Genomic DNA, 57,671 nt, shown 5'->3' on the forward strand with positions numbered 1-57,671 from the left:
TAGACCAATTATAAGAATAGGCCATTAGTGTTGCACTTAACTTGACAATTGAGGGACTTTACGAATTCGGTAAAGCAGACTAATTTAAACACCGTCTCTTAAGCAATAAAACAAGTACAGGCAAACTTAATCGCACAAATTAGTATATTAGGCCACTGAAATTTCCAAAAATTTCAGTGGCCTTTTTCTGTTCATAGTAAAAAGCATCGCTAGCGATTGGCGAAAAAGCAATCGAGGGCGGATTCTTCGCAAATCGTCCTTAACTGCCTGTCGATGCTTAACCAACGATTGAATCTGGCACATAGTAAGTGCCAAATTAAGGTGTGCAACAGCAGCATAACTCAACCGCCTCTGCCTTTAAACCAATCTCAAAATAATCGCCTTAATCCCAAAGTAAGTGACCAGTTTTCGACCATTTCATTCATTGACTTATCGCTCGGTAAATCTTTTTTCACAAATTAGTTAGGATGTGTTGACATGTCCTAACTATAAGACTATATTAAGAACCGTTTGTTAGGATGCTACAGTTTATCCTAACTATTATGTAAAGAAGGAGGACCCACCATGTCTGCTGAATCCAGCAAGCTTTTCGGCTTGTTTGCGCACCTGTTTCACGAGACCAGACACATTACGGGAGATATCAAAAAAAACGATTTTCACAGTCATCACCATCCCAATCCTGGGCAAATGCGGCTGGTCTTTCTGCTAGCTAAGAAAGGACAACTGACCAATTCAGAAATTGTCACCGAGCTCAACATCAAACCGAGTTCGGCCAGCGGACTTGTGAACCGGCTCGTTGAGGGCGGCCTTGTCCAGCGGCAAGCATCACCCAGTGACAAACGGGTCATGCTCATCTCGCTGACGGATCGCGGCCAGCGGTTTATCGATTCCGCACACCTATTACGAGACAAAATGTCCGAACTGGTCTTTGTGTCGTTAACAGACGAAGAACAAGCACAACTATTCCAGCTGCTGACGAAGTTATCAACCAGCATCGAAGCTAACATGCCGGAATGGCAAAAGTCGACTGTACTGCACGACTTCTTCGACAACCATGAGGAATTCCGCGAGGATCTCGACCACTTCGGATTCTTCCAGACGCATGGGTTGCCGCCGCAGCAATAAAAAAAGCAGTCCCCCGACTACTTTTCTTGCTTGTAGGTTACGTGATACGATTCGATACCATTTGATTCAAAGGCCGTTTCCAAGATCGCTGCGATTTGATTCATATCGATTGTTTTTGGCAGTTGAATGACAATGTGATTATTCTCAGTCATTTGATCACCCCGTTTAGATTACCTTTATTATACGAACATACATTCGGTAATTCAATCTTTTTTCCGCAAGTTTTCGTAAGCAGAACAGTTTATCTATTCTGCTTCAAAATCGGTCACCGGTCTCATATTTTGTTACTTAGTCATTATTTGAAAGGAGCGTCAAGATGCTCAAAATTGCCAAGGGACGGATCTCCTACGCTGCCGTACTGGGTGCGGTGCTGTTCATGATCGTCCAGGTATTTGCCAACCTTAACCTTCCTAACTTAACTTCCGACATTGTCAACAACGGGGTTGCTAAGGGGGATATTAGCTACATCTGGAAAATCGGCGTGCAAATGGTCGGTTATTCCCTGCTCAGTATCGCAGCGGCCATCTGCAACGTCTATTTAGCCGCCCGAACCTCACAGAAATTAGGCCAGAATTTACGGACTGATATCTATAGTAAGGTGATTCATTTTACCAACGATGAGTACGACCAAATTGAAACGTCATCCCTCATCACCCGGACCACGAACGACGTCGTTCAGATTCAAAACGTGGCCATGATGATGTTGCGTATGATGATCATGGCGCCAATTATGCTGATTGGGGCAAGTTTTCTCGCGTACTCTAAAGATCACCAACTGACGATGATCTTCCTGGTCTCCATTCCATTACTGGTTATTTTTATGGGAATCATGCTGAAGTTTGCGGTACCGCTGTTCCAAGCGATGCAAACCAAGACCGACCGTATCAACCGGGTCTTTCGTGAAGGGTTAACAGGGGTTCGGGTCATCCGGGCCTTCCGTCAAGACCAATTCGAACAAGACCGGTTTGAAGACGCCAACGTCGACTACACCCGCAACGCCATCAATGTGAACACCATCATGGCGTTTGCCCTGCCCGTCATGACCTTGATTATGAGCGGAACCAACATTGCCATTATCTGGTTTGGCGCTAAACTCATTGGCGGCCAAGCCATGCAAGTCGGGAACCTGATTGCGTTCATGACTTACGCTACTCAGATTCTGATGAGCTTCATGATGCTTTCCATGGTGTTCATCTTCATCCCACGGGCTCAAGCATCCGCCAAGCGGATCCAGGCCGTGTTCAACTTGAAGTCCACCATGACCGTGCCGGACACACCTGCCGAACTCGACACCACTGCCAACCAGCATTCCCTGGCCTTCAACCACGTCACCTACCGTTACCGCAACGCTGAACAGCCGGCTCTGACCGACATCGACTTCAGCGCGACTAGCGGTCAAACAGTTGCCATCATTGGTGGGACTGGCTCCGGGAAGACCTCATTGATCAACCTGATTCCGCGGTTCTACGATGTGGAATCCGGTGACATTAAGATCGACGGTACCGATATCAGCACTCTGGATACGACAAAACTCCGGAATGCCGTTTCACTAGTACCGCAAAAGGCCACCCTATTTACTGGGAGCCTCAGAGAAAACATGCAGTATGGGAAACCTGACGCCACCGACGACGAAATCTGGCATGCACTGGATATCGCTCGGGCACGGGACTTCGTTGAAGAAGATCCTGACGGCCTGGATATGTACGTTGAACAAGGCGGCGGCAACTTCTCCGGTGGTCAACGGCAACGGTTAGCCATTGCGCGGGCCCTGGTCAAGCAGTCTTCCGTTTACGTGTTTGATGACTCCTTCTCCGCACTGGACTTCAAGACTGATGCTGATTTACGGGCTGCACTGCGTCAAGACGCCCACATTCAACAATCGATCACCGTTATCGTCGCCCAACGGATCGCCACGGTTGCCGATGCTGATCTGATCCTCGTTTTGGATAACGGGAAACTGGTCGGTAAAGGAACCCATGATGAACTCCGAAAGACGAACAAAGTTTACCAAGAAATTATTCATTCACAACTGAGAGAGGAGGATGACAAATAATGGCTGAAAAGGATACTCCAAGACCACAACAGCAACGCGGCCCCATGGGCGGTCACGGCCCTGGTGGCCATGCCGGCCTCGTCGAAAAGCCGAAGAACTTTTGGCGCACCACACGCCGGTTAATGAGCTACATGTCTGACCGGCTCGTTGGGCTGTGCTTCGTGTTGGCGTTTGCCATCATCAGTGTCATCTTCCAGATTCGGACACCGAAGATTCTCGGTCAAGCAACAACGGAGATCTTCAAGGGTGTCATGAAGGGCCAGTCGGAACAAAAAGCCGGCTTCTCCATCGCGGGTCTGCCGATCAACTATGATAAAATCGTCCACATCATCATTATCGTTGGCCTGATGTACCTTGCTTCAGCTGTGTTCAGCTTCCTGCAACAGTACATCATGACCCGAATCTCACAACAAACCGTTTATAAACTGCGGAAATTCATGAAACAAAAGATGCGTGTCGTGCCAATCAAATACTACGACACCCACAGCAACGGGGATATCATGAGTCGGGCCGTCAACGATATGGATAACATTGCCAGCACCCTGCAACAGTCCCTCACCCAGGCCGTAACCAGTACCGTGACCTTCATCGGGACCCTGTGGATGATGCTGACCATCAGTTGGAAACTGACGCTGATTGCGCTGGTAACCATTCCACTGAGTTTGATCATCGTTGGGATCGTCGCACCGCGGTCACAGAAGTTCTTCGCTGCCCAGCAAAAGTCCCTTGGGTTACTCAACAACCAAGTGGAAGAAAACTACGCTGGCCAACAGGTCCTCAAGAGTTTCAATAAGGAAGACAACACCATTGAAACTTTCGAAGTCCAAAACAAAAACTACTACCAAGCTGCTTGGAAAGCCCAATTCATTTCCGGTATTATCATGCCGCTGATGATTTTTCTGAACAACATCGGCTACGTCTTCGTTGCCGTTATCGGTGGAATCGGCGTTTCAAACGGGTCCATTACCCTGGGGAACGTGCAGGCCTTTCTGCAGTATACCAACCAGTTCTCTCAACCAATTTCACAATTGGCTAACTTGATGAACACGATTCAATCCACCATCGCTTCTGCCGAACGTGTCTTTGAAGTCATGGACGAAGAAGAAATGAAGGACACCAAGGCCAACCGCAAAGTTGAAGACACCAACAACCTCATCGAACTCGAACACGTTCAGTTCGGTTACGAAGATGACCTGCTGATGACCGACTACAACTTAACGGTCAAGCCAGGTCAGCAAGTCGCCATCGTCGGCCCAACCGGTGCCGGAAAGACGACCATCATCAACCTGCTGGAACGTTTCTACGATGTTCAGGGCGGGGCCATCCGCTTAAATGGCACCGATACTCGTGATCTTGACCGTGAATCCCTGCGTTCCCACTTTGCCATGGTGCTCCAAGACACCTGGCTGTTTACCGGGTCGATCTACGACAACATTAAGTACGGTCGTGAAGACGCCTCGAAAGACACCATCATGGCTGCCGCGAAGGCCGCCCACGTTGACGAATTCGTCCGCAAGCTGCCTGACGGGTACGATACCGTTTTAAACGAAGAAGCCTCGAACATTTCACAGGGGCATCGGCAACTCGTCACCATTGCGCGAGCCTTTGTCGCCGACCCCGAGATTCTCATCCTGGATGAAGCCACCAGTTCCGTCGATACGCGGACCGAAGTTCAGATTCAGCACGCCATGAGCGAACTGTTGAAGAACCGGACCAGCTTCGTCGTTGCCCACCGGCTGTCCACCATCCAAAACGCGGACAACATCATCGTGATGAACCACGGGGCCGTTGTCGAAACCGGGACCCACAACGAACTGTTGGCCCAAAACGGCTTTTACGCAACTCTGTACAACTCACAATTCTCTGACAACGTGTCATTCGACTAAGGAGGCGCAACATGACAAACAAAGTTGGTGTTTTACTCTCAGCTGTCCTGCTGGGCCTCGCGCTCGCCGGTTGCGGCAAGGCATCCGTTTCCGTGGATGACCACACCGTTGCCCCAAGCGGTATGGCCGCCGTCATCAAGGGTAAAACCAATCAAGCAACGGTACGTTACACCATCAATGGTGGCAGCACAGAAACACAAAAATCGCAAAACGAAGGCTACTCACTGACCATTCCAGCCAAGCCTTACAAACAAACGGTCAAAGTCAGTGTTAAGGGTGGTAATTCTGAAACGGTAACGGTCGCCAAGCGCAAAGCTTTGATGACCTATACCAAGTTCCAGTCCACCTACAATCAAACGCTGTCCGCCGCCGCACTATCAAAGTCTGATCAGGCCACAGCAATGAAACTGCAAGCATCCGCAACCGCCTTGAAGAAACAGTCGGCCGCCATTCAAAAACAGGTCGCTGCTGCTAAGGCCAAGGTTGCCAAGGGTGACACTTCAGCTGCGACCACGCTCCAGACTTTAGCCACGAAGGCCGCCGCTTTGAAGACCCAGGCTGCGAAACTCAAGCAGACTCAGGCCAGCCTAGCACCCGCCTTGAAGCAAGCCAAAGCCAGTGTAAAAGATGACCTCTTACCAACAACTGTTAAGAATGGCATTCACACCATTAAGTCCACCAGTGACTACAAGATTCGGACAAACGTCGACAACGGCAAGCTTGTAGGTGCAACGCTCATCGTGCCAACGTCAGCATTGAAAAACAACAAGCAGGCAAAGAAATTTGCAACGACGTTCTCTATTCTGGCCAACGGTGTCGGTGCTAATGCAAAACACGTGTTGAAGACCTTCTCGAAGAAGGCCAAGGACGAAAAATCTAGTCAAACCACTACTGAGACTATTCGTTCAAAAGGCGTGAAGTTTAGTTTAGGGTATTCGACCTCGACTTTATATATTTACGTAACAAAATAGAGAGTGGGACAAACGGCAATTTTGCTCCCAAAATATAAGCGCTACTGGTCAAAATCCAAATTGGGTTTTCAACCAGGAGCGCTTATATTTTGTGGTAGGCAAAACCACCGTTTGTCCCACTCTTTTATTTCGATGATGCCAGAGAGATGAATTCAAAACACGCTTTCATAGTTATCGCGTGGAAACGAATTTCAGAATACAAGACTGGCCGTTTCTAAGCAGTCGTCCCCTTTGGCACGATATTAAGAACATACATTAGCAGAATGAAGACAAAGAAGAGAATCCACATCACATAGTTTATTTCTTTGCGACGCCCTGCCACAGTCATCATAATTGGATAAGTCAGGAAGCCAAATGCGATCCCGTATGAGATGTTGTAGGTTAACGGCATCCCAACAACGACCAAGAAAGCAGGCAAGGCAATTTCGAACTTGTCCCAATGAATATCCTTCAAAGCAGAAACCATGAGCACACCAACAATAATCAAAGCTGGTGCTGTCACTTGATCGGTGACAACGGTCAGTAATGGTGAGAACAGCATACTGAAGATGAACAGAACACCTGCCGTCAAAGCAGTCAAGCCTGTCCGTCCACCAACGGCAATCCCAGCTGAAGATTCAACGTAAGCAGCAGTTGGCGTGGTACCCATGACGGAACCGGCTAACATTGATAAGGAATCAGACATTAACGCGCGCCCAATCCGCGGCATCTTGTTATCCTTCATAATCCCAGCTTGTTGCGCTAACCCAACCAAAGTACCAGCAGTATCGAAGAAAGCAACGAGTAAGAAAATTAAAACAACCGCCCACATCTGGGGGTCAGCAAGTGATGGCAAGTTCTTAATACCAACACCAAAAGTTGGTTTAAGACTTGGTGCCATTGAAAGAAAACTAGTAGGTGCTTTAATCAGGCCAGTCACAAGTCCTAAAATAGTTGAAGCAACTAAACCAATGAAAATGGCACCAGGGACTTTTCGTGACATTAAAATGCCAATAACAAAAATCCCAAAAATTGTTAACCAAGTGGTCGGTACGGTAAGGGAACCGATCGCAACCAATGATGATTTGCTGGCAACAACTAAGCCGCCTTCTTGCAACCCAACAAAGGCAATGAATAACCCAATACCAGCTGCCATTGCCAATTTAAGATCCTTTGGAATGGCATCAATCACAATTTCACGAACTTTCAAGAATGAAAGAATCGTAAAGAGGACAGCCGCAACGAAAACGCCGGCCATCGCTTTTTCCCACGGAATTCCCATACTAAGGACAACGGAATAAGTAAAGAACGCGTTGTCCCCTAATCCTGGCGCAATCGCAATCGGATAATTTGCGAGAAACGCCATTAATAAACAACCAATAATTGCTGAAAGCGCGGTAGCCGTAAACACGGCACCTTTGTTCATCCCGGCAGCGCCTAAAACGCTTGGGTTAACGAATAAAATGTAAGCCATTGAAAAGAAAGTAGTTAATCCAGCTAGTATTTCCCGTCTAACAGTTGTGTTTTGTTCGGTAAGATGAAACGTGCGGTCCAAGAAACCGCCTTGAATTGTGTTGCCATTACCTGAATTTTGCATCACAGTAGATTCCCTTCCTCTTTTTAAGTACACCTGTATTATTCCATACGTTTTAAAATAATTCAAGGTCATTATTCGTATTTAGCCGTATTTGTTTTGTGAAGTACTGGATAATCTAATTAATAGATAAGCAGAAACGAACATTACATTAGAGCCATTTTTAATAAAAAGTAAGCACTTACATCAAAAATCAGTGAAACTTTTTTAGCTATTAAAGGCAACGCAACCTCTGAACTGAACTTGAAGGTGGCACAGCACAATCGTGTCGATTCTTTGATAAAGGTACAGATGAAACAATACGGATCAGTGATAAAAAAAGCGTGCTGGGGTAAATTAGACAAGTATGCTAAGAACGAACGAATAGAATGGCCAATCAGAATGGCAAAGTATAACAGAAACGGTTTTTGCGCCAAGATTATAAGGCACCCCAGACAAAAGCCGGAATGGTTTTTGGTCTGAGGTGCCTTACATAGTCGTGAACAATCGTTTTTCCAGGTTTAGGTTAGATATTAACTTAGCATTTTAGTACTATGTTCGGGATGAAAAAGACTTTTGTCGCAGCCGCGTCCCTAACCATTTACGTCTTAATCATGCAGCCATAACTGCATTCATAAACAAGCAAAACATGCCCCCATCAGATTAAGACCGTCTCTTTACGAGAAAAGATCTTTTACCGCCCCGATTGAGACGGTATTTCTGACAAATGATGTCTTAGTTTGTGACATCAACGAGCACGTTGCAGGTACAATTTTCGGCAATGACAAAAGAATCTCGTCTTCTAAGCGTTTTGTGGATTTTACATGCTACTTCACACGTTTCTTAGAAAAAAGTTGAACCAGCGCAATAGCCACTAACCCGGCAGCCAGCACACTCAACCCAATAAAGGCCAGATCGACACCCTTGATAGTGGCTTGACCGCCGGCAAAATGCGTCAGAACGTCAGTCATGCCAACCATGCAAAAAGCACCCGAAAAGGTTCTAAAGGAACTAATCAGTGCCGAGCCATGGGTCGTCAGCGACTGATCAATGACAGACAACCCCCAAGATACAAGGGGCATCATCATCATTGCGACCGCCAGCATCCGGAACATGTACGCAATCAAAATGTACCAAATGCTGGTCGTGTTATTTACAAACCCAAGACTCAGCGAGCTTAGCAACAGGGCGATACTGCCGACTACCAGCACCGGCTTGATGCCAAAGCGGTCAAATAAACGCCCAGCAATTGGGCTGAAGGCCATCATAATAACGGATCCCGGTAAAGTAATTAATCCAGATGTCGTAGCAGAGTACCCACGTAATGTTTGCAAGTAGATTGGCAAAATCAACGAGCCTGCCATCATCACCGCGTATAGGAGCATACTGCCGATCAGAGCAATCACAAAACTGCGATTAGCAAATGGCTTGAAGTTCAGCAACGGATTTTTAATTCTGAGCTGCCGCCGAGCAAACAAAATGAGCGCAAAGACAGCAACAAGTGCTGTGATTATCGCAATCGAACGCGTGCTTGCTGTGTTTAAATTATCAAGGGCCAGTGTTAACCCGCCAAACCCAACCACTGAAAGCAGCACTGATTTAGAATCTAATTCAGCCTTGACGCCTTCGCTAATATTGCGCGCACTGAAGAGGGTCCAAATTAAAGTTAGTACACTCAATCCAAACACGCCGAAAAAGATGACCCGATAGCCAAAACTATCTGATATATACCCGGCTAGTGTTGGTGCAAAAATGGGAACTCCCCCAACGGCCAGCCCGTAGATTCCCATGTATAGGCCCCTCTTATCTGCCGGAAAAATTTGCATCACTGCCACTTGTGTCAAGGAGACAAAAATTCCGCTGCTGAGCGCTTGCAAAACACGTCCAATTAACATAACTGGCAGGTTAGTGGCAATGCCCGATGCCAAAAGGCCAACGCTGAATATACTCAGCGCACTAATAATTAATTTTCTAGTGGAAAAGCGTTTTATAAGAAACGGCGTGATGGGAATCATGATACCCATCGCTAACGTGAAGATACTAGTAAGCCACTGTCCTGAGCTGGCGGTAATGTGCAGTGACACCATAATTGCTGGTAAGACAGTTGTCATTGAGGTTTGCATTAATGAACTTACCACACAGCCTGCTAACAAAATATAAAACAGTGTGAGTGACGCACGTCTAGATAATTCTTTAGACATTTAAGTATGATCTCCTTTTAATTGAACATTTGTTGTGTTTATAATAAAAGAGAAGCAAGGGTAACTCAACCAACATTATTAATACAAACGTTCAATTAATGAGGTGACCAACGTGAATACCAAGAATAATCAAAGGTTTCGACAGACTGACCAAAAAATTCAAGCGGCGTACCTTCAGCTAGTGAGTGAAAATCCTGACAAACGGGTGAAAGTCATTGATTTGTGTGCCCTTACCCACATCAATCGGGCGACTTTTTACGCGCATTTCTATGCCGTTGAAGACGTTGCAAAAGCGCTTCAAACAGAAATGATGGCTAAATTGGTGGCTATTCTGGATCAGAAAACGGCTTCGGATCTCGCTGTTGGTCCGGTGCTAACCAGCTTTTTTGAGTTGGTCAAGGAAAACAAGACGTTTTTCTATCATTATTTCATCCGAATAAACGCACCAGGTGATTTAAACGTCCTGCAAAATTCAAAAATCAACCTGCGTGTTCGTGCCGTTGAAGCCCATCAAGAAGATGCGGAAACTTTTCAGTACCATCTTGATTTCTTCAATGGCGGCATCACGGCGGTGACCAAGCGCTGGTTAAAAAATGACTGCAAAACGCCGATCCCCGACGTTGTAACTTTAATAACAAACAACATTAAGCTTTAACGCATCGTGTGATTGTATCGCTAGTCTCCCAATAAGGTCACACACTAATGACTCCCGATTGGCAGCATTATTGATTCACGCAGCCCAATACTAACCGCGAACGAATCGGTGCTCAACCAAGACTGATAGGCGGCAATTGAGATGGTTGCATGGTCATTTACTGCTCTATTTATTACAACCAAAAAGCACCCAAGTTTTCGCCTAAATCGAAAACTTGGGTGCTTTTTAAGATTTCTGGATGATAAAAGGTTAATAAATTACTTTTTCACTCTCGTCTTTAAACGCATTAAATGCGGGCAATGTTTCTTCGCGATCAAAACTGATCATTTTCAATACGTCTTCGTGCTCACTTTGGTTCTGGATGAACTGATAAATGTAATCATCACGAAAGCCGATACTGGCAGCATTCTTTGCAGTGTTACCATAATAGACCGTTTTAATATTCGACCAAATGATAGCGCCCAGACACATCGGACACGGATAACAAGAGGTGTACAACGTATACCCGCTTAAATCAAAGGTGCCCAATTTTTTGGTAGCTTTTCGAATGGCCGTTATTTCCGCGTGGGCGGTCGGATCATTGTCCTTTAGCACTTGATTATGCGCACTGACTAAGACTTGACTTTCCTTTGCGATCACACAGCCAAAGGGACCGCCATCCTTTGTTTCTAAATTCTGGTCAGCCTCAAAAGCAGCTAACCGCATCATTGATAGCTCTGTCATGCAATCGCCTTCCTTGTCTTTGGCATTAGTTGATTCAGTAAGATTGCAGCAATCGCCGAAATGGCAATCGGCGATCCAAGCAGATACTGAACAAATTGGGGTGTCTCGTCAATTAGTTTTGTCGGCATTAACACGGTTGCCATCGTTAAAATAATCGGGATACCAAGAATGTATAGGTTGCGTTCTTCAAATGATTGTCGGCTCACGACCCGAAGGCCATTGATCATAATCGTTACACAAACGACTGCGAACACACCGCCAATGACGGCGTCTGGAATTGCTGACAATAAGGCAGCAATCTTACCGACAAAGCTAAAACCAATAAACCACACGCCAGCGGCAATAAATGCCCGCTTACTGGCAATCCCCGTAATGGAGATAATCCCTGCATTAGTTGAATAACCCGTGACCGGTGTGGCCCCAGCAAGCGATGCAATCACACACGAGATACCTTCGCCGATCACCCCACGATTCAAGCGCTCATTTGTGAGCTCGGTGTGGGTGACAGTGCTGACAGCAAACCAAGTCCCGGTCGTTTCGGTCATGAGCACCATATAAATAATCAGCATTGTTAAAATCGCAAACGGGTCAAACCGCAAGCCATAACTGGTTACTGAAAATTTGGGGAGACTAAACCAAGGCGATGCAGCAACTGTTTTCAGTGAAATTGCGCCAGTCGCTGCAGCAACGCCAGTCCCTATTAACAGAGAAATCAGAATTGAGCCTAGTTTAAACACCCTGCCTAATTTAACAAATCGTAGGCCAAGCCAGACACAAATTAAAAGCACTAACGCCGAAACACTGCCCAACATTACGTTGGTATTTAAATTACCGGAAGCTTCAAAAATATCATCGTTTACGGCAGATGGAATCAGTGACAGACCAACATTAGTAATAATGGTGCCGCCAACGATTGCAGGCACAAATTTATGAATCAAGTTGGGTAAAACATGGGTGATTCCAAGCAAGATAACCGCAATCGCGCCAATTAATAATGAACCAAAAACGGTCGCCATTCCATTTTTAGGCCCAGCCGTAGCATAAATTCCAGCAATCGCGCCAAGCGGAACAAAGGATGCGCCCTGAGTCACTGGCATCTTCATGAAGACACCCGTTTGAAGAATGGTCCCAATGCCAGCGGCTAAAAACGTTGCTTGAACGATTCCCATTTTGTCGCCAAAATTGAGACCAAGCATTGTTGCGATTAAAATCGGTACCACATAGACGTCCATTGCAAGTAGATGTTGCAGCCCAAGAACCGCCGCTTGAAAAATCGGCAGTTCATCATCGGGCTTTGAGATTAGTAATGACGGTTTACTAGGTGACGCCTTCTTCACATCACCCTTGGTAATCGTATCTGCCATACTAACGCCCCCTCTTATTAAATTGGACAAGCCTGCCACCTGCTTGCATCAATTGCCTGTAACAACTGATCTTATTTATAGCCACCGATTTAGACGTTAGACTGATCATCCTACTTTCTTTTAATTAGAATTGTTTGCTCGTGTTATATATTATGACATTTAGATTAATAAATCAAACTTTTTTCTAATTATTTTTTAATTTAGGTTTCTTTTTATCGTTCATCGAGCCATTATTGTGATATTTTATAACATCAATCTATAAAAAAGAGCGTCAAAAACCACCGCTGGTCTTTGACGCTCTTTTTCAACTGTATTCAGAACACAACGGTGTCCCGAAGTGCGAAATACGTTGGTACTAGCACCAGCGTATGAAAAGAACTTCTAGTTTCATCCGTGCTAACCCATCAACGGCAGCTCAGGTGCCTGATAATAATCGCCAGCTAATAGGTGAATTTTTGCCTGCATCTGTGCCCACTCAACTTCTGCTTTGTCCTGAACACCGCCGATAATGATTGGAATCGCCCACTCGACTGCCTGCTTATGCCACTGTTTAATAGTCAACAAAGCCTTAGCTTGGACCATTTCATCGTCCGTATCTGGCAGTGAGTATTTCAAGCCGTCAAACGGCCGTACTTGGTTAAGCGCTGTCGCCACTTCGCTGTCGTAATGCGTGACGTCCAGCATAATTTCAATACCACCTAAATGATAGGCGTGTGCAGCTCGTTGCAATGCCTGCTTTTTCGGCAGCCGAGCGAGCACCAGCGTCAACGTTTCTGGGCCATCAGGTGATCGCATGAAGGTCGTTAGTTTGGCAATCACTTCCGGATTCAAGAATTTCTTGCATGAGATCGGCAGCTGAATTCGCTGAAGTGCCAGGCTAACAACGGCTTCTCGTGCGAGTTGAATCAGGCGGTCAATACTTAAATCAGACAGCGGAGATGGTGTCCAGGTGGCGGTCTTCCGTTGATATTGGTACAACGTCAGCTCATTGCGAACTCGTGTTGGATTCTGGGTCTCATCGTCATACACGCCTTGAGCAAAAAACGCGTACGTGTCGGCTGTATCAGCGCGTTGGTTAACCTGTTGCGTTTGACCGTCCACGGTGATGGCGTCACGGCCATTGCGTTTGGAAATATACAAACTGTCATCCGCTCGCTTAAAGACGTTTTCAATGGAAGTATCGGTCTCGCGCAGTTGCGCGACCCCCAAAGAAATCGACACATGAATGGTTTGTTCATCGTAAGGACACGACTGATGCCGTACTTGATTCCAACACTTCGTCACGATTGGCAGCGCCTGATGCAAATCCGTGTTTGGCATCACAATGGTGAATTCTTCGCCGCCCGTCCGGTAGACCTGGTATTGCTCGCCGTAACTGCGCAGCGTTTTTCTCAATGTGGTTGCGACATGGATCAATACTTTGTTACCCGCCAAATGCCCGTATTGGTCATTTACAATTTTAAAATGATCAACATCTAACGCGACCATCGTCAGCGGCGACCCGCTCGTTTTGGCAGTCGCAAAAATTTCTGTAACATCTTTCTGGTACAGCGAATAGCTCTTCGCATTGGTCAGAGAATCATAGTTGGCAACTTTAGCAATGTGCAACGACCGGTTGCGACTATCGCGAATGATGTTCCAAAAGATGCAGACTCCCGTTGACATCACAAGGTACATCAGCATGCCTTGAATAATAACGTGAACCCTAGTTGATTGTACCAAAAAGGCGCTGCTTGGCAGTGTGAGCCAAAACAGTCCGGCAAAAATAAGACTCATTATCAGATTCACTGGCAGGTGATAACGCACCCTCGTGTTGAGGCGATACATCACCACTAACCAAGCCACAACAAGCATTAATGCGAGTGGCCGAATCTGACCATCAAACGGCATGTGATGGGCGATCCACACAGCCAGCAGTCCCACAGCGCGAATCAGATATTCCCACATTGCGATATTTTCATCCATTAGCGGAAAGATAAAGACAAACAAGGACATGCTGTAAAACATAAGCGAATATATAGCAGCATATAACCCTAGAAAAAACAAAGCTGTCCCCATCGCGAGAATAACCGCCATGAGGCCGATACGCCACAACTGTCTGCTTATATGCGTCCCACGCTTGGTATCAAAAGCGTGCCGCGACATATTGATATACACAGTTAAAAAGCCAAACATGAAAAACGCAGCCACTGCCAATTCAATGGCCCAAATCCAGTATGGCAGCAAACTGAATGCTAAACTGATCGGTCACACCCCCCAGCGTTACCCGTACGTAATAAAAACTAATACGTATTATAGCACCAAAAATAGGCCATTTTTTTATGTTACATAAATATTCCAATTTACCGTAATGTTACTATTTTTATAATGTGTAAGATTAACATTCATTGCGGGTAAAGGCTGGCATATTAGGGATAACGGGGTTAATTTGTCAGATAAAAAAACGAGTCCTACTAAATCATAAATTCTGATGTTGCGTTGCTAGAATGCGTAACCTTGAGCTGGTTTTGGCGAGGAAACGTCCCCTGTCAAAAGAGAATAGGACAAAAGTCGGATTTACCCCCAGAATATAAGCGACCCACGCTGAAAATCTCGAATGGATTTTGAGCGTGGGCCGCTTATATGACCGGACAATGGTCGTTTATCGCACGTCGAGGCTAAATAAACAGGCTGGAGCCTCTGGGTAATGGGTGCGTACGCTTTATTGCCGGTTGGTATCTTTGTTTTTTCCATAATTACGATATGACTATAACATCAACAGCTTTTATACCGGACGGCTTGTCGTTGCGTTTCATCTTGAATAAAGAAACTCAGCCAATCATTGGCAGAGCCGGTGCCCCATAAAAATCACCGGATAGCTGATGAATCTTTACTTGCGTTTGTGCCCATTCAACCTCACTGCGAGTTGTAATGCCGCTGATAATGATTGGAATGGCCCAATCCATAGCCTGAGTATGCCACTTTTGTGCTTCCAGAAGCGCTCTGGCTCGAATACCGAGGTCATCACTGGACGGCAACGTATATTTCAACCCATCAAACGGGTGCGTCTTGTCCAAGGTTTTATACATTTCTGCATCGCATTTTGTGACATCTAAAACAACGTCAATGCCGGCTAACCGATACGAATGGACGGCATTCTGTAACGGTGCGCTTGCTGACAGTCTCATTAGAACAACCGTCAACGTTTCGGGACCATCTGCTGATCGCATAAAAGCAGTCAGTCGTTTGCTCACTTCCGGGTTAAAGAAGTCCTGGCTGGACATCGGTAATTGAACACGTTGCAGCACCAAATTAACGGTTGCCTCTTTAAGAAGTCGAAATAATCGGTCAATACTGAGATTTTTAAGTTCATTTTGTTGGATAGGGCGCCACTTGTTTGTCTTTCGATCGTGATAATGCAGGGTCAGTTCATTGCGAATCCGAGCCTCACCATCCGTAGTATCATCATAAATACCCTGCACAAAAAAAGCGTAATCATCACTGACAGTAACTGTCTCTTGCTTGACCTGCAATGATTTGCCATTGACTGTAATCGTATCACGGCCGTTTTGCTTCGAAATGTAAAGACTGTCATCAGCCCGTTTATAGACATTTTCAATGGAAGCATCCGTTTCTATCGCCTGTGAAACGCCAAGTGAGATCGTTATTTTAACAGCTTGATCATCATAGTGGCAGACTTGTTGCCTGACTTTTTCCCAGCATCGTCTGACAACTGGTACCGCTTGCTTCAAATCCGTATTCGGCAACCCAATCATAAATTCTTCGCCGCCGGTTCGGTACAACTGATATTCATCTCCATAGTACTTCAGACAGTCCTGTAAGGTCGCAACCACTAGGATCAACACCTGATTTCCCAAAAGATGGCCATACTGGTCGTTAACGACCTTAAAGTGATCCACATCTAATTCGACCATTGTAAGCGGTTTTTGCGTCCGACGATATGTAGCGAACATTTCCGCTGATTCTTTATGATACAGTGAGTAGCTTTTAGCATGGGTAAGGGTGTCATAATTTGCAATTTTTGTAATTTGTTGAGTCTTCTTACGGCTAGCAGACATGCCATTCCACCCATAGAAGACACCGGTGGCAATGATCATGTACAGCAGGATACCCTGAATCTCAATCGTCAGTTGCGAATCGCCTGATCTAAAAGCACTTCCAGGCAAGGTTAGCCAAAACAAACCCGCGTAGACCACATTCATCAGCACATTGATCAATAAATGATGCCGTACATGCGAACGCACGATATATACGGCAACCACCCAAACCAATAATGCCAAAAAACCAACGGACTGGAGCATGGCAATTACCGGTAAATGATGGATAACCCCGACCATAATAATGCCTAACGCACGAAAGACATATTCAATAAAGGAAATACCCTCGTCCGTGATTGGAAAGACGAACACAAAGACGGCCAGACTATAAAACATAAGCGAGTACGTCAACGAATACAGCCCCAGCACATTCAGCGCTATGCCTGTACAATACGTCATCGGGATCAATCCCATCCGCCATAATCTTTGATGCGACCCTATCTCATCGAAGGCGTGTCGGGTCATGTTGAGGTAGACCGTTAGATACCCAAACATAAAAAAAGCCGTGACGACCAGTTCAATCGCCCAAAGCCAATATGGCACCGCATTAATCTCTGGATTCATAAACGCATCTCCCAACCATAATAAAGATAAGATTTCTTATTATTAAGTATAACATTACTAAAAGTAAATAATAATTAATAACGTCAATTGATACTATTATAGTTGAAAAATGTCGTATTGTGCCACCAAAAAATGCGTTGACTGTGACTAGTCGAACGCATTTGACTTCGCTAAATTTCCACAATACCGACTTCAAAATCTGCGGTAATCTGTGTTAGTCCCTCTGCCAAAATAGCCTCTCGCCGGTCCCCTGCCTGCCATGTCAACGGTGTCATCGCAAAAAGTGCTTTAAACAAATCAGGTGTCAGAGCAAACTGATACGTGACCGGCACGAACGTAATGTGGTCATACTGATCCATAAAGTGTTTCTTAACTGGCGTATTATCATAAGTTGCATGTTCGCCTTCAGGGTAAACGAGCTGGCGCAATTCAGTCAGGTAATGACTGTTAGGAATCACCTTGATCAGTGTACCGCCGGGTTGCAAAACGCGGTCAAATTCTTGATAATTTGCGGGTGACAGAATGTTAACAATGCTGCTGACCGCGTTACTTTCAAACGGTAACTGGGCTAAATCACCCACAGTGAACAACGGCTGCGGGTCGCTCACGACACCGGAACCAGCAATGTTAATGGCCGGCTTAGAAATATCCAGCCCCACAAAATCACCCGCTCGGTATTGAGCTGCCAGCCACTTTGTTGTCGTCCCTTCGCCGCTGCCGGCATCAAGGATCAGGTCGCCTTGTAAGTGCTTGACGACCTCGCTTAGCATTGGCTCAAAAAAGCCGCTGGTGAGCACCTGCTGGCGATTACGCAGCATCTCATCCGTATATTCTGTATTTACCGGCGCGTTTAGGAAAAATAATGTCCCCTTTTTCGAAAGGTCAAAGGTGTGGTCATTGCTGCAACGCAGCGTGCCGGCCGCCACATCTATAAAGGGACTGTGACAGACTGGACATTCAAATTGGTTCAGATGAGTCGCTAAAAAGTGACTCGCAAGTTGGATTTTGTTCAAAATGGGCCTCCGTTTTGTTCGATAATCCTATGATACTGGGGTTTAGTTGGAAAGTAAACTGTAAGTGAACAACAAAAAAGCGCCAGTATGCGGGCGCTTTTTGATGAGACGTTTTTAATTGTTACCTGTTCCCCAGATGGTGCCTTGTTGGTACGGTTGTCAGTTGCGGTAACCCCCATTTTTCATGGAGGTTGCGCGCGGTTCTACCTTGCCTGATGGCGCCTTGAAGAGGGTGGCTCGCCATGACGGAAGTAATTTCAAAGCGTGAAGTGCAGCTGACGGGACGTGCAAAACCATAATTGTCGATTTTTACCCATCCAGTCCTGTACGACTTGCGCCTAGATTACCGTTGCCGAAACATATGACCGCCGCTTCCTCATCCGCTAGCCTAAAAAGTATGATGAATTAGCCAACGGCAATGTCACCTTTGAACCAATCACGTACACGTCCGCATAGTGTGAACGGCCAAGGTAATTCTTCAATAGAACTGTGCGTTTAACGTGACCGATCTTCATTTTCTTTGTCTTGTAGGTTGAGTTGGTAATCCCCTTTGGTCCAATTTGGTACCAGCCGCCCTTTTTCTTCGTGACTTGCAGATCCTTGATCTTATACTTCATATGAAACCCTTTGTCACCAACATCCATTGAAGTTGATTTGAATTTAATGAATGATGGATCCTTCACTGACTTCAAATTCATGTACCAGTTATGACGTAGTGACGCTGGAATTTTGGTTGAAGCCTGAGCCGGCTTAGCCACGGCAAAAATCCCCACGATCAATGCCAAAGAAAGTGCTGCAAGCACGATTCCCTTAATCTTTTTCATGATGTTTCTCCTCCAATAATCATCAGCTTTTACCGTCGTCAGTGTCTGGACTGTATGCGTACCCCTATGTAAAAGTTAAACATTATCGTGCTATCATTCACAATAAGTTTAACATAGCTTTTTCCCGTTTTGAACATACTGCCGTGGTCAATATATCGCACACGTGTGTAAAATTTTGACCTTTTCGGTAACGGCGCTTTAACTTACGTCCAGCGCGTTTTCTACACCCTATCCAGCCATGGAATCGCAACCTTCATGTGATTCGAAATCGAAACGGGAACGGGAACGTTTAATAACAAAGTGATCTGTCCGACAAAGACGCTCATCCCAAAAGCCAACATGTTCAGCCAACGATCCTGGTCGGATACTCTACGACCCCGTGTGAATAAACGGCTTTTAAAGCCAAAACAAAAAGCACCTGGCAATAGCCAAGTGCTTCAAGTGAGCAATGACGGAAATATTAGTCGAGTTCTTTGTAGTCGAAGTAGTCAAACTCTGCTGGTTGTTTGTAACCACTGTAGTCAACTGCTGCGAGACCAACAAAGGCACCGGTGAAGAAACCACCGTATTCTTGAAGGATGTAGTCGTCTGACAAGTGAGCAGCATCTAATTCAACTGGAATTTCGTGCCACGTCTCGCCGTCAAACGAGTATTCGTAGGTGTAAGACTGTGTCCGAGCCTTTACCTTGAACCAAACATATTCAGTGTCTTCAGGAATCTGAATGGCGTCATCTTTGAGGTATGAGGTGTAGTTGTTCCGATCGTTTTCGGCAACTTCGATCACATGCCCCTTCTTTTCGTCCCAGGTTATGAAAACGAATGACCAGTTTTTATCGTTATAGAAATTGGTCAGGCCGGCCATTTGCTGGTAAGTGTATGGGTCAAACTTCACTTTTGTTTCTGCATCAAAGTTGAATGCTTGCCATCTTCTCGCAATCATGGAAACGTCAAATTCACTGGCAAGCGAGCGTTGGCCGATCAGGGTCAGTTTACCGTCACCAAAGGCACCCATCTTGTCGTCAAACGGTACCCGAAGCGTGTTCCATTCGCCGTTTAATTCAGGGGTATCAAATTCGTCATGTTGGTCACCATTGGCGGGCGCATCCGTCAAGATAGCGTCCTTTGGCGCGTCAACTTCCATTTGACCACCGTGACCGCCGACAACGCGCGGCCATCCTTCGTCATCCCATTCAACCTTTTGGATCGAAGTTTCGCGACCCAGGGTGCACCAGCCGCGAGGGTCAGTGAAGGATTCGTTTTCGTGGTGCCATGGCCGGCCACACAGTGAGGCGTAGTACCATTCATCACCACTCGGCGTGTTAACTAAGGCACCGTGGCCTTGCTTTTGAATACCCAGCCGCGGCGTATCAAAGTTGGTGATGAATGGGCCGTCTGGTTCAGATTCAAAGGTTAAGGCGTCAAGGGTTTTAGAGCGGGCAACCACTTCTTCGTGGGTGTAAACGGTCCCGCCTTGAGCTGCAAACAGGTAATAGAAGCCGTTGATCTTGTACAGATGCGGCCCTTCCACCAATTTAACATCCGTCCCAGTGTAAATGGTGCGGGCGGTGTGCGGCTTCAACTGCATCGTGGTCGTATCAAATTCGGTTAAAGTAATCCCATCAAATGGGTGGTGGTATTCACGATGATCCCAGGTCTGTTGAACGAGGTACTTGCGGCCGTCGTCATCGTGGAACAGTGAGGCATCAAAACCGACACCATTAACCGCAATTGGGTCGCTCCACGGGCCGCGAATATCATCGGCTGTGGTTAGGTAGTTGGTCATATCCTTGAAGGCACCTTCAGTGATCTTGACATCGGTGTAGATCAACCAGAACTTGCCGTCAGCGTATGTCAAATCAGGCGCCCAAATGCCACCTGATGAAGGATTCCCCTTCATATCGAGCAATGTGGTTGTAGACAATGGTGATGGCAAGAGGTTCCAATGCACCAAGTCCTTTGACTCATGCAGCCGAACGCCAGGGAACCACTCAAAGGTGGAGTTGGCAATGTAGTACGTATCACCAACGCGAAGCATACTAGGATCGGCGTTAAAACCATGTAACACTGGGTTTTGAATCTTCATGATATTTCCTCCTATAAACTATAATTTGTTTTAATATTGTTTAGCGGTTAGCTGACTCGGTGCTGTGCTAAGCTGACAGTTGACATGAATCATCGACTGCTCAGAAAATGAAGCAACTTAGCGTTACCGGCCAATCGTCCATCCCGACTATCGCTGCGGGGTTACTGTCAAATGCGTTTAAACGCTGTCGAGGGCGGATAATCTATGAACCGGTGCTAATGAGCAGCTGCGCATATCACAATCGTGAGGCTACGGCATCGTTCACCAACACCGAATGCGGCGGACGCACCAGCAAATGCAGGTGCACCGTGATAGAAAGCAGCAACTTCAATTCACAAAACGTGTTGCCTGCGACAGCAACTATCGTTTAATGAATTAAGCATTCTTCTTCTCAGCAACGATCTCCTTGTTGATCTCGTCAACGCGGGCATCCGTCAGTGGGTAACGGCTCATGATGAAGATGGCAACGATGGCCATGATGATCGGTAACCAGATCATGGACCACTGAATACCCATCAAAGCAGCGTGCGGTTGAGTAGCAGCGGCACCGTTGAACTTGAAGTAAGCGTTGATGTAGCCTGGAATAATCCCACCAAGTGCAAGGCCAATCTTGAAGAACAGACCCATGATGGCGTTGATGATCCCGGCAACCCGTTTCTTGGACTTGTATTCGCCGTATGAAACAACTTCAGGCACCATTGACCACATGTAACCAGTGGCTGCGGTTAAGCCCCATTGCTGGAAGAAACGCCCAATGTAACCAAGTGTCGTTTGGTTCTTAAATTGTGGTAATGACCATGCCCAGATGATCAGACTCCCAATGATGAACAGTACCAGGAAGAGGTAGAAGAATCCTTTTTTACCAATCTTTTTACGAATGATTGGCCATAAGAAGACTAAGAAGATGCCAGGAATTGACCCAATCAAGTTGATTGAAGCCATCCATTCTGGGTGACCGATGTTATATTGCGTGTAGAATGGCCAAACAGTGTTGCCGAAGAACATGAAAGTAAAGCCGACCAGGAAGAACAGACCCAAAACTTGAAGCGGTTTGTTATTCTTTAATTCAGTCCACAGGTCAGAGTACTTAACTGAGTCAGTTTCCTGTTCGGTTGGTAAGACCCGTTCCTTAACGCCGAAGTATGTGAACAGCAGCATGCAGAACCCGATAACCATGTAAACGGACATCACGAGGAAGTAGGCGCCGCCAGCGTGTGGTGAGCTGTAGTTCCCAAGGTTGAGTTTGATGCCAAATAAACCAATGTCCTTCAATTGCTTGTCAGGTGAAGCCATTTGAACAAATAATGGCAGGAAGGTGTAAACCAATAAGTTACCGATGTTGGCTTCAGTCATCCGGACAGTGGACAAGGTTGAAACTTCTTGGTTGTCCCGGGTAAGTGAAGCGTTCAAGGCACCGTATGGGATGTTGACCAGTGAGTAAACCATGGCGGTCAGCATGTAAGCAACGAAAGCGTAAAAGACATTGCCCCGAACGGCTTGAATTGGCAGGAATAAAAGCGCTGACAATATTGTCAATGGAATCCCGAACTTAAGTAAGAATGGCCGGTATTTCCCAATTTTAGTAACAGCAGAACGGTCGACGTATGCGCCGACCCACGGATCCCAAAAAACGTTGATCCAACGAACAATTAAGAAAATGGTGGCACCGGCTGCGGCGGAAATTCCGTAAACAGTGGTGAGATAAAACAGCAACATGGAACCAATCGTCCCGAAAATCAAGTTTTGCGCGAAATCACCAGCCCCATACGCGATACGTTCGCGCCAGGAAAGCTTGGCAAATTCATTGTTTTGTGTTGATGAATCTTGGCCTGCATTTGAAGCCATAATGATTCCCCCATTTCTATGAGTTAAAACAAATTTTTGGTTACGGACAACAAGAAAAAAATTTGTGTGATTGTCATCGTGCAGTTCATCACGAAATTGTGAATGTGAGTTGGTTAAAAATAAGTGCTACTTAGTTTTTCGAATGAACTAACTGATTACAGGCATAATTGTATACGGTTTCATTTAACGAGACTACCTTCAAATATGCCTATTTTTAGTTAAATTCTGACCAAACTAGTGTCTAAAAAGTGCCCTAATCGCCTTTACAATTGATTAGGGCACAAGGTATATTTTATACAATTCACAGCAGAATAAATGCAATGTGTTGCAGATTCAACCGAGCAATTATTCAAAGTAACCGCTTTCTTTTACATTACGAACTTTACGTTTAGTCACAATTTGGCGCTGATATTTACTTGGTGTGACCCCCGACCACTTCTTAAACTGCTTGCTGAAGTTTGAAATGCTGCTGGCGCCCATCATATAGGAGACCTCTTCAATCGAATACTCTGGTGATCCCAGCAGCAGCTTGGCCTTACGATACTTCTGTTCCTCGATAAAATGCAGTGGCGTAATACCGTAGACTTTTTTAAAGGTGCGGTGACCGTAACCGGTACTGATTCCAAGTTTCTGGCAAATATCGCCAAACGAAAAGACCGGTACTTCTTCTTGATCAATATAGTCCTCAATGAGGGTGGCCATTTCACGGCTAACCTTGGCTTCACGTTCTGAATACTTCGCGTTTTTTGGTTTATAAGCGTTGATATTTTCCATGAGACCATATAGAAAATTCAGCAATTCAATCTGAATCTTAATGTTGGTCTGTTCTTTGTCTAAGTCGGGATCGTCACTAAACGCCACCATCTTCTGGGCTGTTTTCATTGCGAGCTTAGCAATTGGTGCGTCTGCTGGAATCACAGCATTGGCGACAGTGCTAATAATTTCTGATTTTAAAGTCAGGCTCTCGATGTTGAAGTGAAACGTGATATACGTCATCGGTTCTGTATCACTGGCATTCCAATTGGTGTGCAGTGTGCCCGGAGACATTATCAAAACGCTTCCTGGGCCATACGTAAACGTCGACGAATCCTTGATCTCGGTGGTTTGCTGGCCCTCAACGATACACATCAGTTCAAAGGCCTGATGTTTCTGTTCAAAAAAACTCCACTCACCGGGAACAGTCCGCATGTGACCGCCGAACATGTATAGACTTGAATCGACCACTGGTAATGAGACAAATTTTTTCATGACCAATCCTCCTTATCAAGATAATTTATTCATATCATATGCATATAACGTACATTAGTCAAATGCTGAGGTTCAGGTCATTTATCGATAATTATTAAAAAGATGATTGTTTTTAGTTAATTTGTGACCAATTATGAGTTTTCAAGTTGATGTGCTTCTATGGATTAATGAATAAGGCGTGATTAATTCGATTAATTAATTAAGAAATAATTCACATATGTAGGTAAAAAAATGCGACATTGTGTCGCAATTTTTTGATTTACTTAATTTTCAAGTCTGTGTGCAAGAATCTTCATCATACTTGGTACTACGTAATTTTTACTGCAGTTAATGTTCTGCGTGTGCAATATCATCGTAAATCGAATCATCCGAAAAATCATGGCTCATATACTCAGCATTATTGACAGGCAAATGCTGTTCCAAAGTCGCAAACTTCTGACCGGCAATCGTGCCCTTCTTGAGATTAGCGTTTAATACATGGCCGCCGAAATCATGTGCATCCGATAGAAAATGGTGATGAAATCCACCGACCGCTGCACCGTCAAACAATTCTGGTGAATAGTAGCTGAGCATGGTTCCCTTGACTTCATCCTTGTGGAAAATACTCTGCTGGTCAGCCGTTTCAGCCAAGGTCTTAAACGGTTTTTGCGATTTTGCCACAGCCCGAGTGGTCACATCGACAAAGGTCCCCGTTGTCAGCACCGCAAAGAAGGTGTTTGCCCAGTGCGTCTGTTTCAGGACTAATCTTTCCAACTCCGGTTGTGCCAACTGCGCATCAACCGCCGTTAACTTTTTAAAATCAGCAAAGTGCACCGATGCAAACGGGGTAGTAAAATCGGGACCAATCGTGTTGACCTTACCAAAACTATCAGCTTGGTACGCAACACCGTTTAAAATAATCAGCTCGCCATCAAGCCCCTCACCGGTACCAATGCCGGTATCACCGTGCGTTAAAAGCTCTTTCATCGTCATCGTGCCCGCTAATAAACCGGGCACCATTAACGCTAATGTGCCGTGTTGATAAAGTGTGCTTGTTGTCATGCTGTGCTTCCTTCCAAAAAAACGGACTCGCATTTGGCGCGTCCGTTCACTCTATTTTAATTAACTTTACGTCTTTCCTGAATGTTGCCATTACCCCGATTACGGTTGCGCTGCTGACCGTTATAAATCAATCCCCAAATACCAGGAATCAGGTAGAGCCAACCTCCCAGCACACCGACAACGATCAAAATAATTGGCCACGTATCAGCGTTGTGATCGTGCAGGCGCAAGATACCAAAGATGGCAAGGATCTGCATGGCAACGCGCCAGATGAACCAGACCGTGCCAAGACCAATCAGCCAGTGAGTGCCCATCATGGAACTGCCACCCATCATGCTGCCGCCCATCATTCCCCGGCCGCCAAATAGCGAACCGGTGATGCTGCTAAAACCGATACTGCCAATAACCAGTAACGTTTCCAAGCCCCAAATAATCCAACCGACAATTTGAACAGGGCTTTGTGAATGTCTTCTTGTCATACTTAAAACCCCCTATGTGGTTCCGGATCAACTTGCCTGTTTGACTGTCTGCCAAATCAGGCTGTAACCAAATCCTAAACTCATTATAGCACGCCTGCGTGTGAAACGAGCATCTCTAGCCGAAGTGCAATTTCACTCCAATCGTGCTGTTATTTACGCTGAGGCGATGGCGCTCAGTATTGATTTGTAAGCCACTAAAAAAACTGCCTATCAGGAATAAATTTCCAGACAGGCAGCCCGCTTTAATCGTGCAATTTCAGATGCTATGGCTTGAAAACGACCCGGTTCGTTGTTTGCGTCGGCCAGTTTTCGTGGACCGTGCTCAGTGGGAAAACAGTAGTCGCAACGGCTAACGTCCCATCCTCGATCAAAGCCAGCAAACCAGGCATGTGTCCCAAAAAGTCACGCCGATCAATTGAGCCGATACCACTGCCAACCAAGGTTAAATTTGTGCTCCGTAAGGCGGCTGCAGGCAAGGCAAACGTCTGACCAGCAATCGACCCAATTTCGATCCAGGTTAGCGGTTGAGCGTGGTTTTCTCGCAATCGCAGCATCGGCACCATGAATTTGGCGGTAACATCACCCCAGAGGTAATCGAGAACGACGTCAGCATCGGCAAATTGCGGCAATGCTTTGGCCACGTCTTCGTCATTGCCCAAATTCACCACGGTAGCGCCAAGCTTTTCCGCTTCAGCTAACCGTTCCGCATTCCGGCCAACACCAATCACTTCAGCGGCACCAAAATATTTGGCAACGGTGACGGCTAACCGGCCGGCATTACCAGTGACGCCGAGGATCACGACCTTTTTCCCATTAATTTTGTCGCCACCCAGTCGCGCTTCGATGGCCATGTATGATGACATAGCGGGATTGACAGTGGCGGCAATGATCTCCGGTGCCACGTTGCCGGTCAACGGCACCATCAAGTGTGAATTAATGGCTGTTTTTTCAGCTAATGCGCCGTAGATCGGTTTATTTGCGTTGAAGTAGACCAGCTGACCATCTTTCGTTCGGCCAACACCATCGACCCCGGGAATCATCGGTAATTGATGATCACTGCTGTAGTGGGACCCGTTTGCGATGGCGCGAACGACTTGGTTAACACTGGCGGCTAAAACGGTAATTTCAGTCTCGCCTGGTTCAACTACTGGGTCAGCAAAATCCTGGTATTGTGGTGCTTGGTTAAAATCTGTAACAACTGCTGCTTTCATAATAAGACTTCCTTTTTTTAATTTGATTTCGTTTAAGTTGCATTTCAATTACTAGTAATATAAAATGAGCATAACATCAATTACCTGTAATGTAAATAGATTACTAGTAATATATTTAAGGAGTTTAGCTATGTCAACCAACAAAGAAACGCTCAATCAGCTCCGTGAAGCCATTGATGACGTCCATGATCAACGGAAACTTTTTCAACACTCACTGACCCAAGAAATAATTGCCAGTCATGAATTTAGTGATGAACAACTTGCCAAAATCACTAAAATGAAGCTCAATCACTCTAAGGTCGAGATTCTCAGCATCGTCAATGATGCGGGCGAACTGCCGTATAAAACGCTCACAGAACAGGCTTCTTTTTCTCAGGGCATGGTTTCGCGCTACGTCAAGCAATTAATTACCGCCAACCTCTTGACCAAGGTAAATTTGCCAGACAATAACAAAGCGTATAACTTGCAAGTCACTGATGCAGGCCGCATCCTTGCCGAGCAACACGATGCAATGCACGTGAAAATGGATACTGCTTACAACGCAGTGTTGTCTCAATTTTCGGATAAGCGCATTGCAAAAACCATTGAACTGCTGCAGGCTTTGGCGACGACGCACCTTGAGAAACGGTGAAAACAGCAAAAAGGACCAGTTCGCGATTAACTGACGAACTGGTCCTTTTTACGTTTATTTTAGTATATGTGCTGTCTCGAATTTAATTAAATCAAGACGGCTTAACACTTACCATTCATAAATTACATTTTCTCTAGTCGTGCGATCCGTTCTGCCATCGGCGGGTGCGTATCAAAAAGGTGCGACATCGACCGCTTCTTTTTGAACGGATCTGAAATATAAAGTGCTGCGCTGCTTGGATCGGCTTCCTTCATCGGTTTGCTATCCGATATCTTTTCTAAAGCTGAAATCAGCCCCTGCGGATTCCGCGTCAGTTCAACGCTGCCCGCATCGGCCAAGTATTCTCGGTTACGCGACAGCGCCATCTGCGCAATGGTGGCAGCCAGCGGGCCAAGAATCAGTAACAGTATCGAAACGACCATCATGATCAGTTGCACATAGCCGTTACCCTCTTCTTTATCATTGTTTCGACGGCGACCGCCGCCCCACCAGAACCAATGGGACGCAAAGTTGACCAGCAAACTAATGGCCGCGGACAGCGCTAAGGCAATCGTCTGTAACCGAATATCATAGTTGCGCACGTGAGTCATTTCATGACCCATGACGCCTTCCAACTCTTCCCGGTTCAGGCGATCAAGGATACCGCTGGTAGCAGCCACGGCTGCATGTTGCGGGTCGTTTCCCGTTGCGAACGCGTTTGGACTCGGATCATCAATAATAAAGACCCGCGGCATTGGTACCCGGGCAACTAACGCCATATCTTCAACAACGTGCCATAGTTCCGGTGCGTCCGCCTCATTTTTGATTTCTCGCGCGTGATTCATGGACATGACCACATTTGTTGAGTTGCCGATCATAATGCCACAGTAGATCGCCGCCACGACAACCGCAGCAATCATCCCAATCACACCGTTATCATAAAAAACGTACCCTAAGGCAAATCCGATTGCAATCAACAGCAGCACAAAGCCAATCAGAACGTAAATCGTGCGCCGTTTATTCCGCGCAATCTGTTCGAATAGCATGGCTTGTCCTCCCTTTTTGGTTTTCTTGTGACTTATTTTGGGCGTTTATATCAGATTTTATTGGCACCTTTTGGCAGCATCAGTCTCGCTGTAAAAGGCTGGCCACCCTTAAAACACCTTACTTATCAAAAGAAACCTTAGGCGCTTCCTTCTCTTCTTCAGGTACTTGTAGGTACTCAGAAATCGTAAAGTGGTGGATTCCAGCAACAATGTTGCTTGGGAAGGATTGGATCTTGAGGTTAAAGCTGGCTACGCTTGAGTTATACAGTTGCCGTGAGTAGGCAATCTTGTTCTCCGTGTTAGTCAGTTCTTCCATTAACTTCGTGTATTCGTCGTTAGCCTTCAGATCTGGATATGCTTCTGCGACAGCAAAGATACTCTTCAGTGAATTACTCAGTTGGTCAGAAACGTCCATCATCTTTTGGTGATCACCAGCTGGCATGTTCATCAACTGGTTCCGCAAGCCGACAACCTTTTCCAAGGTGCTTTGTTCGTAGTGACTGTAACCCTTTACCGTTTCAATCAAGTTGGGAATCAAATCATTCCGCCGCTTTAATTGAACGTCGATTTGGCTCCACGATTCTTGAACGTAAGTCCGACCCTTGATCAAGCCGTTGTAGGCGCTGACGTAAAAGATTGCCAGCAAGACAATGATCACAATTGCAATTATCCAAGCTATCATTTCAGTATTCCCCCGTTTAATTGGATTTGATATATCTATTTTAACAGGTCTGATACGTATTTTCGGTTAAGAATGCGTTATTCTTTGGAATTTTTACAAATTAGCCGCCTGTTAAGGCCAGTTTGTTTAAAAATTCACCCGTACATACTATAACTACGGAAAAATGCTGTTTTGTTCTAAATTACTGACTAACATTTCGGCACGCGATGGTCACTTCTTGCTTTGCAGCAACTCCGCCATACCAGAAACAGCCGCTTTAATATTGTCCATACTTGACGCGTAGCTGATGCGGATATACCGGTCATCGCCAAACGGTTTCCCTGGCATTACGCCAACGTGGTATTTTGCAGCCAGTTCATCCGCGAATTCAACACTTGTCTGATGACAGATTTCGGGAATCTTGGCGAAAATGTAGAAGGCCCCGCCAGGCTTAACCATTTCAAACCCGAGCTTCTGTAATTCTGCTGCCAAATAAGTACACCGTTTTTCATAGATGACCCGCATCTTCTCGGCATCAGCCTGGCCGTGGGTCAGCGCTTAAACTGACGCGTACTGCACGATTGACGTTGGCGTCGTCACCTGAAACTGGTGGGCTTTTGCAATTTCGTCGATGATCCCGGTCGGCCCGAATACGAAACCAATGCGCCAGCCCGTCATTGCGTGGGATTTCGACAAGCCGTTTACGATAATCGTTTGGTCTGGTAACCAAGCGGATAAACTATAGTGTTTTGCGCCACCATATAGTAATTCACCATAAATTTCATCACTGATGACCCATATCTTGTTGTCACGCAACACATCAACTAACGCGTGCAACTGGTCTTCCGTGTAGATCACACCAGTCGGGTTGCATGGATCTGTAATCACGACACCCTTAATCGGCGTCTCCGGGTTAGCATCAATTGCCGCCTGAACTTGTTCAGGTGTCAGCACAAAGTCGGAAGTACTGGTATCCACCATGATTGCCTTTAAATGGTTCACCCCGGCTAGAGCTTTGTATACAGGATAGGCTGGTGCCGGAATGATCACCCCTTCCCCAGGTTTGAACAGCGTTTTGAAGGTGGCTGCTAAGCCCTCCGTCGCCCCAACTGAACAGACAATTTGGTCGGCCGTGTAGTTGTACCCAAACTTTTCACGATAGTATTCAGACGCCGCGTCACGCAATTCCTGAATCCCCCAATAATAAGGATAATGTGATTTATCGTCAGTAATTGCCTTGATGGCAGCGAGTTTAATATGTTCTGGTACGTTAAAGTCGGGCTCGCCTAAGGTTAATTTGACGATGTTCGGGTCCTGACTGATCTTGTGGTCAAACGCTCTGAGTGCTGATGGTGCGACGCTGGTGATATCTGGGTTGAGTTCATTGATTTCCATAGGATGGCCTCCATTTTTGTGATTCATTTCACTTGAAAAATTAAACGTATCCGTCTGTTTAAAGTTTACCACAGAATGATTTACCCGCTTTTAATATTGTGTGGCGATTCTTGCTTTGAAACAACACTCCAGTTTTTCACCCGAAAGCAGATAGGTATTCCTGTCGATAGCCACAACTGACAGCACCCCTTTCCTATGTTAAACTTTTAAGTAAACCAAATTTCAGGAGGAACACAACATGACATTCGAAGCAATTTTACCCTATCTCAAAAAAGGCGACCACGTCGTTCGAACTGGTTGGGAAGGGACTGAACTTTACGTCCAGCTTCAGCCAATGGGCACATTTGACGGTGACCAATTGAACCCCTATTTTCTGATCAAGACCGAAGATGAAGCCTTCAGCATGTGGTCACCGACAGACTGCGACATTCTGGCTGACGACTGGGAACTTGTGGCGGACTAATGACCGATGCATTTCAGAATCAAACGGTCGTTGTGACTGGCGCGGCATCCGGAATCGGTGCTGCTCAGGCTGAAAAATTCATTGCTGCCGGGGCCACCGTGGTTGCCGTGGACAACAATGCGGATGGGTTGCAGCAGCTCGCCGAAAAATGCAATTCTGCGTCGCTGCACACGCTGGTCGGTGACGTCAGCAACCAGGCGACCAGCACCCAGACGCTGACCCGCGTTAACAAGGTCAGTGACCATCTGGATATTGTTTGTAATACCGCTGGCGTGCTTGATGCGTACAAGCCCGCAATGGACACTAGTTTTGCTGACTGGCAGCATATTTTAAACGTCGATCTCAACAGTCAATTTCTGATGGTCAAGGCAGTGCTGCCCCAAATGCTGGCTCAGCACCACGGTGTTTTTGTCAACATGGCGTCAATTGCCGGCCTCGTTGCCGGTGGTGGCGGCATTGCCTACACCGCGGCCAAGCACGCAATCATTGGTATGACCAAACAGCTCGATATCGATTACGCCGACCAGGGTATTCGTGCCAATTGCTTGGCACCGGGTGCCATCAACACGCCGATGAACGCTGCCGATTTTGCGGGTGACGGTCACATGGCTAAGTGGGTTGCTTCGGAAACGCCGGCCAAACGTTGGGCAACGGCCGAGGAAGTAGCTGATTTAACGTTGTTTGTCGCCAGTTCGAAAGCTGACTACATTCATGGGGTGACCATCCCGATCGACGGCGGCTGGCTAGCAAAGTAGTTTTTTTCAAATCCAGCCTTGCCAAGTTTGTCAAAGTGTTGCACACTAGAACACGGATAAAATTCATTTAAATGGCGTCAAATCTGACCGATGCCACTACGACACTTCATTTTCCTTTGGTCGTAGTTATGACTAGCCCCTCGCGGCTACAAAGGAGATCACTATGAAAAATTCCACCAATACATCTAGTTTGTCGACCCAAAGCATTGCGAAAACAGCCGTCGTGGCAGCCCTCTACGTTGTCATCACACTGGTCCTCGCGCCAATTAGTTTCGGAGCTGTTCAGCTTCGATTTGCAGAAATGTTTAACTATCTGGCCCTGTACAACAAGCGCTATATCTGGGGTGTCACACTAGGTGTTTTTTTAGCGAACTTTGCGTCACCGACCTGGGCGTTTGACGTGCCGATTGGCAGTCTGTCAACGTTGCTGGTTTTGATTTTCGTTCGGTTCGTAACCGCTAAAATCAAGGACATGCGCGTTAAGTTCGTCATCACCGCCATCATCGTGGCGATTTCGATGTTCAGTATCGCTGGCGAACTCTACTGGGTCTCAAAGATTCCGTTCTGGATGAGCTGGCTGACCATTGGCCTGGGTGAACTGTTGTCGATGGCCGTTGGCGGCTTTATCATTTACCCAATCAGCAAACGGATCAACTTAAGCGACTAATTAAAAATGACGCTGGATCAAAAGTCCCTACACGCCATAAAATGATTCTTTTAGCGTGTTCTGGATATCTGGTCTGAACGCTCGCTATGAATACAAGCGCTCCTAGTTGAAAATCCGAGTTGGATTTTCAACTAGGAGCGCTTTTGTCTGGAAAGAAACTAAATTTTGTCTCATTCTTATTTTGTTTGTGCTTTTTTCTGGTTCCCTTCATTTGAATCCTGATCCGTCTGCTGCCAAATATCCTCTCGCAGTGAATCCATTTTGTTATCCAATCGGGTAATATCCTGCGCCGTTTTCGCCAAATCCGCGCGAATGGCATCCTTATTTGGAATGTCCTTCTTGTAGTTCAACTCATGTTCCACTGAAGCCCAGAAATTCATCGCAATGGTGCGAATCTGAATTTCCACATCAATGTTTTCCGTCCCACTGCTAAAGTAGATCGGCACAGACACGATGATGTGCAGGCTGCGGTAGCCATTGGTTTTGGGGTGAGCAATGTAGTCTTTTCGCTGAACAACGCGCACATCTGGTTGGTCCAACAGCATATCTTCCAACGTGTACACATCGCTGATAAACCGCGTAATGACTCGCACACCAGCAATGTCGTGCAGACCCGTAAACAGTGTTTGGCGGGTTTTTGGCAGGTGTTTACGGTCGACCTTTTCCAAAATACTGTCCGGTGATTTGATTCGGTGCTGAATGCTGTCAATCAGCGCATAATTGTTTTCTAGTTCAAATTCATGACTGAGAAACTGTAATTTATCCACAACAAAATCCATGGCGGTACGAAAACGGATGGAGAAGCCTTCCCGCAATTTCATTGAATCAGAAATCGTGCGTTTGTCCACAATATCGTCGTAAAAGTCTCGATTTTCCATGATCATCCTCGATTTTTTAACTTGTTAACTCGTCAATTATTATACGCTAAATCACCCCACGATTTGAGAATTTCACCTTTTTTCTAAGAGTGGGCTATAATCAAATGGAGACCATCTAGGGGGTATACCATGGCACCAAACTACATTGGCTATTTAAAGTTCGGCTGGCTGTTTTGTCTGATCTGGCTAGTTATCTTTCTTTTCGGCTACCTGCGTGACCGAACCAAACTGCGCAACGGCATCTGGTTCAGTATCTTCTTTTATTCATTCTGGATCGACCTTGGGCTGACCATCATTGCGACGAACAATGACAAACTCATCTATCCGATTGGGCTGCTGTTCATCTTCTTTCTGTTCTGCATTGGTATCGCATTTGCGTTGCAAGCTTTTCTATTGCTCTGGAACGCGGCAATTGTTTGGCGGCGGGAGAGTCATTCACCGGCGAACATGCTGACGCTTTACCTGGGCATCATCATTTTACTCATGCCCTTCGCAGAACGACTCATCGTCCACCACTTGCCGCTTTTTTGGTCAAACTTACTGATTACATTTCCAGTACTCTGCATCGCATACGCGGCGTTCTGGTTCTACAATTACCTGACCGTGCTGGTGCTGTACCAGTTCTATTGGCCGCGATATAACAAGGATTTCATCATCGTGCTGGGAGCCGGCCTTATGAACGGCGACCAAGTTACACCGCTTCTAAGTCAACGAATCGACCGCGGAATCAAATTCTATCAAAAACAACTCAAGAAGAAAAACAAGCGTGCCAAAATGATTCTGTCTGGCGGCCAGGGTGGCGATGAAACCGTGCCCGAGGGTGAGGCCATGCGCAAATACGCGGTGGCCCATGGTGCTAACCCAAACGATGCCATTGCTGAAGCTGAGTCAAAAACAACCCTGCAAAACATGCAATATTCAAAAAGAATCATCGACAGTTTAAAAATCGACAAACCTAAAACGATATTCGTGACCAACAACTACCACACCTTCCGAGCAGCAATGTTTGCAAAGACAGTCGGACTAAAAGCCAGCGGCCTCGGTTCACGAACAGCCCGATTCTTCCTGCCAAACGCGGTGATGCGTGAGTACATTGCGGTGGTCAACCGGCAACGAAAAGTCCACCTCGTGATGATAATTGGTCTGTTTTTATTAGCGCTCCTGTTTAGCCTGTTGGAAGCTGAACCGGGAAGCGTTGGCCACATGCTTCAAGTCTTCCAGCAGTTTATTGATCATCTGTAATCGTAGTCAAAAAAAGCTTCAGGCCGCCTTGGTCTGAAGCTTTTTTATTAATAGTTAAGAGGTGTTGTTATTCGTTCAAAAATTAACATCGATACAGCACGCTTCAGGTGGTGAAATTAAACCGATCACGGGATTGGGTTGTCGTGTCAAAGTGCTCTGTGCCACGCGCTACTCCGCGACAATCTTGACATCAAATCCCTTACCAGCAAGGATCCGCGAAGCATTGTAAGGGCCTAACCCCTTGCGTGCCAAAATGTAAACCGGCTTTGACACATCCAGCTGGTCAAGTTCATCCCGAAGAATACTCAGTGGGATTTCTAAATCAGCTTTGATGTTGCCGCTGGCCGGTTTTCCGGCTTCGCGAATATCCAAAAATTGGGCGTCATTCTTCGTCGCGTCACTCAGTTCAGTGATTTTAACCGTGTTCAACGCTTGATTCCGCTGGTTGATGGCCACGTACCCGGCGACGTTGAGCGGATCTCGCGTGGATGAATATGGCGGTGAGTATGGTAACTCCAGATTTGGCAGATCATTGATTCCCAAACCGCCCGCAATAGCGGCCGATAACTCGCCAGACCGTTTATCAACGCCCCGTTCGCCGAGGAATTCGCCACCCAGAATTTGACCGGTCGACGGAATGAAAATTAATTTAATGTTCAACCGATGCGCATCCGGATAGAAGGACGCGTGGTCAAACGGTGTCACAAAAATCGTTTCGTAATCGGTGATGCCAACGGCCTGCAGCGCCATCTCAGTATAGCCGACACAGCTAGCGGTCAGGTCAAACAGCTTGGCCACACTCACGCCGATGAAGCCGGGATACGTCATGTCGGCACCGTTAATGATGTCAGCCAACAAGTGCCCCTGCCGGTTGGCAGCACTGGAAAGGACACTTTGAATCGGCAAGCCGGTAATGAGGCTGGTGGTTTCCACCACGTCACCAATGGCGTAAATGTTTGGCACGTTCGTCTTCATTTGGTCGTCAACAGTAATGTGGCCGTCATCCGCTAGCGCCACACCGGCAGCCTTGGCAACCTCATTATTGGGTGTGACCCCGGTAACGATCATTAAAATATCCGTATCGATTTGCGTCCCGTCAGCCAAAACGACCGTCTGCCCACCGTCCGCTACGCGCGCCACGGTCTCATTCAGATGCAAGTCAACGTCGTGGTCGCGCAGATGTTGGGCCACAATGTCTGTAATTTCAGTGTCGTAGGGCATCATCACCCGGTCAGCTTGGTCGACCAGGGTAATCTGCATACCGAGCCGCTGGAAGTTTTCGGCAATTTCGATCCCCGCTGCGCTGGCACCCACGATGGTGGCCTTCTTCGGCTGAGTTTTATCGATAAATGCCTTGATGTGGTCCGCATCCGTCACGTTTCGCAGCGTGAAGACGTTCTTAGCATCATTCAAGCCGGTGATTGGTGGTAACACAGGACGCGCACCAGTCGCCAAAATGAGTTTATCGTATGTCTCGGTGTAGGTCTCACCCGTTTCAAGTTTGTTTACCGTTAGTGTCTGAGCCTCCGGATCAATTTGCGTGACCTCTTCGTGAATTCGCACATCGATGTTGTTTTTCTGCTTTAAGATCTCCGGTGTCCGTTCAATCAGAACATCCCGACCCGGTAACACGCCGCCAAGATAGTACGGTAACGCGCAACTGGCATAGGAAATGTGGTCACCCCGTTCAAACATCACAATGTCCATGTCCTCATTCAACCGGCGCAAGCGCGTCGCAAACGATGGGCCGCCTGCAACACCGCCAATGACTACAACTTTCATGATGGTACCTCCTTCTTCATGTAAGCGCTTTTAATCGTGACTAAAGCATACCGAGTCCTAGGGTATTCCGCAAGTAAGTGGCTCAACACACTGTTTCGTGAGACCTGGGCGTTACTTTGACCAGCCTAAGTCTTTTGGGCTGATGTTCAACAGCGCTACCGGGGCCGTGCTCTGGGCATATTGAATGTAGCTGAAAATGGTGTCAACGTCGCGCTCTGAATCCTCATTGATCCATGTTTGAATAATCGTAAACACATTACCGACAAACACGTTTTGAACGTACTTACTCGGCAATTTATCAAGTGGCAACGCATTTTCTCGATGCCCCCGCGCAAAATCCACTAAGATTGCGTAGGCGGTCTTTTTGACGTTCTCAAAAAACCGGGCGTCGCCATTGGGGGACATCAAGGTTCGAACAATGGCCATATGAGCTTGGATGAAGGTCAACACGCGTTTCACTGCCTCATTGGTCACTATGGCACTGCCATCCTTTAGTTCATACGGTTCATCCAGCATCATCGTTTTTAACGTAGTAAGCAGATCAGTTTCCATCCGATGAATAAAATCATACTTATCGTCAAAGTGTGCGTAGAAGGTCGCCCGACTAATACCGGCCTCGTCAATCAATTCTTTGACGGTCATCGTTTCAAAGGATTCTTGACTGAGTAGGGTTACGAATGCGGCATTCAACTTGTTCATCGTCTGTGTTTTACGTTTATTTGCCATAGTTTCTCCTATCTGGACACATATTGAAATACTGTATCTGTTTTTAGCGCTGCTTAGTTGTTACAATTCAATCATAATCATACAAAAAGTTCAATTAAGGAGACCGATATGCGACCAAAAACTTTTCAACTTGCAAATGGGACAATTGTCCAAAATACTTTAACAGCGTCGGAGCAGGCAAGTGCGCTGGCCGCTTATTACCACGCACCAATGGCGCCTGTCCCTGGTCGAGTGCTTCAGGGCCTCAATCAGGGGCCGATCAACGCATCAAAAATGATGCCGTTCACCGACATTAACCGACTTTTTGACCCCGGCTACCTGCCAGATGAAAACAGCTACGGTGTTTTTAACGACGGTTCCTGTTACGCAGCTAGTCTCATTGATATGCCGGGCGTTACAGGTGAGATGCTCGACTGGTGGTTTGCCTGGCATCCGCTCGAGGCCATCCGCTACAAAATCTGGTTTCCCAGTGCGCATTTCGGTATCAGTGCCGATGACCCTGATCGGCTTGCAGACACCACTTTGTCCTATCAGGATCGTTATCAAGAGATGAGCCAATACCCCGTTGAAGATGTCGGCGGCAGTATCGAACAACTTGAAATTCATTTTGTCACCCCTGAGCATATGGGTTTTGATACCCGCCGAATGACTGCTTCCGGTGTCCCAACAATTATTTGCGGTGATGTGGGCAATGTCAGCCCAAACCTCATGCATACGAAAATGGTGCATTTTATTCGCAACACGTCCGGCGGTGTCGAGATGCGCAGTCGATTTTGGATGATGGGTGATCTTCAAATTACTGGTCACAAAACCTTGAGTAAGTTAGTTTCAACCAAACCTGGCCGCAGGTTCGTCACTAGGTCTGAACATACCACCGCACTTGAATTAGCCCACAACATGGCCCAGCACGATGCCGCAGAGTACCATAACCTAGCCAGCATTCTGCCAGAATTGTACGCAAAGTATCGCAATTAACAGGCGAAGACAAGCCCAACTGACGCTACCCATCATCGTTAAGAAAGAAGGTATTTTCTGTAACTGCATGGTTATGGTTTGTAAAGTGGGGATGGCTGTACTGCATGGTTCTCATGAGCATCATTTTAACGGTTCAACTCATCCTGCACTAGAAAGACTGGAGCACCCTCACTAAATTCGGTGCGCTCACGGTTATTGTGCTTACGCTCCACGTCTGGGAAGAGTGGGTCATCCCCGGCGGCTTCCACGTGATTTACAATCTTGGATCGACCTATCCTGACCTCTACCCCATGAGTGAACTAACGGACATGTTGACGAATTTTCTCGGTGGGCTGGTGTGGTTCATCGCGACTGAAACCAACCATTATGGTGTGAGATTAGGAATCGCAACTTTGCTGTTTGGTTACTTCGAATTCATCATTCATAATTTTCTGTGTTTGCAATCACTAAACGCCTACGGGAAATATGGTCAGATCACCTACTACGCGCCCGGTATGATCACTGCGCTTCTGTGCTGGCTGCCGCTTGCTATTGGGCTGACCGTGTATTTCAATCGCCACCGACCCGGTATCAAAGCTTGGTTTCAAGGTGTTGGCGTGCTTATTTTGTTAAGTCTCGCCATCGTTCAATTGCCAGAAGCCATGCTGAAAACACCAAATAACCCGTATCGTTTTGGCAACTATGGCTACTATCAAAAGTACAAAACACAGGTTGAAGCCCATCACTGACAACACAAAAAGGCTCCCGCAATCCACTCATAGATTGCGGGAGCCTTTGTCACAGCCTAACCATTAGGCCGTCACCCCATCCAAGCTGGAAATCGTGATGCTGCCATCGACCAAATCAGCTTTGAGTTGTTTTGCATCCATGTGATCCAGGTAGAAGTCCGTGACCTTGTCCCGAATTTCTTGTTCGATCACCCGACGAAGCGGACGTGCGCCCATGGCTTCATCGTAACCCTGTTCCATTAACCAGTCCTTTGCGTCGTCAGTCACAGTAAGCGTAATGGCCTTCTTAGCAAGGGTGTCATTGACGTCACTGAGCATCAGATCAACGATTTGGCTGAGGCCATCCTTAGTCAGGTGGCTGAATTCCACGATACCGTTGAACCGGTTCAGAAATTCTGGTCTGAAGTAAGGTGCCAGCTTGTCGGCTAACGTCTGGTCATCGTCCTTGTTGCCGGTGAGGGCCTCGTTGCCAAAACCGGCGTTGGAAGTAGCGATGATGATCGTGTTCTTAAAGTTCACGACGTTGCCTTGGCCATCAGTTAAACGACCGTCGTCCATGACTTGCAGCAACAGCGTCAAGACTTGCGGATCCGCCTTTTCAATTTCATCCAGCAGCACAATTGAGTAAGGATTCCGACGGACTTGTTCAGTCAGCGTGTTGCCGTTATCCTCATAGCCGACGTAACCAGCGGAGGTCCCAATCAGCTTAGAAACGGCTGTCCGGTCGCTGTATTCACTCATGTCGAGACGGATGATGGTGTCCTTGTTGCCAAACAGGTCAACTGCCAGCTGCTTTGCGAGTTCCGTTTTACCGACCCCGGTTGGCCCGACAAACAGGAAACTGCCGATTGGCCGGTTACCTTCGTCAAACCCAGCCCGGTTCCGACGGATTGCTCGTGCGACCATATTCACGGCCTCATCCTGGCCGATAACCTTGCCCTTGAGCCGGTCAGCGATACCCTTTAACCGTTCAACATCGTTGCTGCCCATCTTGGCAACCGGAATCCCCGTCAAACGTTCAACGGATTCCGCGATGTCGTTCGGTGTGGCGACAACCTTCTCAGTCGTTTCAGCATCGGCGTTTTTGAGTTGGGCCGTTAATTGATCCACTTGCTTCTTGGCTGCGGCTGCCTTCTCATAGTCTTCACTCTTTGCAGCGGCTTCTTTATCAGTCTCCGCTTTCTTGAGTTGTGCCTTCAAATCATCACTATCCGGTTCAGCATTGCCGGCTGCCAAGTGAGCCGCAGTCATGTCGATCAGGTCGATAGCCTTGTCCGGCAATGTCCGCTGCGGCATGTACTGGATCGAATAATCCACGGCGGCTTTCAACACATCATCTGGTAAAGTAACGTGATGGTGCTTCTCGTACAAGCCTTTGATGCCCTGCAGGATTTTGAAGGTATCGTCAGCCGATGGTTCGTTGATGACCACATCGTTAAACCGACGTGCCAACGCGGTATCCTTTAAGATCGTGTTTCGGTATTCATCCTGGGTAGTCGCACCGATAACGGTAATATCGCCACGTGACAGCGCTGGCTTGATAATGTCAGCCAACCCTTTTCCGCCGCTCTCTTCACCGCCAGTTGCACCGATGCCCAAGATCTGATGAATTTCGTCAAAGAACAGGATGACGTTGCCGGCAGCCTTAACTTCCTTGACCAAGTTCTTAATGTTTTCTTCAAAGGAACCACGGTATTGCGTACCGGCTTCCAATGAAGACAGATCGATCGAATAGATTTCCTTACCCTTCACGGATTCCGGTACTTTATCATCGACGATTGCTTGGGCTAAGCCTTCCACGACCGCCGTCTTCCCAACACCGGCATCCCCAACGAGGATCGGGTTGTTCTTGATTCGCCGGCTTAAAATTTCAGCCGTCTCCTGAATTTCCTTGTCACGGCCGATCACTGGATCCAATAAACCATCGCGGGCTTCCTGCGTCAGATTACGACCAAGTTTTTCCAAAATACCGCCCTTTTTAACGGCGTGTTCACTACCTTCATCGTTTACTGGAATTTCGTGTTCCCGGTCTGGCAATTTGCCAGTTGCACGGTACTGCGCGAATTCGTCCGGGGTCAACTCATGACCGTTAACCATGTAACGGGCGGTCTCGCCGTTCCCCATGTCCCGGGAGACCTGATTAAATAAATCATCCATGTTGTTACCAAAGAATGGATCATTGAAAATGTTTGCCATAAAAACGCACCCCCATAGTGTTTTTTAGTGCCAATTCCAACGAAAAAGCACCGTTTCAGTCAACGGTGCTTTCCTGATATTATTGAGTTGGTCTATCAGTTAAGCGAGTTATCATAGTAAGTAATTACTACTAATTATGGACAATATCGGACTTTAATCCGTTATTGTTTATCCATTCCCGTCAACATAATTATAGTAACACATTTTTAGCACTCGTGCAAGTAGAGTGCTAATTCTTTTTGAAACTTCTTTCACCCTCTTCAAATTGTTTGAAAACTAGTGAGATAATGCCGTTACTTTCTGCAATGATACGCTAGTACTGAAATTCGATTGCTGCCGATTATTTTAGTCGTGACATGCTTTATTCTTCCAACAGAACCGAACTCAGGCTATATCCGTCAATCACAACTGGCATGTCAGATTCAGACAACGCACCGCCCGTTTAAGGCCGTAGTGACTACTATTAACTGAGAAGAACACAATAAAACGGTCAGAAGCATACCATCACCAGCACATTTTTTGTATAATTGAAACTGTAAAACGTTTACAGCAATTTAAGGAGGAATCTGCATGTCACAGCAAGTAAAAATTGGTAAAACTGACGTCACTGCAACCGCTTTGGGGCTAGGCACCAACGCGGTAGGCGGTTATAACCTCTTCCCTAACCTGAAGGATGAAACCGGGTTAGACATTGTTAAAACGGGTGTTGAAAATGGCATCACGTTACTCGATACCGCCTATGTATACGGCCTCGGTCACTCTGAAGAATTAGTCGGCAAGGCCATCAAGGACTTTGACCGTTCGAAACTGGTCATTGCAACTAAGGGTGCGCACGATTTTTCTACGGGCGAACAGGTCATCAAAAACGACCCGAAGTTCTTGACTGAACAGGTGGAAGCCAGCCTGAAACGTTTGGGTACCGACTACATCGATATTTATTACATCCACTTCCCAGATCATGATACCCCGAAAGCAGAAGCCGTTGGTGCACTTCAACGGTTGCGTGAACAGGGTAAGATCCGTGCCATTGGGGTCTCCAACTTTAGTCTGGACCAGATCAAAGATGCAAACGCGGATGGTTATTTAGACGTTGTTGAAGATGAATTCAGTCTGCTGCACCAGGACCACGGGGCTGACATGCTGCCTTATTTAAAAGAAAACAACATCAGTTTTGTGCCTTACTTCCCATTAGCATCCGGTCTATTAACTGGTAAATACACTAAGGATGTTAATTTCCCGAAAGACGACATCCGCAGTCAAATAGCAGACTTCCAAGAACCGCGTTACAGCAACATTCTGGCTGCTATCGATAAGGTTCGGCCGATTGCCGATGCGCATGATGCCACGGTTGCCCAAACCATTCTAGCTTGGTACATCAAGAATCCGCTGATCAGTGTTGTCATCCCCGGTGCTAAGAAACCAGAACAAGTAGCTGCCAATGCGAAGGCCATGAGCGTCAATCTGACCGATGATGAATTTAAAGCCATTGACGCTGCCTTTAAGGGATTTAAGCACATCACCAGCGGCAAATCATTAGCTGACCCTGACTAATTTATCTGCCCCTTATTAAAAACGCATGCCGGAAAACGCGGTATGCGTTTTTTTGTGCCAAACGATTTGGTACAGGTTGACGAAATCAAAAATTAACGCATATACTGATTTCAAAGAATCACAATGAAAAACGAAAGAGGGCGCAACTGTGGAAGCTGATACGGAACGCGACATTATTGAGGTCTGCGGCCATGCCGGTAAAATCCTCCTCGAGAGCGGTGCCGAGACTGCCCGGGTCGAATCAACCGTCGAATACATTGGCCGGGCAGCGGGCATCGACATCTCATGTCACGCTGAAATGACTGCAATCTTTGTGGATGCCAGTCATAACCCGACCACCCACCTGGTGAAGGTGCGGACTGGTGATTTCAATCTGCAGAAAGTCGATGAGATCAATACACTGTCTCGTCAATTTACCGCTCATGCGATTACGTTTGAACAGCTTAAAACCGGTATCACCCGGATCGACCACGCCGTCATCGATTTCAATTGGCCGGAAAAGATTCTTGGTGCCGGCCTGGTATCAGTGGCCCCCATGCTGCTGTTTCAGGCAACTTGGCAGGACCTGACGCTGGCCTTCTTCGTTGGTATTTTCGGATATCTGGCGTCTCAGTGGGCCGGTCGCGCTATCACAACGCCCTACTTTAGTATGGGCATTGGCGGCCTCGTAATTGGGTTTCTGGCTGCCAGCCTTCAAAGATTCGGCATGGCCGCCAGTGCGCAAAACATCATCGTTAGTGCCTTGATGCCGCTCGTACCAGGCGTGGCCGTCACTAATTCGCTGCGTGAAATCATTGGGCGCCACACCATTTCCGGCATGGTACGCGCGGTTGATGCGACGATGACCGCCTGCGCCATTGGAGCCGGCGTTATCATCGGCAGCTTATTGGGTCAAGCGTTGACGGGAGGCTGGTAAGAATGGAAATTTTCGTTGGGTTCATCTTCAGTTTTCTCTCCACCGTTGGCTTCGGTGTCATCACCAATGTCCCGAGGCGAACACTGTTACCGTCCGGAATAACGGGCGCACTGGCCTGGGTGGTTTACCTGCTGGTACAGGACGCCACCAGCAACATCATTTTGCCCAATCTTTTGGCAGCACTGACGATTGGCTTGCTGGCCAACGCGGCAGCCATCTTGATCAAGGCCCCGGTCAACCTGCTCTACGTCCCTTGCCTCGTGTCACTGGTCCCGGGCGCAATCATCTTTCTCAGTATGAAGGGCTTCACCCTAGGTCAGGACGCCACGGCGTTACAGAACCTGCTTAAAACGCTCACAATCGCCATGTCGCTAGCAGTCGGGTTTCTGATTGCGGAAGCCTGTTTCAGTAAACTGCGCCCCGTTTTAAAGCACTGGCTGGCACGTAAATCTTAATCGCAACTCAAGCACGAAAGGATCGATCACTATGTCAATACAGACTGACCTTATGGCCAAACTAGACGCAAATCAGCAACAGATCATCGACATTCGCCGGCACCTGCACCAGCATCCGGAATTATCGTTTCATGAAAAAGAGACCGCGGCCTATATTAAAGCTTTCTATCAAGGTCTTGATTGTACAATAACGGACTATGGCGAAGGCTATGGTTTCGTGGTCGATATTACTGGCGGTAAGCCGGGACCAACACTGGCTTTGCGGGCCGACTTCGATGCGCTGGCCGTTCAGGAGGATAACGACCTGCCGTTTAAGTCGGTTAATCCCGGCGTCATGCACGCCTGCGGTCACGATGGTCATACCGCCTATCTGATGGTACTAGCAAAAGCGTTGATTGAAATGAAAGACCGGCTAGCCGGCAATATCCGAATCATTCATCAAAACGCTGAGGAAGTGTCACCGGGTGGTGCGAAAGGGATGTTGGCGGCCGGTGTTTTAAACGGTGTCGATAACGTCATTGGCCTGCACGTCATGAGTTCCATGCCCACCGGTTCCATTGGGTACCACCTCAATGAGACCCAAACTGGTCGGGCCAACTTCACCATCACGTTTACCGGCAAGGGTGGCCACGCATCGATGCCCCATCTATCAAACGATGCCATCGTGGCCGGCAGTTACTTCGTGACGGCGGTGCAGACGGTCGTTTCCCGGCGGATCGACCCCTTTGATACCGCCAGTGTGACGATTGGTTCCTTTGACGGAGCCGGGTCGTACAACGCCATCAAGGAAAGTGTCACGCTTAAGGGTGATGTTCGGGTGATGAAAGAATCCACGCGGACAACGGTGCGCGACCAGATCGAACAAATTGCCCACGGCGTTGAAACGATGTTCGGGGTGACCGCCGCTATTGACTATGACGACAACTATCCGGTACTTGTTAATGATCCGGAGCTGACAACGCAGGTCATCGACAGCATCAAGGCTGCCAAAATTCCGGAAATCACCACCGTGTTTGACTGCGGGCCGCAAGACCCCTCTGAAGATTTCGCCTACTTTGCGCAGAACACCCCCAGCTGCTTCTTCTATGTTGGCTGTCAAACTGCGGATGGCGCTAACCACCCGCACCACAGCCCCGACTTCATGTTGAATGAAGATGCGCTGATCATTGCGGCAAAGGCAGCCGGCACTGCAACGCTGGCTTATTTAAACGCAGAATAAAAATAACAGCTAGTTCATCTCCCGCAAATTGACGGACATGACTAGCTGTTGTTTTGTTATGCTGGATCCACGATCACGTGCCGAATCTCTGAAATCATCATCGGTGCCTTTTCGTTCATATAGATCATATCATCCTGATACCCGGCCAAACGGCCCACCACATCCGGGTGATAGTCACCATTCGAATCCAGGTTATTGAGTTGGATACTCACCACGCTGCCATTTGCGAAAGCGTCTGCTAACAGGCGGGATATCGTTTCCACGGTCTGCTTAGGCTTGGCCGGATAGGTCTTGGCTTCCTGTGCTGCCTGTTTCTTCAAAGCCGCCGTGTGGTCGGACAGGTAAAACCCCTGCCATTTCACAACACCGCGGTCCTGATAGTAGTGGTCAAAAAACAGTTGGACCCGCGCTGGATCGTAGGGTGCTGGCTTATTCATCGGCTTCCTTCTTTCGTTGAATGACGCGCTGGCTCACCGGCCATCTTTGCCCCGTAAACCCCACGTATTCAATAGTGAGCTGGGTGTGCTTGCGCAGGCCGGTGATCAGACGTTCCAGATAGGCTAAATCATAATTTGAAACGGTGTGAAGAGGAACGGAACGCATCCGCTGACCTTTTCTTTGGAAATTAAAAAAGAAATTGTACGTTTTATCGTAGACGTCATCCGTCACCATTAACCAGTAGCGGGTCTGCATTTTACGTTTAAACAGGTGATCAATGCGTTCGGTAATGAGTTTCAAATCACTACTCATAGGCATTCCCACCGTTATGACCACCGACAAGTGAGGCGCGTTCAATTGCGGTTCCTCCCTTCAGGAGACTGCTGGCATAAACTAACTTAGTGAACCCGAACCGGTCGCGGATCTGGTCAACGAGGTGATCGCTCATATCGCGCCTGATCTGTGGCCGTGGCGGTTCAAAGAAGGTCAGCTGCTGGCTTTGTTTACTGTTCAACCGACTGGTGTACACGGCAATGTTTCGAATGGTCTGACCCTCCCACTGATGACGAAACATGCTGATCAGTACGGCCACAATGTCGTGGTTACGATCCGTGGGCTCAATTCGCTTGGCCTGATGAAAACCGCCGCGGCCATCCGCTTCACTGGCGGCGTAGGAAAATCCGATTCCTAGTGAAATACAGCTGGTCTGCTTACGGTGATGCCGCAACCGTGACGCCACCTGCTCACCGATCTCCTTAATGACCGTTTCAATTTCTGCTTGCGTTTGATAGTCCCGCGGCAGCACCTGTGAATTTCCAATACTGGCTTCCTTCGGCCCGCGCCGATCCCGCAACTGGGAGTGGTCGATACCCCAGGCCAACGCAAAGAGTTGCATGCCAATCAATCCCATTTCTTGATTCAGAACAAACGGGTCAAAATGGGCCAGCTCATACATACTGTGAATGCCCATCCGATTCAGATGTTTGGCTGTCCGGTTACCAATGCTCCACACATCCGTCATTTCCTTAATCGGCCAAATGGTTTGATCAACAGTTTCATACGTGATCTCGCCCACTAAATCACGGTTGTGCTTAGCGTAAATATCCAGTGCAATCTTTGCCTGCACCGGATTTTCGCCGATGCCCACCGTGGTGTACAATCCCAGTTCTTTGCGGACACTAACTTGAATCAGCCGCGCAACATCCTCTGGCGTTTTGCCAAATAGGCGCCAGGAGTGGGTCATATCCAAAATCGATTCATCAATGGAATACGGCAGCAGGTCCTCGTCAGCAACGAACCGGCGAAAAATATCGTTGATCTGCAAATTACGTTTAATATAAAGATTCATCCGCGGCGGCACCACCATCAGGTCGGGGTCGTTCGGCAAATCACGCTGCCGGGACACGTTGGCCTGCAGATGGTAACGCTTCTTAGCCTCCGGCGACGTGGCAAGCACCAAGCCGCCGTTGGTATTCTCCTGTTCACTCATCACAACTAGCGGGACCTCCAATGGGTTCCAACCGCGCATACTGGCTTCCACACTCGCATAGAATGACTTATTATCAATCAAAAAAAAGACGCCGTGCGGTTCATTGTCGTAGTTGATATCCATGGTACTCACCTCGAACATTTGTTTGGTTGACCCTATTATACAAACATATGTTCGTGTTAGTCAAGTTAATTTTCTCAGCTGTTGTTACTCATTAATTATCAAAAAGATCATCTCTGCTCGAATTAATTGTCAGTTTCACTGCAGGAGGCTGTTTGAAGTGCGTTATTATTTGCCTAAAGACGCTATTTATTTCGTGCATGTTCCTTCTCAAGACTAAAGCGACGAAAAAAGGGCAAGGTGCTGCACATATGTCAACTCTTTGCTCTTTTTTGCATTTTCATCTGTTTATTTTTCTTACAAACCCGGTTTATTTCGTGCTTCCCTGTCCTTGAGACTAAACGTGCTACAGAAGGCAGGGTGCGGAGCACAAACCACGCTGTCCCGAAAGATTCCAGTTTATTTTGTGTTTCTCTGTCCTTGAGACTAAACGTGCTGCAGAAGGCAGGGTGCTACTGCACAAACCACGCCGTCCCGAAAAGTCAGGCCCGGACTTTTCGGGACGGCGTGGTTTGTGCTCCGCACCCTAAGCGCCTTCTTCCGCACTCTGCCTATTTTCTCAAAATCGGAGTCTTAATTGCTAAATTTTCGTTAATTGCATATAACAGGTCATCCAGCTCGTCGTCGTTTTCAATCAACTCGCACATGACGTCGATAGCGTCCTCATGGAGCTGTTTTGCAAAGCGCGGCGAGTAAGTTGTGATCTGGGTTTGTCGGCTGTATTTTTGCATCAGCCTGGCGTTATAGATAACCGTGAACCGATAACCCTGCTCGTATCCCATCCCCCACATATAGTACACATCGCTGAGCAAAATGGGATGTCGTTTTACATGCTGCTTAGTTATAGCTGCAACGTCGGTATTCAACCGCGCACGCCACTTACTGTCCTGCATGGCGGTGATATCAAAAAATCGGTCTTCGAATAATTCGACGGTGCTGTCCACACCTGAGAAGTCCGGCACCCTGTTTTCAAAATTGAGTTCATCGTGAATGGCCGCTCGGATGCCATCCGAACCCCCAAGTAGATAAACACAACTTAACGGGATCGTCCACTGACTGACTGGTTGAGCGGAGAGAAGTGCCAACTGCTGACTAACTTGTTCCTGAGCATCACTGTGACGTCGTTGAAATACCAGTTCAAAATCTGCAACAAGGCCGTTTTCAGGGTACATCGTGACTCACTCCTTTGTCATTTAGTACCCCCATTTTACCCAGTTAAATACCAGTTTCAAGCAAAGTCGATGCTGGATTTATCAAACGTTTTATGGCACATTTGTCGATTATTTAACGCATGTTTTGTTGACGACACCTGCCACGGAACGGATATCTGCCGGTGTCGTACCACAACAGCCGCCAACGATGTTCACGCCAGCCGCTAACCATTGCGGGACAAGGGCTGCAGGCGTTTGTGTGTGATCAGATACCGCTCTTGTTTGCGGCTTGTCATCCACCGCCGCGCCGTTGTTTGGGTAAACGATAATTGGCTTTGTTGTCACTTGACTGATAATACCCACCATGTCCGTAATTCGACTTGGTGCCAGACAGTTCACGCCAATGGCTTCAATTTGCGGATGCGGTTCAAAGTATGAAACGGCCTCCCACAATGGTGTCCCATCCCAGAGATTACCATGCTCATCAAGACTAAACGATAACCAGGCTGTTTTATCCGGAAATTCACATTCCAAAAGTTCGGTCAGTGCTTGCGCCTCAACAAAAGTCGACTGCGTCTCAAATGCGAATAAATCCACGCCGGCTGCTGCCAGCAACTGCATCCGCTCCCGATGAAAGCGCCGGTACTGTGAATCCGTCAGGGCATAATTTTTGACCGACTGACTGGAATCACTAGTGTATTCCGCATAGGGACCAACCCCTCCGGCAACCAGTAATAGCCGGTCACTGGCGCTATCATCTTGGTAAGACTTACGAGCTTGTTTGGCAAGTTTGACGGTCGACACAACCAAGTGCCGAGCATCCGTTAACGACATCCCCGCATTGACCAAGGTCGGAATACTAGCTACAAAACTATCCGTTGTCGCAACACTGGCGCCCGCCTCAAAGTACTGACGGTGAACCCCCTGCACTTTCTCCGGGTAAGTCGCCGCTGCCATGGCCGACCAGAGGGGTGTGGTTGTGTCCACACCCTGCTTGCTCAACTCAGTCGCTATGCCGCCATCAATTACCAAAGGTTGCTGATCCAACAGATTTACCATAAGCGCACCCCCGCGTTTGTTTTATGTGTTATCCATTCTTGCCCGCAATTTGCCGACAAGTGACCCTACTAACGATCAAAACAATTCTGGCTGCCCGTCACTCTACTATTTTGCCTTTATTATATCTTGAACTGGTGTTTAAAACGGTTACAGTTTGATGTTATTTTAGGATAAGATGCTGACACGTGGTACCAAGCATTCTGTACCCGAAAAAACTTTTCATATTCCGTGAATACACCCACACCTTCCGCAATTTAGCACAGTGCAGTAATATCGGCACACAGCGCAACACCAAATTTTGGAGCGCAACAGAAATGGAAATTGCCGCACTAGTTTATTGCTCAAAAAAAGGTTCCAGTCATCACAACTGGAACCTTTTTCTACTATATATAAAACTTCTGTCGTGCACTTCAATCCACTAAATGCAAACTAACCTTCCATCCGCTGACCAACAATCATCTCGTTGTACCGGTAAGTCACCCATCCCGTGCGTTTATGGGTGACCAGTCGAGCGGGATTGCCAACGGCGGTCATGTTGTCTGGAACGTCCTTTAACACCACCGCGCCGGCACCGATTTTACTGTACCGGCCCACCGAAATTGGTCCCAGAACCTGAGCATTAGCGCCAATGAATGCGCCCTGTCTCACGTAAGGATGGCGACGGCCATTGACCACTTCATCGCGGGCGCCCAGTGTGACGCCGTGTAAAATAGTCACATCGTCTTCCACGATGGCCGTGGCCCCAATCACCACACCAGTCCCGTGATCGATAAACACCCGTTTACCGATTTGCGCTTCCGGCGCGATGATGATGCCGGTCCGGTGAGTGCAGAACCGACTGACCAGTGCGGCCAAAACGTAGCGGCCGTGATTCGCCAAAAAGTGGGCAATGCGGTGCCAGAACAGTGCGTGGAGGCCCGGATAAGTCAGCAGCACTTCCCACAGGCTATGCGCTGCGGGGTCGCGCTTAAGAATGGCGCGTGCTGTCTGTAACATGGTCTTTACCTTGTTGAACGCTGGTAAATCCGCGGTCGAGGTCAGCTAGGAGGTCGTTACTGTCTTCGATGCCGACCGACAAGCGAATGAGCTCATCCTTGATACCGTTTTTCAACCGAATCTCACGTGGAATGGCACCGTGGGTCATCAATGCAGGAATTTCAATCAAACTTTCCAAAGCGCCCAAACTTTCAGCAAGGGTGATGACCTTTAAGTTTTCCACGAATTTCTTAGGGTCTAAACCGGGTTGCAGTTCAAAGGAGATCATGGCACCAAACCCGTGCATTTGCTTCTTAGCAACTTCGTAGTCGGGGTTGTTCGGATCTCCTGGGTAGTAGATCTTCGCAACTGATGGCTGGTCGCTGAGGTAGTCAAAGACCTTCTTTGCGTTGGCAAGATGTGCCTGCATCCGGATGGCAAGGGTCTTCATCCCGCGTTGCAACAACCAGGATTCCTGGGGTGCCAAGATGCCGCCAATGGCGTTTTGCAGGTAACCGATACGTTCAGCCAGTTTCGAATCGCGAACGACAACGACACCGGCAATGACGTCAGAGTGACCGCCAAGGTACTTCGATGCACTGTGCAAAACAATATCTACGCCTAACTCCAATGGTCGCTGAACGTATGGAGATGAGAACGTGTTATCAATGATGCTCAGAAGATTGTGATTCTTAGCAATCTTTGCGACAGCCGCAATATCCGTCACCTTCAACAACGGATTAGTTGGGGTTTCCAAGTAAATGGCCTTTGTTGCGGGGGTGATGGCAGCTTCAACGGCGTTCAAATCACGCGTGTCAACGACGGTAAAGGTCATCCCAAAGCGCTTCAAAACACTATCGATCAGGCGGAACGTCCCACCGTACACATCGTTACCCACGATGAAGTGGTCGCCCGCCGAAAACATGGAGAAAACTGTATCAATAGCAGCTGACCCTGATGCAAAGGCAAAGCCGGCAGTGCCGCCTTCAAGGTCGGCAATCAGTGCTTCAACGGCGTCCCGAGTTGGGTTGCCAGTCCGTGAATATTCGTACTTGTTTTCACCAATTTTTTGTTGGTGGAATGTTGAGGCCATGTAAATTGGAATTGAAGTTGCGCCTGTTCCTGCATCTTCGCTGATACCGCCGTGTAATAATTTCGTTTCAAATTTCATAAGTTAACCCTCCGTTTTTTAGCTTTACTGCTAATTATCTTGTCTAAGCTTCTTTTTCGTAAATATGTTCACTCATGTAACGCTCGCTGCTGTCTGGGAAGACGGTCACGATAGTGCTGTTGGCTGGTAATTCTTTGGCAACCTTCAAGCTGGCTGCCAGGGCTGCACCGCTAGAACTGCCGATAAACAACCCCTGTGTTGCAGCCATTTGCCGAACCTGTTCAAAGGCGTCAGCATCTGAAATCGTCAGCGTTTCATCAATTGTCACCTCCTGGAAGAACGGTGGAATGAATTCAACGCCGATTCCCTCAGTGCGGTGACTGTGAGCCGGACCGCCGTTTAAGATCGAGCCTTCGGGTTCCACCACAATACTCTTGGTCTTGGGGTTTTGTTCCTTCAGGTACTTAGCAATGCCGGCAAAAGTACCGCCGCTGCCGGCGCCCGCAACGAAGGCGTCAATCCCTTGGTCACCCAGGTCAGCAATCAATTCCGGCGCCAACGTGTGGTAGTACGTTGCCGGATTAGCTGGGTTTTCAAATTGCATCGGCACATAGCTATTTGGCGTTTCAGACTCAATTTCACGGGCCTTCTTAATGGCTTCTTTAATGCCGCCTTCGGAAGGTGTGTTCACGATCTTAGCACCCAAAGCGCGCATCAACGTTTGCTTTTCGTAACTAAATTTCTCTGGCACAACTAGGATCGTTGGCAGGTGGTGCTGTTGCGCTGCCAGTGCCACACCAATACCGGTGTTGCCCGCCGTTGGTTCAATAATCGTAGTTTGGTCATTGATTTTACCCTTATCGATACCGTCCTGAATCAGGTACTGTCCGAGCCGGTCCTTGATGCTGCCGCCGGGGTTGAACATTTCAAGCTTGGCGTATATGTGACTGTTGTTTGGAACGTCAATCGGGAGTTCAATCAGTGGTGTGTTGCCAATGAGTTGTGACACGCTTTGGATAATCATGTTTTTTCTTCCTTCCTGAAACTACAAAAAGGGCGCGGAATTCGAAATGAATTCTCGCGCCCTTAGTCCATGTCTAGCCTGAGCTAGCAGGACTTTTCGGTTACAACACCCTCAAAGTTCAATGCTTAACAGGCCGAACATCGCCAAAAACGCGACATCCGACAACAGTTGTTTTGTACGGCACTGAAAGTAAATTGAGTCATCGTGTAACCTCCTGTAATTTGATGGCTTAAATATAACTGGAATTTTTAAAAAAGTCAAATTTTATTTTCTGTTTTTATACTTACTGTTCGGTTTCTACCTATAAATCGACTTTTTTTAAAAAACCCCACTCATGGACGAAAACAAGAATAGCGACAGGTTACCTCTGAAAATACCATTTTAAACTATGCTCTGAATTCTGTTGGCACTTTACCCCCGGAAGGGCTGACCTAAAACCGACGATTTCCTCGAAAACAATATCAATGCAGATCAAAATTGAATTTTTTTAGTTTTAAAAGTAAAAATGGCACAATTATTTTATGTCATCATGAGATGTGTTTCACAAAATTGGACTACGTTTCATACCGTATTTAAGCATCTCATTTTACTTATAATTCCGCCGACCTTTCAAGCATAGCGGTGTTTGCTGATAACCAATATAATCCGCAACTAAAAATCACCGCCAATACTGGTATGACAACGCTCAATTGCAAACAGCCCATTTGGGATTCATTATTTTTTCAGCATTGAAAAGGGTTTCTTGAATGTGCTAGTATTGGTTTGATAACGAAACTAACTGGGAGATGACACCCATTAAAAATAATTTAAGAGATCGCTTAATTGGTCTGGTTGTGGGGCTGCTGCTAAATGCCTCAGGGAACGCCCTGGCCGTTTCGGCGAATATGGGAAGCGGCCTATGGACTGCTTCTGCCGTGAACCTCAGCCACTGGCTTGGGGTCAATATTGGCGTCATTCTCATGATCATTGGTGTTCTTAACACATTAACAAATCAGGTATTGATTCGTCACTGGGACATTCCGCGGCTGGTCGGCGAAATCATCTATGCAATGTTCTTTAGCTATTTTGTGTCCTTCTTCGTATCGTTCTTCGATGCGATGGGCGTTGGTGGTTTGAATCTGTTCTGGCGGACTTTGTTGAGTATTGGCGGTATCATCGTGTTCTGTATTGGCATCTCGCTCTATCAGCGTGCCAATATCGTGATGCACCCGAACGACGATACCACAAACATTCTGCGTTTCTTGTACCTCAAGGGAAATGCAACGGCGTCACAACTCGTTGATTTTATTCCACCGCTGATTGCGATTGCTGTGGCTTTCGTTGGCACGCACGAGATTCTTTCCGTCAATGTTGGGACGCTCTGTTCAATTGTCGGCAACGGTTTCTTTATCGCCACTGCTGATAAATTGGTATGGCCGCATTTGACTCACAATTTCCGGACAAAACAGGCCGTACATGGATAGAAATATCCGCTTTGATTTTCGAAGAATATAGGGCAAAAGTTAATTTTGCTCCGAACATATAAGCGACCCTTTGAAAAGCTAAATGTGCTTTCTCAAGGGGTCGCTTATATGATTGAACTGTGTCCGTGTACCGCATGCTGGTGCTAGATATATGAGGTGGCCATGAAGTTGTACTTTTACTGTTATCGATTGCTGGTTGAGACTTTTCCTCAATTTCTGTAGGCACAATGCGACTGTTGCTGCAACTAACTACTAATTACTCGCACCCTATCACGCTCAATGAGGGTGACCAGGCGTCCATGCATCAGTTCATAAGCGCATCAAAAACAAACTCGAGTCGCTAGAATAGCGCAACTACCGAACTAAAATAGTTGCATTTTTTACCTTTAAGCGACATTCTTAAAGAGTATCGACTCATTTACAGGAGGTTTTACGTATGACAACACCAAACTTTGAACTAAATGATGGCAACTTATTACCAAAAGTTGGCTTAGGCACTTTCCAAATTCGTGGTGGTGCCGGCCTGCACCAAATCTTGTCCGCTATTCACGATGGCTACCGCTCATTAGATAGTGCTACGAATTACGACAACGAAGGCATTGTTGGCAAGGCAGCCCGCTTGTCCGGTGTTCCACGCAGCGAGTTTTTTATTACTTCAAAACTGCCCGGCAAATACCATAAATATGATGACGCACTAAACGCTATTGAAGAATCCCTCGCCCGTATGGGGTTGGACTACTTCGATCTGTTTTTGATCCACTGGCCGCTGCCAAAACGTGACCACTACGTTGAAGCATGGCAAGCAATGATCACGGCACAAAAGTTAGGCCTCATCCGCTCGATCGGTGTTTCAAACTTTGAACCGGAACATCTGGACCGTTTAATTAACGAAACAGGTGTCACGCCTGCCGTTAATCAGATCGAAGTCCACCCATACTGGATCAACGAAGCGGGCTTAAAGGCGGACCAGGAACGCGGCATCGCAACTGAAGCCTGGAGCCCACTGGGTCGCGGCAGCAGTTCGTTAAAGGAACCCATTATCCAAGAACTCGCAAAAAAATATGGTAAAAACACGGGTCAAATCATCCTCCGCTGGCACACGCAACGGGGTATTGTCCCGTTGCCAAAATCCAGCAGTCTGAAACACCAGCGTCAAAATCTAGATATCTTTGATTTTGAATTAACACCGGACGAAATCAAGAGCATCAACAGTCTAAACAAGGCTGACGGCCGTGTGGATGGCCAGGATCCTAACGAATACGAAGAGTTCGATTAATCAAAATTACAGATGAGTAACATCTGTTGACTTTAATTAAAGAACGCAGTATTCTATTGGCAATAAATAAAGGAGGTGATGCTTTTTGACTATTGGAAATAATCTTAAGGCATCAGCTACGGAGCGTATGGCTAACTAGCTGATACCGTTTAAGAGAGACACCGCGAAATTAAGATCGCGGTGTTTTTTTGTAGCGTGCAAAACCAGGGGCGGTTAAGGAGTGGAGCCTAGTGGACTTTGCCCGGAAAAGCCCGGATTTGGCTTTTCCGGGCGAAGTCCACTAGGTGCAACGCCTTGCCCCGTGTAGCACGTTTAGGCTCGAGGACAGCAATGAAGAGTGTCAATCGCACCTTTAGCAAATTTCGAGTCAACTCACAAGTGCAAAACCAAAAAGCGGTTAAGTTCAAGGACAGCAAAACGCAATACTATCGGTGCTTTACCAGATTATGAGTCAAGCCACAGGTACAAACCTAAAGCGCCAATCAACTATCCCCAACAAACATCAAAAAACGAGAACTGCATCAAATCCTGTTAGGATTTAAGCGGTTCTCGTTTTAATTTCGCCAACATAGCTATAAAAAGCTAGTCATTTATTCAAAATAGGCCTGCCTCAATCCCTTAACGTCGCCGGAACTGATTGCGATCCCTCGGCTCGCGTAGTACATCACACTTCGTTTACTGGCCGCATGTCCCAACCCGAGTGCGTGTCCCAATTCATGTTCCGCCACCCGCTCACGCTCTAATTGCGAATAGCGCATTGCTCGGGCAACGTTTTTATACACATAGGACCGTGCATTAGCTAAAACATGAAGTGAACCCAATGATTGGTTGGCATGGTAGGACGTAAATGTCAAACCAATCACGTTGCCGTATTGTTTAGTCGTATCGTTTTTAACCGACATGGTAATGTTAGCTGTCTGTCCTGTTTGAGCCGGTACCAGTTTGACAACTTTCGCTGCGTTCCAATGACGGACAGCAGCTCGCCAAATTTGGCGGTAATAGGCAGATTTATCCGTGATTCGGTACGTAACTGTACGACCTGCCCAGCGATACGTGGCCGGTGTAGCGACACTTGCCCCCCCGCTTAAACCCAAATGACATGTGGGCTAACGTTGGTTTTGCAGCCTGATGTGTCTGCCTAGCAGCATGGGTCGCATCCGCATCAGTTTTAATAGCCGATTTTTTCAACACAACAGTGCTGGCAGTCACTAGCAGCACCGCAGTTAAAAACATCAGGAAATACTTGCTCATTTGTATAGCTCCTTACCTAGCGATTTTAGGTCACAACAAGGACGCTTTTTTCTCGTCCTGATCTTAACTACGTAAGACCCCCTGATTTCACTAAAATAAATCACTTTTTTCAACAAATCACTCAAATTTGCCCAAAAGGGAACCCCTTTTCTGTCCTTTTGGTCGATGTGTTCCTCGTCAACTTCTCGTATTCTTAATGACAGTTAATCGAAACGGGAGGCATCACATTTGAGTTATTTAGAGCTAAGAGACATTCACAAGTCCTACTACCTTGGGAAAGAGGAATTTCCGGTACTAAAGGGCATTGATTTAAACTTTGATTTAGGCGAATTTGTTTCCATCCTCGGTGAATCCGGTGGTGGAAAGTCCACCTTGATGAACATTATTGGTGGGCTGGACAGACAGTTTCAAGGCAGTGTCACCGTAGATGGCAAACGACTTAATCACAGCGATGAAAAAGCCTTGGATCACTACCGGCGCGACACCATCGGCTACATCTACCAAGCCTATAATCTGATCGGTCACCTTACCGTTATGGATAACGTGTTGATTCCACTTGACATGACCACGTTATCTAAGGCTGAGCAAAAAAAGCGTGTCGCTGAACTCCTCGATCGTGTTGGGCTGAAGGATCAAGCGCACAAATATCCGAACCAACTCTCCGGTGGGCAGAAACAACGGGTCGCCATTGCGCGTGCTTTAGCCAGTGACCCGAAAGTGATTATCGCCGATGAACCGACGGGTGCTTTGGATTCAGAAAACACTAAAGAAGTTCTCAAAATTCTGGACGGTATCGCTCAGGAAGGCCGACTGGTCATCACCGTGACCCACTCGCAGTCAGTTGCCGATGCCGGAACCCGGATCGTCCACTTGGCTGACGGGAAGATCGATAAGGATACAAAGCTTCGCGACCCGTATGCTGTAACGGATACACCCCGTTTAAAATCACGCCTGCTACCGGCATCCGTATCCTACACCACTGCTTTTAAACACTTTAAGTTCAACTTCTGGCGTAACTCCCTCATCGTTTTAGGAACCGCCGTTGGGTTGTTTGCCGTCATGCTGTTCTCCGGGTTAGGAAACGGGATCAGCGGGTATATTAATAAGCAGGTCA

Annotated in this window: 50 protein-coding genes and 1 pseudogene (1 of these 51 running past the window's edge); 19 read left to right on the forward strand and 32 right to left on the reverse strand. The window is 47.1% G+C overall.

Annotated features, from left to right (window positions below; translation table 11 throughout):
* The first annotated feature begins 564 nt into the window (after nucleotides 1-564).
* Nucleotides 565-1,125, forward strand: a complete 561-nt coding sequence (locus tag FC82_RS06520; protein ID WP_054760894.1) for a MarR family winged helix-turn-helix transcriptional regulator — start codon at nucleotides 565-567, stop codon at nucleotides 1,123-1,125.
* A gap of 17 nt (nucleotides 1,126-1,142) precedes the next feature.
* Here FC82_RS06520 and FC82_RS17330 read toward each other — a convergent pair whose 3' ends face one another.
* Complete coding sequence (locus FC82_RS17330; protein ID WP_268873498.1) at nucleotides 1,143-1,277, reverse strand: hypothetical protein; 135 nt, start codon at nucleotides 1,275-1,277, stop codon at nucleotides 1,143-1,145.
* A gap of 164 nt (nucleotides 1,278-1,441) precedes the next feature.
* On the opposite strand from FC82_RS17330, the gene FC82_RS06525 reads away from it, so the two are divergent.
* From FC82_RS06525 to FC82_RS06535, 3 genes are read left to right on the forward strand one after another with little or no spacing between them, the layout of a single operon-like run.
* A complete protein-coding gene (locus tag FC82_RS06525; protein WP_054760895.1) occupies nucleotides 1,442-3,178 on the forward strand; it encodes an ABC transporter ATP-binding protein in 1,737 nt (578 codons plus the stop codon).
* Nucleotides 3,178-5,064, forward strand: a complete 1,887-nt coding sequence (locus FC82_RS06530) for an ABC transporter ATP-binding protein (RefSeq protein WP_056996545.1) — start codon at nucleotides 3,178-3,180, stop codon at nucleotides 5,062-5,064. Before FC82_RS06525 ends, FC82_RS06530 begins: the two co-directional genes overlap by 1 nt.
* A gap of 11 nt (nucleotides 5,065-5,075) precedes the next feature.
* The gene (locus FC82_RS06535; protein WP_054760897.1) at nucleotides 5,076-6,035 is read left to right on the forward strand and encodes a hypothetical protein; all 960 of its coding nucleotides are present in this window, start codon (nucleotides 5,076-5,078) and stop codon (nucleotides 6,033-6,035) included.
* Between the two features lie 214 nt (nucleotides 6,036-6,249).
* Here the strand turns inward: FC82_RS06535 and FC82_RS06540 are convergent, their stop codons facing one another.
* Together FC82_RS06540 and FC82_RS06545 are read right to left on the reverse strand one after the other, a co-directional pair.
* Nucleotides 6,250-7,611, reverse strand: a complete 1,362-nt coding sequence (locus FC82_RS06540) for an NCS2 family permease (RefSeq protein WP_056996546.1) — start codon at nucleotides 7,609-7,611, stop codon at nucleotides 6,250-6,252.
* A gap of 803 nt (nucleotides 7,612-8,414) precedes the next feature.
* The gene (locus tag FC82_RS06545) at nucleotides 8,415-9,788 is read right to left on the reverse strand and encodes a DHA2 family efflux MFS transporter permease subunit (protein WP_056996547.1); all 1,374 of its coding nucleotides are present in this window, start codon (nucleotides 9,786-9,788) and stop codon (nucleotides 8,415-8,417) included.
* Between the two features lie 112 nt (nucleotides 9,789-9,900).
* Between FC82_RS06545 and FC82_RS06550 the strand changes: the two genes are divergently transcribed.
* The gene (locus FC82_RS06550) at nucleotides 9,901-10,443 is read left to right on the forward strand and encodes a TetR/AcrR family transcriptional regulator (protein WP_056996548.1); all 543 of its coding nucleotides are present in this window, start codon (nucleotides 9,901-9,903) and stop codon (nucleotides 10,441-10,443) included.
* Nucleotides 10,444-10,692: 249 nt separating this feature from the next.
* Here the strand turns inward: FC82_RS06550 and FC82_RS06555 are convergent, their stop codons facing one another.
* From FC82_RS06555 to FC82_RS06610, 12 genes are all read right to left on the reverse strand, one after another.
* Nucleotides 10,693-11,166 (reverse strand): nucleoside deaminase, encoded by a 474-nt coding sequence (locus tag FC82_RS06555; protein ID WP_054760903.1) that lies wholly within the window; start codon nucleotides 11,164-11,166, stop codon nucleotides 10,693-10,695.
* Nucleotides 11,163-12,530, reverse strand: coding sequence for a uracil-xanthine permease family protein (locus tag FC82_RS06560; RefSeq protein WP_056996549.1), 1,368 nt, complete (start codon nucleotides 12,528-12,530; stop codon nucleotides 11,163-11,165). Before FC82_RS06560 ends, FC82_RS06555 begins: the two co-directional genes overlap by 4 nt.
* A 396-nt stretch (nucleotides 12,531-12,926) precedes the next feature.
* The gene (locus tag FC82_RS06565) at nucleotides 12,927-14,495 is read right to left on the reverse strand and encodes a GGDEF domain-containing protein (protein WP_162260929.1); all 1,569 of its coding nucleotides are present in this window, start codon (nucleotides 14,493-14,495) and stop codon (nucleotides 12,927-12,929) included.
* Between the two features lie 845 nt (nucleotides 14,496-15,340).
* Nucleotides 15,341-17,191: a GGDEF domain-containing protein gene (locus FC82_RS06570; RefSeq protein WP_056996551.1), complete on the reverse strand. Its 1,851-nt coding sequence runs from the start codon at nucleotides 17,189-17,191 to the stop codon at nucleotides 15,341-15,343.
* 170 nt (nucleotides 17,192-17,361) lie between these two features.
* Nucleotides 17,362-18,204, reverse strand: coding sequence for a methyltransferase domain-containing protein (locus FC82_RS06575; RefSeq protein WP_056996552.1), 843 nt, complete (start codon nucleotides 18,202-18,204; stop codon nucleotides 17,362-17,364).
* 383 nt (nucleotides 18,205-18,587) lie between these two features.
* A complete protein-coding gene (locus FC82_RS06580; RefSeq protein WP_054760915.1) occupies nucleotides 18,588-19,028 on the reverse strand; it encodes a hypothetical protein in 441 nt (146 codons plus the stop codon).
* A 460-nt stretch (nucleotides 19,029-19,488) separates the two neighbouring features.
* Entirely contained in the window at nucleotides 19,489-21,111 is a 1,623-nt protein-coding gene (locus FC82_RS06585; protein WP_054760917.1) for a glycoside hydrolase family 43 protein, read from the reverse strand.
* Between the two features lie 375 nt (nucleotides 21,112-21,486).
* On the reverse strand, nucleotides 21,487-22,956 hold the full coding sequence (locus tag FC82_RS06590; protein WP_056996553.1) for an MFS transporter: 1,470 nt from the start codon (nucleotides 22,954-22,956) through the stop codon (nucleotides 21,487-21,489).
* A 345-nt stretch (nucleotides 22,957-23,301) separates the two neighbouring features.
* The gene (locus FC82_RS06595) at nucleotides 23,302-24,204 is read right to left on the reverse strand and encodes an AraC family transcriptional regulator (protein WP_056996554.1); all 903 of its coding nucleotides are present in this window, start codon (nucleotides 24,202-24,204) and stop codon (nucleotides 23,302-23,304) included.
* Between the two features lie 327 nt (nucleotides 24,205-24,531).
* Entirely contained in the window at nucleotides 24,532-25,245 is a 714-nt protein-coding gene (budA, locus tag FC82_RS06600; protein ID WP_054760918.1) for an acetolactate decarboxylase, read from the reverse strand.
* 56 nt (nucleotides 25,246-25,301) lie between these two features.
* Nucleotides 25,302-25,724, reverse strand: coding sequence for a hypothetical protein (locus FC82_RS06605; RefSeq protein ID WP_054760920.1), 423 nt, complete (start codon nucleotides 25,722-25,724; stop codon nucleotides 25,302-25,304).
* Nucleotides 25,725-25,987: 263 nt separating this feature from the next.
* On the reverse strand, nucleotides 25,988-26,935 hold the full coding sequence (locus FC82_RS06610) for a quinone oxidoreductase family protein (protein WP_056996555.1): 948 nt from the start codon (nucleotides 26,933-26,935) through the stop codon (nucleotides 25,988-25,990).
* A 130-nt stretch (nucleotides 26,936-27,065) separates the two neighbouring features.
* Here FC82_RS06610 and FC82_RS06615 point away from each other — a divergent pair, with 130 nt between their 5' ends.
* Complete coding sequence (locus FC82_RS06615; RefSeq protein WP_056996556.1) at nucleotides 27,066-27,566, forward strand: MarR family transcriptional regulator; 501 nt, start codon at nucleotides 27,066-27,068, stop codon at nucleotides 27,564-27,566.
* Nucleotides 27,567-27,688: 122 nt separating this feature from the next.
* Here the strand turns inward: FC82_RS06615 and htpX are convergent, their stop codons facing one another.
* The 3 genes and pseudogenes from htpX to FC82_RS06630 all read right to left on the reverse strand — a co-directional run bounded on the left by htpX (nucleotide 27,689) and on the right by FC82_RS06630 (nucleotide 30,674).
* Nucleotides 27,689-28,591: a zinc metalloprotease HtpX gene (gene htpX, locus FC82_RS06620; protein WP_056996557.1), complete on the reverse strand. Its 903-nt coding sequence runs from the start codon at nucleotides 28,589-28,591 to the stop codon at nucleotides 27,689-27,691.
* A gap of 118 nt (nucleotides 28,592-28,709) precedes the next feature.
* Entirely contained in the window at nucleotides 28,710-29,273 is a 564-nt protein-coding gene (locus FC82_RS06625; protein ID WP_056996558.1) for a LemA family protein, read from the reverse strand.
* A gap of 210 nt (nucleotides 29,274-29,483) precedes the next feature.
* A pseudogene (locus tag FC82_RS06630) lies at nucleotides 29,484-30,674 on the reverse strand (aminotransferase class I/II-fold pyridoxal phosphate-dependent enzyme).
* 211 nt (nucleotides 30,675-30,885) lie between these two features.
* On the opposite strand from FC82_RS06630, the gene FC82_RS06635 reads away from it, so the two are divergent.
* The 3 genes from FC82_RS06635 (at nucleotide 30,886) to FC82_RS06645 (ending at nucleotide 32,532) form a co-directional block, all read left to right on the forward strand.
* Nucleotides 30,886-31,110: a DUF2829 domain-containing protein gene (locus tag FC82_RS06635; protein WP_054760925.1), complete on the forward strand. Its 225-nt coding sequence runs from the start codon at nucleotides 30,886-30,888 to the stop codon at nucleotides 31,108-31,110.
* Nucleotides 31,110-31,865: a 3-oxoacyl-ACP reductase gene (locus tag FC82_RS06640; protein ID WP_054760928.1), complete on the forward strand. Its 756-nt coding sequence runs from the start codon at nucleotides 31,110-31,112 to the stop codon at nucleotides 31,863-31,865. The genes FC82_RS06635 and FC82_RS06640 overlap by 1 nt, the downstream gene beginning before the upstream one ends.
* Before the next feature lie 163 nt (nucleotides 31,866-32,028).
* A complete protein-coding gene (locus FC82_RS06645; protein WP_056996559.1) occupies nucleotides 32,029-32,532 on the forward strand; it encodes a QueT transporter family protein in 504 nt (167 codons plus the stop codon).
* A 176-nt stretch (nucleotides 32,533-32,708) separates the two neighbouring features.
* Here the strand turns inward: FC82_RS06645 and FC82_RS06650 are convergent, their stop codons facing one another.
* Nucleotides 32,709-33,410: a GTP pyrophosphokinase gene (locus FC82_RS06650; RefSeq protein WP_056996560.1), complete on the reverse strand. Its 702-nt coding sequence runs from the start codon at nucleotides 33,408-33,410 to the stop codon at nucleotides 32,709-32,711.
* 129 nt (nucleotides 33,411-33,539) lie between these two features.
* On the opposite strand from FC82_RS06650, the gene FC82_RS06655 reads away from it, so the two are divergent.
* A complete protein-coding gene (locus FC82_RS06655; protein ID WP_082620240.1) occupies nucleotides 33,540-34,652 on the forward strand; it encodes a YdcF family protein in 1,113 nt (370 codons plus the stop codon).
* 168 nt (nucleotides 34,653-34,820) lie between these two features.
* On the opposite strand, the gene FC82_RS06660 is transcribed toward FC82_RS06655, so the two are convergent.
* Complete coding sequence (locus tag FC82_RS06660) at nucleotides 34,821-36,434, reverse strand: FAD-dependent oxidoreductase (protein ID WP_056996561.1); 1,614 nt, start codon at nucleotides 36,432-36,434, stop codon at nucleotides 34,821-34,823.
* Between the two features lie 111 nt (nucleotides 36,435-36,545).
* On the reverse strand, nucleotides 36,546-37,160 hold the full coding sequence (locus FC82_RS06665) for a TetR/AcrR family transcriptional regulator (RefSeq protein ID WP_056996562.1): 615 nt from the start codon (nucleotides 37,158-37,160) through the stop codon (nucleotides 36,546-36,548).
* Between the two features lie 108 nt (nucleotides 37,161-37,268).
* Here FC82_RS06665 and FC82_RS06670 point away from each other — a divergent pair, with 108 nt between their 5' ends.
* Both FC82_RS06670 and FC82_RS06675 read left to right on the forward strand, forming a co-directional pair.
* Nucleotides 37,269-38,135: a DAPG hydrolase family protein gene (locus tag FC82_RS06670; RefSeq protein WP_056996563.1), complete on the forward strand. Its 867-nt coding sequence runs from the start codon at nucleotides 37,269-37,271 to the stop codon at nucleotides 38,133-38,135.
* A 197-nt stretch (nucleotides 38,136-38,332) separates the two neighbouring features.
* On the forward strand, nucleotides 38,333-38,863 hold the full coding sequence (locus FC82_RS06675) for an HXXEE domain-containing protein (RefSeq protein ID WP_161939717.1): 531 nt from the start codon (nucleotides 38,333-38,335) through the stop codon (nucleotides 38,861-38,863).
* Nucleotides 38,864-38,926: 63 nt separating this feature from the next.
* Here the strand turns inward: FC82_RS06675 and FC82_RS06680 are convergent, their stop codons facing one another.
* The gene (locus FC82_RS06680; RefSeq protein ID WP_056996564.1) at nucleotides 38,927-41,059 is read right to left on the reverse strand and encodes an ATP-dependent Clp protease ATP-binding subunit; all 2,133 of its coding nucleotides are present in this window, start codon (nucleotides 41,057-41,059) and stop codon (nucleotides 38,927-38,929) included.
* A 570-nt stretch (nucleotides 41,060-41,629) separates the two neighbouring features.
* Here FC82_RS06680 and FC82_RS06685 point away from each other — a divergent pair.
* The 4 genes from FC82_RS06685 to FC82_RS06700 all read left to right on the forward strand — a co-directional run bounded on the left by FC82_RS06685 (nucleotide 41,630) and on the right by FC82_RS06700 (nucleotide 45,200).
* Nucleotides 41,630-42,610: an aldo/keto reductase gene (locus FC82_RS06685; protein ID WP_054760940.1), complete on the forward strand. Its 981-nt coding sequence runs from the start codon at nucleotides 41,630-41,632 to the stop codon at nucleotides 42,608-42,610.
* A 148-nt stretch (nucleotides 42,611-42,758) separates the two neighbouring features.
* Nucleotides 42,759-43,526: a threonine/serine exporter family protein gene (locus FC82_RS06690; RefSeq protein WP_054760942.1), complete on the forward strand. Its 768-nt coding sequence runs from the start codon at nucleotides 42,759-42,761 to the stop codon at nucleotides 43,524-43,526.
* A 2-nt stretch (nucleotides 43,527-43,528) separates the two neighbouring features.
* Nucleotides 43,529-43,981: a threonine/serine exporter family protein gene (locus tag FC82_RS06695; RefSeq protein ID WP_054760943.1), complete on the forward strand. Its 453-nt coding sequence runs from the start codon at nucleotides 43,529-43,531 to the stop codon at nucleotides 43,979-43,981.
* 31 nt (nucleotides 43,982-44,012) lie between these two features.
* A complete protein-coding gene (locus FC82_RS06700) occupies nucleotides 44,013-45,200 on the forward strand; it encodes an amidohydrolase (protein WP_054760945.1) in 1,188 nt (395 codons plus the stop codon).
* Nucleotides 45,201-45,256: 56 nt separating this feature from the next.
* On the opposite strand, the gene FC82_RS06705 is transcribed toward FC82_RS06700, so the two are convergent.
* The 8 genes from FC82_RS06705 to FC82_RS06740 form a co-directional block, all read right to left on the reverse strand.
* Entirely contained in the window at nucleotides 45,257-45,637 is a 381-nt protein-coding gene (locus FC82_RS06705) for a hypothetical protein (protein ID WP_056996565.1), read from the reverse strand.
* On the reverse strand, nucleotides 45,630-45,950 hold the full coding sequence (locus tag FC82_RS06710; RefSeq protein ID WP_056996566.1) for a hypothetical protein: 321 nt from the start codon (nucleotides 45,948-45,950) through the stop codon (nucleotides 45,630-45,632). The genes FC82_RS06705 and FC82_RS06710 overlap by 8 nt, the downstream gene beginning before the upstream one ends.
* Entirely contained in the window at nucleotides 45,943-47,250 is a 1,308-nt protein-coding gene (locus FC82_RS06715; RefSeq protein ID WP_054760948.1) for a Y-family DNA polymerase, read from the reverse strand. Before FC82_RS06715 ends, FC82_RS06710 begins: the two co-directional genes overlap by 8 nt.
* Before the next feature lie 548 nt (nucleotides 47,251-47,798).
* On the reverse strand, nucleotides 47,799-48,419 hold the full coding sequence (locus tag FC82_RS06720) for a hypothetical protein (protein ID WP_056996567.1): 621 nt from the start codon (nucleotides 48,417-48,419) through the stop codon (nucleotides 47,799-47,801).
* A gap of 108 nt (nucleotides 48,420-48,527) precedes the next feature.
* Complete coding sequence (mmuM, locus tag FC82_RS06725) at nucleotides 48,528-49,457, reverse strand: homocysteine S-methyltransferase (protein ID WP_054760953.1); 930 nt, start codon at nucleotides 49,455-49,457, stop codon at nucleotides 48,528-48,530.
* A 429-nt stretch (nucleotides 49,458-49,886) separates the two neighbouring features.
* Complete coding sequence (epsC, locus tag FC82_RS06730) at nucleotides 49,887-50,453, reverse strand: serine O-acetyltransferase EpsC (RefSeq protein ID WP_054760954.1); 567 nt, start codon at nucleotides 50,451-50,453, stop codon at nucleotides 49,887-49,889.
* Nucleotides 50,425-51,603 carry a trans-sulfuration enzyme family protein gene (locus FC82_RS06735; RefSeq protein WP_054760956.1) on the reverse strand — a complete coding sequence of 393 codons (1,179 nt, stop codon included), beginning with the start codon at nucleotides 51,601-51,603 and terminating at the stop codon, nucleotides 50,425-50,427. The genes epsC and FC82_RS06735 overlap by 29 nt, the downstream gene beginning before the upstream one ends.
* 43 nt (nucleotides 51,604-51,646) lie before the next feature.
* Nucleotides 51,647-52,567 carry a PLP-dependent cysteine synthase family protein gene (locus tag FC82_RS06740; protein ID WP_056996568.1) on the reverse strand — a complete coding sequence of 307 codons (921 nt, stop codon included), beginning with the start codon at nucleotides 52,565-52,567 and terminating at the stop codon, nucleotides 51,647-51,649.
* 785 nt (nucleotides 52,568-53,352) lie between these two features.
* Here FC82_RS06740 and FC82_RS06745 point away from each other — a divergent pair.
* Nucleotides 53,353-54,030 (forward strand): DUF6198 family protein, encoded by a 678-nt coding sequence (locus FC82_RS06745; RefSeq protein ID WP_054760958.1) that lies wholly within the window; start codon nucleotides 53,353-53,355, stop codon nucleotides 54,028-54,030.
* Between the two features lie 436 nt (nucleotides 54,031-54,466).
* Nucleotides 54,467-55,306 carry an aldo/keto reductase gene (locus tag FC82_RS06750; protein WP_054760961.1) on the forward strand — a complete coding sequence of 280 codons (840 nt, stop codon included), beginning with the start codon at nucleotides 54,467-54,469 and terminating at the stop codon, nucleotides 55,304-55,306.
* Between the two features lie 590 nt (nucleotides 55,307-55,896).
* On the opposite strand, the gene FC82_RS16470 is transcribed toward FC82_RS06750, so the two are convergent.
* Both FC82_RS16470 and FC82_RS16870 read right to left on the reverse strand, forming a co-directional pair.
* Nucleotides 55,897-56,400: a matrixin family metalloprotease gene (locus FC82_RS16470; protein WP_082620242.1), complete on the reverse strand. Its 504-nt coding sequence runs from the start codon at nucleotides 56,398-56,400 to the stop codon at nucleotides 55,897-55,899.
* Nucleotides 56,315-56,557: a hypothetical protein gene (locus FC82_RS16870; protein ID WP_054760965.1), complete on the reverse strand. Its 243-nt coding sequence runs from the start codon at nucleotides 56,555-56,557 to the stop codon at nucleotides 56,315-56,317. Before FC82_RS16870 ends, FC82_RS16470 begins: the two co-directional genes overlap by 86 nt.
* A 228-nt stretch (nucleotides 56,558-56,785) precedes the next feature.
* Here FC82_RS16870 and FC82_RS06765 point away from each other — a divergent pair, with 228 nt between their 5' ends.
* Nucleotides 56,786-57,671: the 5' portion of an ABC transporter ATP-binding protein/permease gene (locus FC82_RS06765; protein ID WP_056996569.1), read on the forward strand. The gene runs 1,166 nt beyond the window's last position; the window shows 886 of its 2,052 coding nt (coding positions 1-886); it begins with the start codon at nucleotides 56,786-56,788; the stop codon falls past the right edge of the window.

The organism is Secundilactobacillus collinoides DSM 20515 = JCM 1123 (genome assembly GCF_001435975.1).
GTDB classification, from domain to species: Bacteria; Bacillota; Bacilli; order Lactobacillales; family Lactobacillaceae; genus Secundilactobacillus; species Secundilactobacillus collinoides.

Coding starts and splice junctions, on each gene's coding strand:
- FC82_RS06570 (WP_056996551.1), bottom strand. CDS start 17,191: ATGAATCCAGAGATTAATGCGGTGCCATATTGGCTTTGGGCGATTGAA.
- FC82_RS06670 (WP_056996563.1), top strand. CDS start 37,269: ATGCGACCAAAAACTTTTCAACTTGCAAATGGGACAATTGTCCAAAAT.
- htpX (WP_056996557.1), bottom strand. CDS start 28,591: ATGCTATTCGAACAGATTGCGCGGAATAAACGGCGCACGATTTACGTT.
- FC82_RS06705 (WP_056996565.1), bottom strand. CDS start 45,637: ATGAATAAGCCAGCACCCTACGATCCAGCGCGGGTCCAACTGTTTTTT.
- FC82_RS06680 (WP_056996564.1), bottom strand. CDS start 41,059: ATGGCAAACATTTTCAATGATCCATTCTTTGGTAACAACATGGATGAT.
- FC82_RS06605 (WP_054760920.1), bottom strand. CDS start 25,724: ATGACAAGAAGACATTCACAAAGCCCTGTTCAAATTGTCGGTTGGATT.
- FC82_RS16870 (WP_054760965.1), bottom strand. CDS start 56,557: ATGAGCAAGTATTTCCTGATGTTTTTAACTGCGGTGCTGCTAGTGACT.
- FC82_RS06635 (WP_054760925.1), top strand. CDS start 30,886: ATGACATTCGAAGCAATTTTACCCTATCTCAAAAAAGGCGACCACGTC.
- FC82_RS06655 (WP_082620240.1), top strand. CDS start 33,540: ATGGCACCAAACTACATTGGCTATTTAAAGTTCGGCTGGCTGTTTTGT.
- FC82_RS06580 (WP_054760915.1), bottom strand. CDS start 19,028: ATGAAAAAGATTAAGGGAATCGTGCTTGCAGCACTTTCTTTGGCATTG.
- FC82_RS06565 (WP_162260929.1), bottom strand. CDS start 14,495: ATGGATGAAAATATCGCAATGTGGGAATATCTGATTCGCGCTGTGGGA.
- FC82_RS06530 (WP_056996545.1), top strand. CDS start 3,178: ATGGCTGAAAAGGATACTCCAAGACCACAACAGCAACGCGGCCCCATG.
- FC82_RS06535 (WP_054760897.1), top strand. CDS start 5,076: ATGACAAACAAAGTTGGTGTTTTACTCTCAGCTGTCCTGCTGGGCCTC.
- FC82_RS06650 (WP_056996560.1), bottom strand. CDS start 33,410: ATGGAAAATCGAGACTTTTACGACGATATTGTGGACAAACGCACGATT.
- FC82_RS06555 (WP_054760903.1), bottom strand. CDS start 11,166: ATGACAGAGCTATCAATGATGCGGTTAGCTGCTTTTGAGGCTGACCAG.
- FC82_RS17330 (WP_268873498.1), bottom strand. CDS start 1,277: ATGACTGAGAATAATCACATTGTCATTCAACTGCCAAAAACAATCGAT.
- FC82_RS06590 (WP_056996553.1), bottom strand. CDS start 22,956: ATGGCTTCAAATGCAGGCCAAGATTCATCAACACAAAACAATGAATTT.
- FC82_RS06645 (WP_056996559.1), top strand. CDS start 32,029: ATGAAAAATTCCACCAATACATCTAGTTTGTCGACCCAAAGCATTGCG.
- FC82_RS06585 (WP_054760917.1), bottom strand. CDS start 21,111: ATGAAGATTCAAAACCCAGTGTTACATGGTTTTAACGCCGATCCTAGT.
- budA (WP_054760918.1), bottom strand. CDS start 25,245: ATGACAACAAGCACACTTTATCAACACGGCACATTAGCGTTAATGGTG.
- FC82_RS06545 (WP_056996547.1), bottom strand. CDS start 9,788: ATGTCTAAAGAATTATCTAGACGTGCGTCACTCACACTGTTTTATATT.
- FC82_RS06735 (WP_054760956.1), bottom strand. CDS start 51,603: ATGAAATTTGAAACGAAATTATTACACGGCGGTATCAGCGAAGATGCA.
- FC82_RS06640 (WP_054760928.1), top strand. CDS start 31,110: ATGACCGATGCATTTCAGAATCAAACGGTCGTTGTGACTGGCGCGGCA.
- FC82_RS06700 (WP_054760945.1), top strand. CDS start 44,013: ATGTCAATACAGACTGACCTTATGGCCAAACTAGACGCAAATCAGCAA.
- FC82_RS06525 (WP_054760895.1), top strand. CDS start 1,442: ATGCTCAAAATTGCCAAGGGACGGATCTCCTACGCTGCCGTACTGGGT.
- FC82_RS06660 (WP_056996561.1), bottom strand. CDS start 36,434: ATGAAAGTTGTAGTCATTGGCGGTGTTGCAGGCGGCCCATCGTTTGCG.
- FC82_RS06695 (WP_054760943.1), top strand. CDS start 43,529: ATGGAAATTTTCGTTGGGTTCATCTTCAGTTTTCTCTCCACCGTTGGC.
- mmuM (WP_054760953.1), bottom strand. CDS start 49,457: ATGGTAAATCTGTTGGATCAGCAACCTTTGGTAATTGATGGCGGCATA.
- FC82_RS06740 (WP_056996568.1), bottom strand. CDS start 52,567: ATGATTATCCAAAGCGTGTCACAACTCATTGGCAACACACCACTGATT.
- epsC (WP_054760954.1), bottom strand. CDS start 50,453: ATGTTACAGACAGCACGCGCCATTCTTAAGCGCGACCCCGCAGCGCAT.
- FC82_RS06540 (WP_056996546.1), bottom strand. CDS start 7,611: ATGCAAAATTCAGGTAATGGCAACACAATTCAAGGCGGTTTCTTGGAC.
- FC82_RS06665 (WP_056996562.1), bottom strand. CDS start 37,160: ATGGCAAATAAACGTAAAACACAGACGATGAACAAGTTGAATGCCGCA.
- FC82_RS06595 (WP_056996554.1), bottom strand. CDS start 24,204: ATGAAAAAATTTGTCTCATTACCAGTGGTCGATTCAAGTCTATACATG.
- FC82_RS06625 (WP_056996558.1), bottom strand. CDS start 29,273: ATGATAGCTTGGATAATTGCAATTGTGATCATTGTCTTGCTGGCAATC.
- FC82_RS06745 (WP_054760958.1), top strand. CDS start 53,353: ATGACACCCATTAAAAATAATTTAAGAGATCGCTTAATTGGTCTGGTT.
- FC82_RS06720 (WP_056996567.1), bottom strand. CDS start 48,419: ATGTACCCTGAAAACGGCCTTGTTGCAGATTTTGAACTGGTATTTCAA.
- FC82_RS06710 (WP_056996566.1), bottom strand. CDS start 45,950: ATGAGTAGTGATTTGAAACTCATTACCGAACGCATTGATCACCTGTTT.
- FC82_RS06610 (WP_056996555.1), bottom strand. CDS start 26,935: ATGAAAGCAGCAGTTGTTACAGATTTTAACCAAGCACCACAATACCAG.
- FC82_RS06520 (WP_054760894.1), top strand. CDS start 565: ATGTCTGCTGAATCCAGCAAGCTTTTCGGCTTGTTTGCGCACCTGTTT.
- FC82_RS06715 (WP_054760948.1), bottom strand. CDS start 47,250: ATGGATATCAACTACGACAATGAACCGCACGGCGTCTTTTTTTTGATT.
- FC82_RS06615 (WP_056996556.1), top strand. CDS start 27,066: ATGTCAACCAACAAAGAAACGCTCAATCAGCTCCGTGAAGCCATTGAT.
- FC82_RS06685 (WP_054760940.1), top strand. CDS start 41,630: ATGTCACAGCAAGTAAAAATTGGTAAAACTGACGTCACTGCAACCGCT.
- FC82_RS06750 (WP_054760961.1), top strand. CDS start 54,467: ATGACAACACCAAACTTTGAACTAAATGATGGCAACTTATTACCAAAA.
- FC82_RS06560 (WP_056996549.1), bottom strand. CDS start 12,530: ATGGCAGATACGATTACCAAGGGTGATGTGAAGAAGGCGTCACCTAGT.